Annotated in this window: 52 protein-coding genes and 4 tRNA genes (1 of these 56 running past the window's edge); 31 read left to right on the top strand and 25 right to left on the bottom strand. The window is 30.4% G+C overall.

Annotated elements, in window-relative coordinates:
- Together HY951_00965 and HY951_00960 are read left to right on the top strand one after the other, a co-directional pair.
- On the top strand, positions 1-159 hold the final stretch of the coding sequence (locus HY951_00965) for a hypothetical protein (protein ID MBI5538600.1). The gene continues 1239 nt to the left of window position 1, outside the view; the window shows 159 of its 1398 coding nt (coding positions 1240-1398); the start codon falls outside the window, past its left edge; its stop codon occupies positions 157-159.
- 172 nt (positions 160-331) lie between these two features.
- A complete protein-coding gene (locus HY951_00960; GenBank protein ID MBI5538599.1) occupies positions 332-943 on the top strand; it encodes a hypothetical protein in 612 nt (203 codons plus the stop codon).
- 143 nt (positions 944-1086) lie between these two features.
- Here the strand turns inward: HY951_00960 and scpA are convergent, their stop codons facing one another.
- Positions 1087-3219, bottom strand: a complete 2133-nt coding sequence (gene scpA / locus HY951_00955) for a methylmalonyl-CoA mutase (GenBank protein MBI5538598.1) — start codon at positions 3217-3219, stop codon at positions 1087-1089.
- Between the two features lie 10 nt (positions 3220-3229).
- Positions 3230-5131 (bottom strand): methylmalonyl-CoA mutase small subunit, encoded by a 1902-nt coding sequence (locus tag HY951_00950; protein ID MBI5538597.1) that lies wholly within the window; start codon positions 5129-5131, stop codon positions 3230-3232.
- 133 nt (positions 5132-5264) lie between these two features.
- On the opposite strand from HY951_00950, the gene HY951_00945 reads away from it, so the two are divergent.
- A complete protein-coding gene (locus HY951_00945; protein ID MBI5538596.1) occupies positions 5265-7025 on the top strand; it encodes a toxin-antitoxin system YwqK family antitoxin in 1761 nt (586 codons plus the stop codon).
- 90 nt (positions 7026-7115) lie between these two features.
- On the opposite strand, the gene HY951_00940 is transcribed toward HY951_00945, so the two are convergent.
- The 7 genes from HY951_00940 to HY951_00910 all read right to left on the bottom strand — a co-directional run bounded on the left by HY951_00940 (position 7116) and on the right by HY951_00910 (position 12392).
- Entirely contained in the window at positions 7116-8366 is a 1251-nt protein-coding gene (locus HY951_00940) for a carboxypeptidase-like regulatory domain-containing protein (protein ID MBI5538595.1), read from the bottom strand.
- A complete protein-coding gene (locus HY951_00935; protein MBI5538594.1) occupies positions 8363-9475 on the bottom strand; it encodes a hypothetical protein in 1113 nt (370 codons plus the stop codon). The genes HY951_00940 and HY951_00935 overlap by 4 nt, the downstream gene beginning before the upstream one ends.
- Positions 9472-10044, bottom strand: a complete 573-nt coding sequence (locus tag HY951_00930; protein ID MBI5538593.1) for a sigma-70 family RNA polymerase sigma factor — start codon at positions 10042-10044, stop codon at positions 9472-9474. The genes HY951_00935 and HY951_00930 overlap by 4 nt, the downstream gene beginning before the upstream one ends.
- 6 nt (positions 10045-10050) lie before the next feature.
- Positions 10051-10800: a carboxypeptidase-like regulatory domain-containing protein gene (locus HY951_00925; GenBank protein ID MBI5538592.1), complete on the bottom strand. Its 750-nt coding sequence runs from the start codon at positions 10798-10800 to the stop codon at positions 10051-10053.
- A gap of 94 nt (positions 10801-10894) precedes the next feature.
- On the bottom strand, positions 10895-11374 hold the full coding sequence (locus tag HY951_00920) for a hypothetical protein (GenBank protein ID MBI5538591.1): 480 nt from the start codon (positions 11372-11374) through the stop codon (positions 10895-10897).
- Between the two features lie 10 nt (positions 11375-11384).
- Positions 11385-11759, bottom strand: coding sequence for a fluoride efflux transporter CrcB (gene crcB / locus HY951_00915; GenBank protein ID MBI5538590.1), 375 nt, complete (start codon positions 11757-11759; stop codon positions 11385-11387).
- A 54-nt stretch (positions 11760-11813) separates the two neighbouring features.
- Positions 11814-12392: a CAP domain-containing protein gene (locus tag HY951_00910; GenBank protein MBI5538589.1), complete on the bottom strand. Its 579-nt coding sequence runs from the start codon at positions 12390-12392 to the stop codon at positions 11814-11816.
- Between the two features lie 40 nt (positions 12393-12432).
- Here HY951_00910 and HY951_00905 point away from each other — a divergent pair, with 40 nt between their 5' ends.
- Positions 12433-13827: an ankyrin repeat domain-containing protein gene (locus tag HY951_00905; protein ID MBI5538588.1), complete on the top strand. Its 1395-nt coding sequence runs from the start codon at positions 12433-12435 to the stop codon at positions 13825-13827.
- Positions 13821-14243 carry a hypothetical protein gene (locus tag HY951_00900; GenBank protein ID MBI5538587.1) on the top strand — a complete coding sequence of 141 codons (423 nt, stop codon included), beginning with the start codon at positions 13821-13823 and terminating at the stop codon, positions 14241-14243. Before HY951_00905 ends, HY951_00900 begins: the two co-directional genes overlap by 7 nt.
- On the opposite strand, the gene HY951_00895 is transcribed toward HY951_00900, so the two are convergent.
- The gene (locus HY951_00895; protein MBI5538586.1) at positions 14240-14827 is read right to left on the bottom strand and encodes a hypothetical protein; all 588 of its coding nucleotides are present in this window, start codon (positions 14825-14827) and stop codon (positions 14240-14242) included. The genes HY951_00900 and HY951_00895 overlap by 4 nt on opposite strands.
- 143 nt (positions 14828-14970) lie before the next feature.
- On the opposite strand from HY951_00895, the gene HY951_00890 reads away from it, so the two are divergent.
- Positions 14971-17100 carry an RNA-binding transcriptional accessory protein gene (locus HY951_00890; protein ID MBI5538585.1) on the top strand — a complete coding sequence of 710 codons (2130 nt, stop codon included), beginning with the start codon at positions 14971-14973 and terminating at the stop codon, positions 17098-17100.
- Between the two features lie 46 nt (positions 17101-17146).
- Here HY951_00890 and HY951_00885 read toward each other — a convergent pair whose 3' ends face one another.
- Entirely contained in the window at positions 17147-18079 is a 933-nt protein-coding gene (locus HY951_00885; GenBank protein ID MBI5538584.1) for a histone H1-like repetitive region-containing protein, read from the bottom strand.
- Positions 18080-18447: 368 nt separating this feature from the next.
- Between HY951_00885 and HY951_00880 the strand changes: the two genes are divergently transcribed.
- From HY951_00880 to HY951_00865, 4 genes are all read left to right on the top strand, one after another.
- A tRNA-Thr gene (locus HY951_00880) sits at positions 18448-18520 on the top strand.
- A 75-nt stretch (positions 18521-18595) separates the two neighbouring features.
- A tRNA-Gly gene (locus HY951_00875) sits at positions 18596-18668 on the top strand.
- Positions 18669-18749: 81 nt separating this feature from the next.
- The gene (gene corA / locus HY951_00870) at positions 18750-19697 is read left to right on the top strand and encodes a magnesium/cobalt transporter CorA (protein MBI5538583.1); all 948 of its coding nucleotides are present in this window, start codon (positions 18750-18752) and stop codon (positions 19695-19697) included.
- 36 nt (positions 19698-19733) lie between these two features.
- Complete coding sequence (locus tag HY951_00865) at positions 19734-21635, top strand: NAD-binding protein (protein MBI5538582.1); 1902 nt, start codon at positions 19734-19736, stop codon at positions 21633-21635.
- Between the two features lie 164 nt (positions 21636-21799).
- On the opposite strand, the gene HY951_00860 is transcribed toward HY951_00865, so the two are convergent.
- Both HY951_00860 and HY951_00855 read right to left on the bottom strand, forming a co-directional pair.
- Positions 21800-22543 carry a YebC/PmpR family DNA-binding transcriptional regulator gene (locus HY951_00860; GenBank protein MBI5538581.1) on the bottom strand — a complete coding sequence of 248 codons (744 nt, stop codon included), beginning with the start codon at positions 22541-22543 and terminating at the stop codon, positions 21800-21802.
- A gap of 75 nt (positions 22544-22618) precedes the next feature.
- Positions 22619-23014 (bottom strand): hypothetical protein, encoded by a 396-nt coding sequence (locus HY951_00855; protein ID MBI5538580.1) that lies wholly within the window; start codon positions 23012-23014, stop codon positions 22619-22621.
- A 170-nt stretch (positions 23015-23184) separates the two neighbouring features.
- Here HY951_00855 and HY951_00850 point away from each other — a divergent pair, with 170 nt between their 5' ends.
- Positions 23185-24924: a C10 family peptidase gene (locus HY951_00850; GenBank protein MBI5538579.1), complete on the top strand. Its 1740-nt coding sequence runs from the start codon at positions 23185-23187 to the stop codon at positions 24922-24924.
- 7 nt (positions 24925-24931) lie between these two features.
- On the opposite strand, the gene HY951_00845 is transcribed toward HY951_00850, so the two are convergent.
- From HY951_00845 to HY951_00825, 5 genes are all read right to left on the bottom strand, one after another.
- Positions 24932-25576 (bottom strand): HD domain-containing protein, encoded by a 645-nt coding sequence (locus tag HY951_00845; protein ID MBI5538578.1) that lies wholly within the window; start codon positions 25574-25576, stop codon positions 24932-24934.
- Entirely contained in the window at positions 25573-26061 is a 489-nt protein-coding gene (locus HY951_00840; GenBank protein ID MBI5538577.1) for a YkgJ family cysteine cluster protein, read from the bottom strand. Before HY951_00840 ends, HY951_00845 begins: the two co-directional genes overlap by 4 nt.
- A 4-nt stretch (positions 26062-26065) precedes the next feature.
- Entirely contained in the window at positions 26066-26968 is a 903-nt protein-coding gene (locus HY951_00835) for a DMT family transporter (protein MBI5538576.1), read from the bottom strand.
- A 53-nt stretch (positions 26969-27021) separates the two neighbouring features.
- On the bottom strand, positions 27022-28887 hold the full coding sequence (locus HY951_00830; protein MBI5538575.1) for a DUF4153 domain-containing protein: 1866 nt from the start codon (positions 28885-28887) through the stop codon (positions 27022-27024).
- A 100-nt stretch (positions 28888-28987) separates the two neighbouring features.
- Positions 28988-29488 carry a hypothetical protein gene (locus HY951_00825; protein MBI5538574.1) on the bottom strand — a complete coding sequence of 167 codons (501 nt, stop codon included), beginning with the start codon at positions 29486-29488 and terminating at the stop codon, positions 28988-28990.
- Between the two features lie 160 nt (positions 29489-29648).
- On the opposite strand from HY951_00825, the gene HY951_00820 reads away from it, so the two are divergent.
- Positions 29649-30341, top strand: coding sequence for an RluA family pseudouridine synthase (locus tag HY951_00820; protein ID MBI5538573.1), 693 nt, complete (start codon positions 29649-29651; stop codon positions 30339-30341).
- A gap of 29 nt (positions 30342-30370) precedes the next feature.
- On the opposite strand, the gene HY951_00815 is transcribed toward HY951_00820, so the two are convergent.
- Positions 30371-30443, bottom strand: a tRNA-Lys gene (locus HY951_00815).
- A 187-nt stretch (positions 30444-30630) separates the two neighbouring features.
- On the opposite strand from HY951_00815, the gene HY951_00810 reads away from it, so the two are divergent.
- The 8 genes from HY951_00810 (at position 30631) to HY951_00775 (ending at position 40027) form a co-directional block, all read left to right on the top strand.
- Positions 30631-31437 carry an SDR family oxidoreductase gene (locus tag HY951_00810; GenBank protein MBI5538572.1) on the top strand — a complete coding sequence of 269 codons (807 nt, stop codon included), beginning with the start codon at positions 30631-30633 and terminating at the stop codon, positions 31435-31437.
- Between the two features lie 6 nt (positions 31438-31443).
- On the top strand, positions 31444-31848 hold the full coding sequence (locus HY951_00805) for an acyl-CoA thioesterase (protein MBI5538571.1): 405 nt from the start codon (positions 31444-31446) through the stop codon (positions 31846-31848).
- 112 nt (positions 31849-31960) lie between these two features.
- Positions 31961-35644: a hypothetical protein gene (locus HY951_00800; GenBank protein MBI5538570.1), complete on the top strand. Its 3684-nt coding sequence runs from the start codon at positions 31961-31963 to the stop codon at positions 35642-35644.
- A 9-nt stretch (positions 35645-35653) separates the two neighbouring features.
- A complete protein-coding gene (locus HY951_00795) occupies positions 35654-36796 on the top strand; it encodes an ABC transporter substrate-binding protein (protein MBI5538569.1) in 1143 nt (380 codons plus the stop codon).
- Positions 36797-37831: an iron ABC transporter permease gene (locus HY951_00790; GenBank protein ID MBI5538568.1), complete on the top strand. Its 1035-nt coding sequence runs from the start codon at positions 36797-36799 to the stop codon at positions 37829-37831.
- Positions 37828-38856, top strand: coding sequence for an ABC transporter ATP-binding protein (locus HY951_00785; GenBank protein MBI5538567.1), 1029 nt, complete (start codon positions 37828-37830; stop codon positions 38854-38856). Before HY951_00790 ends, HY951_00785 begins: the two co-directional genes overlap by 4 nt.
- A 4-nt stretch (positions 38857-38860) precedes the next feature.
- A complete protein-coding gene (locus tag HY951_00780) occupies positions 38861-39070 on the top strand; it encodes a hypothetical protein (protein MBI5538566.1) in 210 nt (69 codons plus the stop codon).
- A 153-nt stretch (positions 39071-39223) separates the two neighbouring features.
- Complete coding sequence (locus tag HY951_00775) at positions 39224-40027, top strand: DUF2279 domain-containing protein (GenBank protein MBI5538565.1); 804 nt, start codon at positions 39224-39226, stop codon at positions 40025-40027.
- A gap of 11 nt (positions 40028-40038) precedes the next feature.
- Here the strand turns inward: HY951_00775 and HY951_00770 are convergent, their stop codons facing one another.
- Both HY951_00770 and HY951_00765 read right to left on the bottom strand, forming a co-directional pair.
- Complete coding sequence (locus HY951_00770; protein MBI5538564.1) at positions 40039-40428, bottom strand: OsmC family protein; 390 nt, start codon at positions 40426-40428, stop codon at positions 40039-40041.
- A gap of 26 nt (positions 40429-40454) precedes the next feature.
- Positions 40455-43733, bottom strand: a complete 3279-nt coding sequence (locus tag HY951_00765) for a SpoIIE family protein phosphatase (GenBank protein MBI5538563.1) — start codon at positions 43731-43733, stop codon at positions 40455-40457.
- 110 nt (positions 43734-43843) lie between these two features.
- Between HY951_00765 and HY951_00760 the strand changes: the two genes are divergently transcribed.
- A complete protein-coding gene (locus tag HY951_00760; protein ID MBI5538562.1) occupies positions 43844-44248 on the top strand; it encodes a hydrolase in 405 nt (134 codons plus the stop codon).
- Positions 44249-44253: 5 nt separating this feature from the next.
- On the opposite strand, the gene HY951_00755 is transcribed toward HY951_00760, so the two are convergent.
- Positions 44254-45228, bottom strand: coding sequence for a methionyl-tRNA formyltransferase (locus HY951_00755; protein MBI5538561.1), 975 nt, complete (start codon positions 45226-45228; stop codon positions 44254-44256).
- Positions 45229-45262: 34 nt separating this feature from the next.
- A complete protein-coding gene (locus HY951_00750) occupies positions 45263-46684 on the bottom strand; it encodes an AAA family ATPase (protein MBI5538560.1) in 1422 nt (473 codons plus the stop codon).
- Between the two features lie 239 nt (positions 46685-46923).
- Here HY951_00750 and HY951_00745 point away from each other — a divergent pair, with 239 nt between their 5' ends.
- From HY951_00745 to HY951_00700, 10 genes are all read left to right on the top strand, one after another.
- Positions 46924-47772: a DUF3822 family protein gene (locus HY951_00745; GenBank protein MBI5538559.1), complete on the top strand. Its 849-nt coding sequence runs from the start codon at positions 46924-46926 to the stop codon at positions 47770-47772.
- Positions 47753-48286: an RsmD family RNA methyltransferase gene (locus tag HY951_00740; protein MBI5538558.1), complete on the top strand. Its 534-nt coding sequence runs from the start codon at positions 47753-47755 to the stop codon at positions 48284-48286. Before HY951_00745 ends, HY951_00740 begins: the two co-directional genes overlap by 20 nt.
- 60 nt (positions 48287-48346) lie before the next feature.
- Positions 48347-48423 (top strand) — tRNA-Asp (locus tag HY951_00735).
- Positions 48424-48847: 424 nt separating this feature from the next.
- Positions 48848-49414, top strand: a complete 567-nt coding sequence (locus tag HY951_00730) for a hypothetical protein (protein ID MBI5538557.1) — start codon at positions 48848-48850, stop codon at positions 49412-49414.
- 32 nt (positions 49415-49446) lie between these two features.
- Positions 49447-50529 carry a hypothetical protein gene (locus tag HY951_00725; protein ID MBI5538556.1) on the top strand — a complete coding sequence of 361 codons (1083 nt, stop codon included), beginning with the start codon at positions 49447-49449 and terminating at the stop codon, positions 50527-50529.
- 32 nt (positions 50530-50561) lie between these two features.
- Positions 50562-51266 (top strand): hypothetical protein, encoded by a 705-nt coding sequence (locus tag HY951_00720; protein ID MBI5538555.1) that lies wholly within the window; start codon positions 50562-50564, stop codon positions 51264-51266.
- 189 nt (positions 51267-51455) lie between these two features.
- Complete coding sequence (locus HY951_00715) at positions 51456-52886, top strand: type IV secretory system conjugative DNA transfer family protein (protein MBI5538554.1); 1431 nt, start codon at positions 51456-51458, stop codon at positions 52884-52886.
- Positions 52879-53364 carry a hypothetical protein gene (locus HY951_00710; GenBank protein MBI5538553.1) on the top strand — a complete coding sequence of 162 codons (486 nt, stop codon included), beginning with the start codon at positions 52879-52881 and terminating at the stop codon, positions 53362-53364. Before HY951_00715 ends, HY951_00710 begins: the two co-directional genes overlap by 8 nt.
- 81 nt (positions 53365-53445) lie before the next feature.
- Positions 53446-54357 carry a relaxase/mobilization nuclease domain-containing protein gene (locus HY951_00705; GenBank protein ID MBI5538552.1) on the top strand — a complete coding sequence of 304 codons (912 nt, stop codon included), beginning with the start codon at positions 53446-53448 and terminating at the stop codon, positions 54355-54357.
- Between the two features lie 23 nt (positions 54358-54380).
- Complete coding sequence (locus HY951_00700; protein MBI5538551.1) at positions 54381-55376, top strand: DUF1738 domain-containing protein; 996 nt, start codon at positions 54381-54383, stop codon at positions 55374-55376.
- Between the two features lie 115 nt (positions 55377-55491).
- Here the strand turns inward: HY951_00700 and HY951_00695 are convergent, their stop codons facing one another.
- Together HY951_00695 and HY951_00690 are read right to left on the bottom strand one after the other, a co-directional pair.
- On the bottom strand, positions 55492-55686 hold the full coding sequence (locus HY951_00695) for a hypothetical protein (protein MBI5538550.1): 195 nt from the start codon (positions 55684-55686) through the stop codon (positions 55492-55494).
- A 31-nt stretch (positions 55687-55717) separates the two neighbouring features.
- Positions 55718-57220, bottom strand: a complete 1503-nt coding sequence (locus HY951_00690) for a hypothetical protein (protein MBI5538549.1) — start codon at positions 57218-57220, stop codon at positions 55718-55720.
- Positions 57221-57671 lie beyond the last annotated feature (451 nt).

The following is a 57671-nucleotide window of genomic DNA, read 5'->3' as shown; positions in this document are numbered from 1 at the left end:
ATTATAAAGTCTTCAAAAGATACTATATTTTTTAAGCCAATTAAAAATCCGTCTAAATGCTTACTGATTTATGACATAAGCAATAATCCTGAGCATTGGCTAAACAGGTGTTATACCGTTTATTTCAATTGCGAAAATAAGACTGTTGTTAAAGATTAGTATTTAAATAAGCATGTTATTTGTTATTTTGTTAAATTAGTTTATTTTTACTTAAAATATATATTAGTAAATTGAAATTTAAATTTTTTACTTTATTTTATGTTGTTATTATATATTGGTTTAATTATTTATTCATAATTGAAAATTAGAAATGTTTTAATCGATAAGTTAAATGAAAAATATATTATTAATTATTCTTGCTTTTTTATCTGTTAGTAGCTTTTGTCAAACGGATACTACTAAAAGTAAGATTGAATTTGGCTTAAGTGTAAGCACAGTTGAAAAATATATAAATGATTTTGGTAGAAATGCTATCAATTATATTCCTCAATTAACTTTTACTTACGGGAAATTTACATCAAAAGTAGGTTTAAAGTATGGTCCTAATCAAATTCAAGATGGTTATTTGCACGAATTGATACTTAAAAAGATTCGTGGTGGAATAATATCATTTCAATTTATTCCAAACAAAAAAGCAAGAGTCTTTGACTTATACTTTTTATCAAACATATCTATTTTGAATTTCAAAAAACATGAATTTAATATGGTACCAGGTTTTTTATATCATAATGAAACCAAATCTATGTTTCTTATTGAGCCAACTTTAGGATATGGTTTTAAAATTAAATTTTTAAAAAATTTTTATTTTTCGTCCGATATTTCTTTTGGATATTCATTTCAAAAAATAGCCTATACGAGTGAACCTACTGAAAAAAGAAAAATTTTAATCGGAAATATTTTGTTTGGCATCGGCTATAAGTTTAAAATTAAAAAACATACTTAACTTGAACTCAATATAAGTTAATTGTTATATTCTTTGTGCCTTTGCGTCTTCGCGAGCTTATTTTTATTTTTTAAAGTTTAAGTATTCTTATTGCATTGCTAAATTTAAAATTTACTCTCTTTGTCTTGTGTTAAAATTGTTTCTTAATTCCCTAACAATATATTCAATATCTTAATTGCCGCCTCAGCAATTTTTGTTCCCGGTCCGAATATGCCTACTACACCTGCTTTGTATAGAAAGTCATAATCCTGGGAAGGAATAACACCACCTACAATAACCATAATATCATCGCGACCATGTTTCTTTAATTCTTCAATAACTTGTGGAACTAAAGTTTTATGTCCTGCAGCTAAACTGGATACTCCAAGTATATGAACATCGTTTTCTACAGCTTGTTTAGCAGCTTCTGCAGGTGTCTGGAAAAGTGGTCCCATATCAACATCAAAACCCATATCTGCATATGCAGTGGCAACAACTTTAGCGCCACGGTCGTGACCGTCTTGTCCCATTTTGGCAACCATAATACGTGGGCGACGACCTTCTTTTTCGGCAAATTTATCAGCTAAATTTCTTGCTTCATTAAATTTGTCGTTGTCTTTTGTTTCTGAAGAATACACACCAGATATCATACGAATGTTAGCTTTATATCGTCCGTAAACTTTTTCAATTGCAAAAGAAATTTCCCCCAAAGATGCTCTTTTTTTCGCAGCATCAACTGCTAATTCTAAAAGATTTCCTTCACCGGTTTCGCAAGCCTTGGTAATTGCAGCTAAAGCATCCTGAACTTCAATGTTGTTTCTGTTTTTGCGAAGTAAGTCAAGTCTTTTTAGTTGCGATTCGCGAACAGCTGTATTGTCAACTTCTAAAGTATCGATAGGATCTTCTTTTTCTAAACGGTATTTATTTACACCAACAATTATTTCTTTTCCAGAGTCAATTCTTGCTTGTTTTCTTGCAGAAGCTTCTTCGATTCTCATTTTTGGAATACCTGTCTCAATAGCTTTTGCCATTCCACCAAGCTCTTCAATTTCTTCAATATGTTTCCAGGCTTTTTGTGCAATTTCATTTGTTAAATATTCAACATAATATGAACCTGCCCATGGGTCAACGGATTTACAAATATTTGTTTCTTCCTGTAAATATATTTGTGTGTTACGTGCAATTCTTGCAGAAAAATCAGTTGGTAAAGCAATCGCTTCATCAAGTGCATTTGTGTGTAACGATTGTGTGTGACCTAATGCAGCGGCCAATGCTTCAACGCATGTACGTGCAACATTATTAAACGGATCTTGTTCTGTTAAACTCCAGCCTGAAGTTTGTGTATGTGTACGTAATGCAAGCGATTTTGGATTTTTAGGATTAAATTGTTTTACGATTTTTGCCCATAACAATCTAGCAGCACGCATCTTTGCAATTTCCATAAAATGATTCATTCCGGCTCCCCAGAAGAAAGATAATCTTGGAGCGAAATTATCAATATCTAGTCCGGCTTTAATTCCGGTTCTTAAATATTCAAGGCCATCTGCTAAAGTATATGCAAGTTCTATATCGGCAGTAGCACCGGCTTCCTGCATGTGGTAACCAGATATACTTATTGAATTAAACTTTGGCATTTTCTGAGAAGTGTATTCAAAAATATCAGCAATAATTCGCATTGAAGTTACAGGAGGATAGATATATGTGTTACGTACCATGAATTCTTTAAGAATATCATTTTGAATAGTTCCTGTTAATTCTTCAAGTTTTGCACCTTGTTCTAAAGCAGCAACAATGTAAAAAGCAAGTATTGGTAAAACCGCTCCGTTCATTGTCATTGATACTGACATTTTGTTAAGAGGTATCTGGTCGAAAAGAATTTTCATGTCCAGAATAGAGTCAATAGCAACACCTGCTTTTCCAACATCGCCAACAACGCGCTCGTGATCTGAATCGTAACCACGATGTGTAGCAAGGTCAAATGCAACTGAAAGTCCCATTTGTCCGGCTGCAAGATTTCTGCGATAAAATGCATTCGATTCTTCGGCTGTAGAGAATCCTGCATATTGTCTGATAGTCCATGGCTTTGTTACATACATTGCAGGATATGGGCCACGTAAAAACGGAGCAATACCGGCAGCATAGTTTAAATGTTCCGCATTTTTAATATCAGCCTCTGTGAAAAATGGTTTGATATTTATTAGTTCTGCTGGTTCCCAAACATTATTTGATGTAGTTTGTTTTTGAGGCTTAACAGAACTTACACTATTTAATTTTATATTTTTAAAATTTGGCTTCATAAATAAAAACTTAAATGTTTTTTGCTAATATATTCTGAAAATTCTGTAATTCTTCTAAAAGATTTGATTTAAGATGTATGAAATGTTCTATACCTTCTTTTTTATATGTCTCAATCATTTCTTTTGGATATCCTGCTAATACCAATATAGTTTTTGATTTCAATTCTTTTGCAATTTGTGGTACTGCTTCAATATATTCCTCGTCTGAACTGCACATTACTACAATCTCTGCTTTTGAATCAATTGCAGCTTTAATGCCTGCTTCAATTGTTTCAAATCTTGCGTTATCCTGAATTTTAAAGCCTGCACAACCAAAGAAGTTTGTTGCAAAAAATGCACGAGCTTTTAAACTTACAAGGTTTCCAAAAGTTAAAAGAAAAACTTTAGGAGTTTGTTTCATTGCTTCAGTTTTTAATCTTAATGCTTCAAAAGCGCCAGATCCTCTGTAAATTTTTATTGGTTCAGCAATGTTTTTATTTTTATCGCATGATTTGTTAGCATTTTCATTTTTAGAAAAATGATCAGCTGCTTTCTCATTTAAATCTGGATATCTGTTTACTCCTAACAAAGTTTCATTTTGTGTTGCTAATGCTAAATCTTGTTTTTGCTGTGTTTCTGCAATTTGTTTTTGAATATATCCTTCTTCAAAAGCTTTTATATACCCGCCTTTTTCTTCGATTTCTAAAAACAATTTCCAGGCGTTTTCTGCTAGTTCCTTTGTTAAATTTTCAATATAATATGAACCACCGGAAATATCAGCAACTTTATTCAAATGTGCTTCCTCTTTTAAAATTATCTGAAGATTTCTTGAAAGGCGTTGTGAGATTTCGCTTGTGTTTTCAAAAACAATATCAAACGGGCGAACTGTAAGTGACTGTGTGCCACCAATTATTGCTGACATTGATTCTGTAGTCTCTCTCAAAAGATTTGTATGGTAATCATATGCAGCCATATTTCTGTCAGAAGTAATGCTATGAATATTCATTGGAATTACTTCAGTATTATCAGGTAAATATGCTTCTATAAGTTTTTCCCATAGTACTCTTGCTGCGCGAAGTTTTGCAATTTCCATGAAGTAATTTGAGCTTACTCCAAAATTGAAAGTTAAATGATTTGCAATAGTTTTGATATTGGCACCATTATCTGAGATTAATGAAAGATAATCTGATGCAATTGCAATACTATAGGCTAATTCCTGTGTAATTGTAGATCCTGCATTTTTAAAGCTATAACCATTAACACCTATCAATCTTACTTGTGGATAATTTTTAAAAGTTGATGTTATTAATGATGATGCTTTTGCAAATATATTTTCGTCTGAGCAAAAATGACCTTTTGTTGTTAAATCGCCAATAGGACTACAGTCAAAAATTGCTTTTACTTTTTGTGAATCAATATTTTGAATTTTTATTTCGTTATCAAGAAAACCAAATAAATAACCTGAATTATCTCCTGAAATAAATCTCACTGTTGTTTTATCTATATTTATTCCTTTCAATAATGCTGAAAAATCATTCTGATTTTTAATTAATTCAGTAATATTTTCAGGAATAATAAATGAAACACTGTCAGCTCCTTTACAAAGAGCATCAACAGCAGCTTTATTTGCATCAATAATGTTTTTTAAAATAATTTCCTGAGAAATTTCCCAGTTATTATTCTCAGTATTGTATCCTCTTGTAACTGAAAGATTAGTAACGTTAGTTAAATCTTCCGAACTATAAAAAGGCTTTACTTCAAAACCTTCAGGTGTTTTCCATACTACTTTTTTGTCATAATCGGCACCTTTTAAGTCTTTTATAATGGCATTTTTCCAGTCTGTAGCAGATACTTCGGGGAATTCGCTAAAAAGATTTTTCTTATCAGTATTTAACATATCTGTATATTTCAAATTTTTTGCAAATGTAGCCATAAAAAAAAATATCAAAATGTGGCTTTTATCATATTATATAATGTTTAAATCGGTTGATAATTTTTTGAAATTCTATAATACCTGACAGAATATTGAGTTAACATTATAACTAATTTCAGCAAAAAAACATATTATGAAGATTTACTTGTTTGTAGTTTTATTTAGCTTAATATCAGTGCTTTCTTTTTCTCAGGATACTGTTGTAACTTATTATAAAAACAACAAGAAAGCAAGCGAAGGAGTGATGCTTAAAGGTTCCGAATATGGCAGATGGAAGTATTATAGCCAGAATGGAAAGCTAATTCAGGAAACAGATTTTGTAAATGGCTTTGCACATGGAAAAATAATTTATTATTATCCGAATGGAAAAAAACAGAATGAAGGTGAATGGAAATACGGAATGCAACGTGGTGAGTATGATGAGTGGTTCGAGAATGGTCAGATAAAAGTAAAAGGATTTTATAAACTTGGATATAAAGATAGCTTGTGGACTTACTGGTATGAAGCTGGACAGAAGAAAAAGGAAATGCAATATTTCAATACCGGTGATTTTAAATTAATAAATTCTTGGTCGTTTGATGGTAAGCTAATGGTAGATAAAGGAAATGGAACTTTTGAAGATAAATATGCATCAGGCAAAATCAAAGAAAAAGGAGATTTTAAAAATGGTAAAGAAACAGGTGAGTGGAATAATTGGTATGAAAACGGACAAAAATTGTCATCAGGAATTTACACAAACGGAGTAAGAACAGGTAAGTGGCTGTCGTGGTATAATGATGGTGTGTTAAAATCAGAATTGAATTATGAAAACGGAAAAAATATAACTTACTATCATAATACTCAAAAAGAGATGGAGGGTACGCTTAAAGATAGTTTAAAAGAGGGGGTATGGCTTTTTTATTATGAAAACGGTCAGAAAAAAATGGAAGGTGAATTTAAAACTGATTTACGAAATGGAGTTCATACAAAATGGTTCGAAAATGGAAATAAGGAATCAGAAGTTACATTCGAACAGGGTAAAAAGAATGGTGCAGCAAAATGGTTTTTGCAAAACGGGAAATTAGACATTGAAGGAAATTTTAATAATGATGTGCAAGAAGGAAAATGGACATACTGGCGGACTGATGGTAAGAAAGGGAATGAAGGAAATTATTCTAACGGAAAAATGGATGGTTTATGGACGTATTGGTATGGTAACGGAAAAGTATGGAAGGAAATAACTTTTAAAAATGGTCTTAAAAGTGGTAAAGTAACATTTTACTATGAAAATGGTAACAAAGAACACGAAGGGAATATGGAAGATGGTTTAGAAACTGGTTTCTGGACTATGTGGTACGAAAATGGCAATAAAAAAATGGAAGGTAGTTTCAATAATGGAATCATGGATGGACTGTGGAAAGGATATCATGAAAATGCACAACAGAAATATGAAATAACTTATAAAGACAGTTTACAGAATGGAAAAATAACTTATTGGTTTTCTAATGGAAATATGTTATCAGAAGAAACAATAATTAATAAGATTCATGAAGGTTCATATAAAACATGGTATTCTAACGGTAAGCCAAATGTTACTGGAAATTATAAAAATGATATTAAGATTGGAAAGTGGTTATATTATAATGAGCTTAATCAGTTGCTTCGTCAAGAGGTATATAAGGACGGAAAACCTGATGGCAAATGGTTAACATATTATCCACAGGGAACATTAGAAAGTGAAACAAATTATAAAAAAGGTTTTAAAGAAGGTGCTTCAAAATATTGTGAGCCTAATGGTAAAGTTATTTTTGAAGTTATTTTTCATAATAATAAATTGGTTAAAACAATTTCAGGAAAAACTCCTGAAGAAAAAGATAACCCTAAACCAAGGAATGATTATGGGAGGGACGAGTAGCAATACATGTATCTAATCTGTGGTTAGTGTCTTCTCTAATCAAGTTTATTATTGCTATTTTACGATAAAATGCCCGCTTTTATTAATATTTTAAACCGCCATTTTATATAATTTCATTAATTCCATTGGCGAATTAATTCTGTATAAGAAATACACATACCCGTTTCTTACTTTAATATTTTCGATATATTTAAAATCTGGAATAGTTATTTCTTTACCAATAACACCGGTCTCAATTGAAACTTCACGAATAGTAGAAATGCCATTGTTTTTAAATAGTGCATATGCTTTTCCTGTAATCTCATCAGCAAAAATCTCTTCTTTCCATCCTTTTATTTTGTTAAATGTTATTGAAATTTCTTTGTCAGAATTTCCATTTTCATTATAAACTTCAATCTTAGATTCAACAAAATTAAAAATTGCAATTTTATCTTTTAGTTTTACCAAAGGTGCAAATATTGGTTTAAAGAAACACATTTCTTCAAATCTTAAATCCGCATCAGATGGTGGTTTTGCACCCATGCTATTAAATCTGTTTCTGTCTGATAACATTCTGATTGCACGCTCGTCAGAAATAACTTTAACTTCTTTTTTTGAAGAGTCGTTGGCATTTACCATAGAGTAAGATAAAACCTGATTATTATACGACCATTGTTTTATAAAGAATTTATTATTTATTTCTGTAATACATGGATTTAATATTTTGTAGAACGTATCAGGGTTTACAGGGTACAGGAGTTCCAGTTTTTTATCTTCAATAAAAATCTGATATGCATATTCTTTTGAGACTAAATGAATATTTCCAAGGCAATCTCTGTAAAAATTTCCTTCTTTACTAACCGGAGATTTAAAAAGTGTATCGCCATAATTATTTATCATAATAAGCCATGGATTAATTATATCCTTGTATGAGTATGTTAAAAGTAAAATGTTATCGCCGTAAAATTCATAATCAACAACATCGAATAATTTTTTTTCGACCAGATTTATTACTTTATGTGCCGAAATATTTATTTCAGGAAGACTGTCTATTTGTCTTTGCAGTTCAATTTTTAATGAAGTATTATTTTTACAGTAGAATGTTATTTTTTTATAAGCTATATGAGATATTTCAAGATTAACAGGTAATTTATTTACTTTCATAAAAAAGAAACCTTCATGATTTGTAGTAGTTCCATTTTTTGTGTTTTTTACAATAATGCTTGCATTATAAACAGGTTTTCCGGTTTCTTTATCTGTAATGTTTCCGCTAATTATGAAGTTGTTTTGTGAAAATAATACTTTAGATGATAAAATAATCATCAATAAAAAGCAAAAAAATATTTTTGTAAAGAGTTTCATTTATTTAATTGCAATAGTTTTTCAATAGCTCTTTCTTTATAAAAACCGTTTGATTTTATAATTTCATTAAATTCTTTTTTTGCTTCGTTGATTTTATCAGAACTAACCAGTGAATTTGCTTTATACCATTTTGCTTCCTGATAAAATATTGCAACATTGCTTTCTAAAATTACATTAAAAAATTCAATAGCTTTATCATAAAGTCCAATATTATAATAGCAAAGTCCGCCATAAAAATTAGCATTTTGATCGAGCGGAAAATGCTGTATTATTATTATGTAATCCTGAAGCGCACTTTTATAATTATTAGTGCTTATTTTTCCCATTGCCTCGTATAAAAAGTCTTTATATTTTACGTAGTGCGATTGTTCATTAGCCGAATTATCTGCTGAACTGTTTTGTTTGTTCTCAAACTTTGCAGCAATACTACCTGTTTCAAAAATATCTGTTTTTATATTGTTATTATAAACCTTCGAGTAATCTATTACTTTAAATTCGTACATATAATCAGTAGTCATGTAAATAAAAGCTGTAAACGATTCGTTAGTTGAACTATCATTAATATTAATGCTTTTTACTGATGAAGGATTTAATTTATTAATTGTTTCAAGTGGTCTGGTTTTTTCAAAATCTGTTACTGATTTTTGGTCGGTTTTTGCTTGTCCCAAATTTATTTGTTCTGTTTCGGAATTTACTACAGCATTTTTAATCTCTTTATTTAATATGTTTATTTTATGAGTGTCGATACTAATAGTTTTAAAATTGTTTTCTGTTATTACATTTTTGTGATAATTGTTATTTATGCTATTTGTAAAATAAATTATGGAGATTACAGATATGATAATAATAGAAGCTGAAAAATAAATAACTTTTTTAACAGGTGATAATTTATTACTGAAATTTGTTTTTATAGTATTATCAATATTAGGAACGTCTGAAATGGCACCAGGAAATAGTTTATAACCCTCTAAAGCGTCTTTTTCAAAAGCATCATTTTCTGAATTGGAAATAAACCTGGTTTTTTCCTCTTCATTCATTTTATCTTCAAAAAACTTTTTAAAGTCTTTTTTTGATAAATCTGATTCGTTATTTATAATATTTTTTTTCATTGCTTTGAGGTTAAAATATTTCTCAGATTCCTCTTTCCATTTTGAATATAGCTTTTAACCTGATTTGTGTTAAAACTTGTAATTTCAGTAATTTCTGAGTAAGATTTCTTATGAAGAAAAAATAATTCTATACAAATTTTTTGCTCATCAATAAGTTTATTGATTGCAGAATGTAAAACTTCATAATCAGAATCTTCTTTTTTTATTTCAAATTCTGCAGGTAATGTTTCCATATCAATGTCATCTGCAAAAATTTGTTCGCGCCGTAAAAGTCTTTGTGTTCCACGTTTCTTTGATAAGCAATAATTTTTAGCAACAGTGTGCAAAAATGCCTTGTGATTTTTAATTTCTGTTGTTTTAAGATCTTTTAAAAGCTGTTCAAATATTGATATTACTGCATCTTTGGCTTCGTCTCTGTTTTTTAAGAAAACTAAGCAAACTCCATAAACAAGGTGGGAGTACCTCGTAAAGAGTTCTCCCACATATTCTGAGTTGCCTGACTTTGCGTATAAACTAACAAGTTCAGAATCGCTAAGTTTATTAAACCGTATTTTCTTAAAAAAGATCATTTTTTATTATTGTTCGTCTTTTTTCTTACTTTCTTCAATTCTATGTTGTGCTCTTACGTCAAAAAAACTTTTTGTTTCCATAACAATAATTCCTCCAGTAACATCACCATATTGTGCCGGAATTCCCCCAGAATATACAATTATACTTCCTATAGCACAACCCGGAATTGAGGAACTCATGTCATTTTGTTTAATACCATCAATATAAAATGATGAACTTCCACTTCTTGATCCTCTGAAAACAATGTCTTTCCCATCATCACTTATTTGAGCATCTGAGGTGATAGCACGAATAACCATTACAGGGTTATTTGAACCAGCTATATTTTCAATTTCAGCTGATTTTATTGGTATTTTACCTATTTGTCCCGGATCAATAACTCTTTTTTCTGCACCACCATCAATAATTACTCCATCAGGACCTCCAATTGTAATTACATCCGATAAAATAACATCTTTCATAAATGTAGGTTCGCCGGGATATACACTTGCAGCTAATGTTTGAGTATTATAACCAATAAATGAGTAAAAAACCTGATAGGTTCCTGATGGAAGAGGTTTAATTGTGAACCTGCCATCAGCATCTGTGGCAGTTCCTATTTTACTACCGTCATTGTCAATATAAACATTACATCCAACAAGTGGTTCTTTTGTAGAGCCGTCAATTACTCTTCCTTTTAATGATCCTGCATTTTGTGCACTTGCAAAAGCAATTGGCATGATTGCAAGAATTAAGATTAATTTTAAAGTTTTCATGATTTCTGATTTTTTAAGTTTTACATTTTTTAAGCGCTTTGATAATATGGAGCCGCTGTATTATGTATTCCATAAAATATCAGATTTATTTTTCTTAAATTGAAGTTATCGGAATTTTATTTGTCTTCATATACAGTTTTATTCTTCTGATATGGTCTTTTTCATCTCCGTTTAATTTTTGAAACAGAATATTATCTTTTGATTCAAAATTGTTTGCCATAAATTTCTGATATGTACTTTCAAATAGTGAAGTTTCAATATTTAATGCAAGATTAAAAGCAAAAACTCTTTCAGGTGATTTATTAAACTCACTTATTAATTTATCTATTTTTTCTTTATTGTCAATTATGGACACGATGTTATTAGGAATAATCTGATTGAAAATTTTATTGTCACTTTCTAAATATGAATAACTCTTTTGCATGATTACTGCATGATTTCTTTCTTCTTCAGCAATAGTTTCCCAGAATTTAGAATCTTCTTTAAATAATTTCCCAAAACTTTTATATAGATGATAAATATCCATTTCAAATTTTGAAGCTTCCTGAATCAGGGCTAAAATATATTTTTTCATAATCCTTATTTTAAACTTTAGCAATAAATAATCCAAGCCAAACGGCAAAAAGTCCAAGAATAACACTTAAACTTATATAAACAAAGGCAGTCATAAAATTACCATTTTGCAATAAATTAATATTCTCAGATGAAAAAGCAGAGAAAGTTGTAAATCCACCACAAAATCCAGTAATTAAAAGTAAGCGAAGGTTATCGTTTACAATTCCGTTTTTTTCAAAAAGACCAAATAATAATCCTATTATTAAGCAACCAATAATATTTACAATAAATGTTGCCAAGGGAAAATTTGCACTGTAAAATTTAGTAGTGAAAACAGATGCGAGGTATCTTAAAATACTTCCAACAGAACCACCTAATGCAACTAAAAGTACAGATTTTAACATTCTTGATTTTTATGTAAAGATAATATTCTATGACTTTAAAAGCAAATTGTGAAACTATTTGCACTCTGTTAGTGAAGGCTCTTTGTCTGGTTCTTTGCCAAACCAAACCAATGCATAATTTCCTTCAACGGCAATTCCAATTGCTTTCCATCCCATTTTATTAAAATTACCTCTTTCAATAATAACATTATTATGTCCTGAACTTTTTTTCCAGCCATTCAATGCATCAGATGGTGTAGCATCTTCTGATGATTGGAATGCAATTTCAAATCCTTCTGATTTATATTTTGTGAGTTCTGCAGGCTTCGACCACATTAATGCCGCATTCTTATGGTCATCTGTATAACAACATGCTTTCCAGTTTCCTTTATCAGACCAACTATGAGTATTGCATTTTCCTGTATCCGGATTATTTTTAGCTAAATCATTTGCATGAATTTTAGCAACCTTTGTTAACTCAGGCGATAATTTTATTGGAGGTAATTTTTTAGTTTTTCTATACTGGTTAATCAGGTTTAGTAACTCCTTTTCGTCAGCATTAATGCAATATGTTATTTTATTTTGCGTTTGAGCATTCAAAAAGTTAGAATTAAAAAAAACGAGACAAATAAATATTGTTGTAAATAATTTCATATAATTGTTTTTGTATTTTTACATGATAAACGGAAATCTGATGGCTAAAGTTATTTTTATATTAGTTTTTTTTACATTATTTATACCAGTAATTAGTTTTGGCCAAAATGAAATTGAAAACACTACTGATACTATTACGCAAGAACAGCTTGATTTTCAGCTTATAGTTACTGCTAGTAAGGGTGATGCATCAACAGTTTTATTTTTACTTGGCAAGGGTGCAAATGTTAATGCAACTGCCGATAATGGAATATCTGCATTAATGTATGCTTCGCAAAATGGTCATTTATCAGTTGTAAAAACACTGGTTGCAAATGGTGCTGATGTGAATTATTTTCCCAATTATGAAATTTCTTCTTTATCCTCAGCTGTAATAAATAATCAGTATGATATAGTCGAATATTTATTAAGAAAAGGAGCAAAAATTAATCTTTCAAACTATAAAAAAATTACTCCTTTGATGTATGCTGCTGCGTATGGCTTTGTACCAATTATTAATTTGTTATTGCAGAATAAAGCTGATCTGAACTTAAAAGACATATACGGAAATGATGCACTTATTATGTCGGTATTATATAATCATCCTGAAATAAGTGATATTTTACTAAAATCGGGTGCTAACCCCAATACAAATGATAATGAGAAATTTACTCCTTTAATAATAGCTTCACAAAATGGTCTTGTTTATTATTTTGAAATCTTAAAATCATATAATGCAGATTTTGATGCAAAAAATATTGATGGCTATTCTGCATTGGATATGGCTGTTATAAATAAACAGCCGGAGTCAATTTCAAATATTCTAAAAATTGATACAGTTAAAAATAAAGAGTCTAATAATCCTGTAAAGATGGCTTATTTATCAGAAAATCGTGAATTGGTTTCTGTATTAAGAAAAGCAGGGTGTAGACCATATTTGCTTCCATTATTAAATAAATTATTAATAGGTTATGGTATTGATGCAAACTTTAATGATTTAATGTTTGGTACTACCGTTGGTATTAAAGAAACCAGATATAATATGATATTCTCTGCTTCTTATTTTACAAGATTCTGGTCAAAACGTGTTCTTGTTGATTATGGAAATGATATGTTAATTCAGTTCTGGGAAAGGCGATCTTTTGTAACTTTTGGTATTGATAAAAGATTTAAGTTAACTGGCAATGGTTACAAGCAAACCGGAATTTCAATTGGTGGAAGAGAGTTATATACTTATGGTCATTACAGAGGTGCTTCAATTATTCCACCAAATGATTGGACATTATTGCCAAATATTGGTTTCTATTCTGATGGAAAATCGGGTGGCGTAATGTTAAATTTAGAATATTTAGATCTTAAAATGGAAAACATATTTCCTGTAAGAATAAATGCTACTGCATATTTTTATATTGGTCTTAAAAAATTTAATAAAATAATAAAAGAACCAGAATGGTAAAAAATATTTTAGTGATTATTATATTTTCTGCAATTTTTGTGGGTTGTAACAAGGATGCTAATGTTGATTGCGAAAGTTATGATTATTCCTCTTGTAATACAGTAGAACCTATTGAAGGCATATTAAATATAATTGTAACAATGCAAACAGATTCAGCTGAAGTTCCACTTTCGGTATATAAGGGAAAATATGGCAATCCGGGAATATTAATTTATTCGGATACCGTAACCGAAGTTGAAACAAAATTTCTTCTTCAGTTAAATGAGGATTATTATGCAATTGCAAAATATTATAGGAGTGGGCAGACAATATATGCAGTTGATGGAACTTTTTTCAAAAAAACTGGTCAGGTGACTTGTGATTCTACTTGCTGGAAAATTAAAGGAAGCGAAATAGATTTAAGGCTAAAAAATTAGAAATTCCAGCCAATACCTATTAATGGACCCAGTACCGAGGTTTTTGCAATATTTCTACCTTGCATATCATAAACTCTTTCCAGATGTAAATCAAATGCAATACGATACATGAAGCCACCTCTGGGTTTTTGATGTCTGAATCCAATTGAGAAATATGGATTCAGTACTTGTCTGTTTTCAAAATAATAACCTCCTAATCCAAGTTCAAAATGATTAACATGACCAAAAAGAAGGTTTATTCCAAAAGGAAAAAAAACTTCGTCTGCATTTACAGTAGAATCATTGGTTGCTTTATTTAATCCTGCACCTATTCTGAAAGTTAATGCATTTTTTTCACTGGATTGCAATAATATATCATAGTTTACAGAATATCTTAATCCAGTATAATATCCCATAAAATAACCACCTTCTAAAAAAAGAGTGTGCATGCCTAATCTTCTTTTTTTAAAGCCTGGTCTTGGCTTAGTAATATCATTTTCAATTAATGATTCTTTGAGTTTAATTGGCTCATTATTATTTTGTTGAAATGACAGTTGTGCATTACATATATTAAATAGCAATGAAAATACAAATGTGATAATCAATACGATATTTATTTTTTTATTTAATATCATAAATAATAAATGGTTAACCAATTTTCTTTACGATGTAAATGTATAAAAACTTTTTTATTTTTAACATGTTTTAAAGCTATCTAATAATTTTCAATCTTTGTAAAAACTAAATTATGGAACCTGAAATAGTTAAATTAATATCAAATGAATTAAATTGCAAAGAATGGCAAATAAATAATGTTGTTAAGCTTTTTGAAGGTGGAGCAACAATTCCATTTATTAGTCGCTACAGAAAGGAAATGACCGGTAGCCTTGATGAATTAGTAATTCTAAATATTAAAGAGCTTGTTGACAAATATCAAACTATTGAAAAAAGAAAAATAACAATTTTAGAAACAATAAAAGAGTCGGGTAAATTAACCGATGAGCTTCAAAAAACTATTGTATGTTGTTATATTTTATCGGAACTTGAAGATTTATATTTGCCATTTAAACCAAAGCGTAAAAGTAGAGCAGAAATTGCACGTTCAAAAGGTTTAGAACCATTGGCAGAATATATTTTCATGCAAAAAAATCAAAATATTCTGCAATTTGCTCAGAGTTTTATTAAAAATGAAATTAGTAATATTGAGGAAGCTATTGCTGGCGCAAAAGATATAATTGCAGAAAAGATAAGTGAAGATATCAGAGCTAGAAATCTTATTAGAAATTTATTCAAGTACGATGCTATAATTAATTCCAGATTAATTAAAACAAAAGAGTCGGAAGCAGCAAAATATACAGATTATTTTAATTTAAGTGAAAAGCTTGTAAAATGTCCTTCTCACAGAATACTTGCTATGAGAAGAGGAGAGAGTGAAGGGTATTTAAAAATCAGGATAGAAATAGATAATGATATTGCAATTAGTAAAATTATAAGGTTATTTGTTACAGGAAATGGTGAAGCATCAAAACAAGTATCAATTGCTGCAGAAGATGCATACAAACGGTTAATTTGCCCCTCAATTGAAAATGAATTTGCAACATTATCTAAAGAAAAAGCAGATAAGGAAGCTATAAGAGTATTTGGAGAAAATTTAAAACAATTGTTATTGTTACCACCATTAGGAAATAAACGGGTACTGGCAATTGATCCGGGTTTTAGAACAGGATGCAAAGTTGTTTGTATTAATGAACAGGGAAATATTTTATTCAATGAAACAATATATCCTCATCCACCGCAAAAAGAAATTGTTCAGGCTTCAAAAAAAATTACTTCAATAGTTAATGCATATAAAATAGAATGTGTAGCAATTGGAAATGCTACAGCCGGAAGAGAGACTGAGAATTTTATTAAGAATGTAAGATTTGATAAGCCAGTAAAAGTATACATGGTAAGTGAAGCCGGCGCATCTGTTTATAGTGCTTCTTCTGTTGCACGCGAAGAATTACCTCAATATGATGTTACGGTTAGAGGTGCTGTTTCTATTGGAAGAAGGTTGCAGGATCCATTAGCCGAACTTGTAAAAATTGATCCTAAATCAATTGGTGTAGGACAATATCAGCACGATGTTGATCAGACACTATTAAAAAATAATCTTGATAATATTGTTGAAGAATGTGTAAATAAAGTAGGGGTAAATATTAATACTTCCAATAGATATTTATTATCTTATGTTTCGGGAATAGGTCCTTTATTAGCAAAAAACATAAATGAATATTGCGAAAAAAATGGACCTTTTAAATCCAGAGCAGATTTATTAAAAGTTCCTCGTTTTGGTGAAAAAGCATTTGAGTTAGCAGCTGGTTTTTTACGAATACCTGGTGCTGAGAATCCACTCGATAATACATCTGTTCATCCGGAAAGATATAAGCTTGTATCAAAAATTTGTAGTGATTTAAAATGTACAATTGAAAATTTAGTTTCAAATAAAGAGTTAATCGGAAGAATTAAAATAGAGAATTATATTTCTGATGAAGTTGGTTTGCCAACTTTAACAGATGTTGTTACAGAGTTGGAAAAACCAGGTCGTGATATTAGAATGGGAATTAAGATATTTGAATTTGCATCTGATGTTTTTACTATAGATGATTTAAGACCAGGAATGATTCTTCCAGGAATAATTACTAATGTTACGAATTTTGGTGCGTTTGTGGATATTGGAATAAAACAAAATGGATTGGTTCACATATCAAATATTTGTAACGAATATATAACAAATCCTGCTGATAAGGTAACATTAAACCAACATGTAAAGGTAAAAGTGCTAGAAGTTGATAAGGAACGTGGGAGGATTCAGCTTTCAATGAAAGATAACGGGTAATAAAAAAAGGGCTTGATAGCCCTTTTTTTATTAAGTATAAAAGAAATTATTTTTTCTTTTTAGCAACAACTTTAGCTTTAGGAGCTACTTTTTTAGCTACAGCTTTTTTAGCTACAACTTTCTTAGCAACTACTTTTTTAGCTACTGCTTTAGCTTTAGGAGCTACTTTTTTAGCAACAGCTTTTTTAGCAACTACTTTTTTAGCTACTGCTTTCTTAGCAACTACTTTTTTAGCTACAGCTTTTTTAGCAACTGCTTTCTTAGCAACTACTTTTTTAGCTACTGCTTTCTTAGCAACTACTTTTTTAGCTACAGCTTTTTTAGCTACTGCTTTTTTTGCAACTACTTTTTTAGCTACTGCTTTTTTAGCAACAACTTTTTTTGGAGCAGCTTTCTTAGCTACTACTTTTGCTTTTGGAGCCACTTTTGCAGCCACGTTTGTTTTTTTAGATATCACGTTTAAAGTATTAGTTTTACCAAATAACTCAGTTGATTTTTTATTATAAGCTGCTGCAGCTTGTTCAGCAGTGTCAAATGAACCCAAAGGAATTCCTTTGCGATCTACATAAATATAAGAATAAAATTTACGTCCTTGTTTTACAACACCACGGTAACCTGTACTGTTTTTGATTTTACGTGTGTTACGAACAAGATTTGAGAATGTACTCCATTCCAAGTTCTCTAAACGGCAGTCAACTGCATTTGCATTAATGAAGCGAACAAACCAACGAACTTTTCCTGCAGGTTTTTTTACGAATTTCTCAGAAATTAATTTGTGAAGATAAATGGTTTCATTTCTATATGAACCATCTTTTTGTCTCCAGTTTTTCTGAAAAAACACGTAACCACTTGAATGTTCTCTTAGGTTTTCCCAAAATTTAATTGTTTTTAAATTTTTGTCTTGATTTAGTTTTTCATAAACATGTTCATCAAGAATTGCTTTTTTGTCAGAATTTTTCAAACTTACTTTTACTGGCATTGCTTTTTGTTTTTAATTAATACTAGGTACAGAATTTTGAAAATGTTATGCAAATGTACACATAATTATAATAAATCAAAATATTTTTTCTAACATTTTATTCTGAAATGCAACAATCAATATAATAGATAGTTATGAAAAATAAATTTAAAAAAATCTCATTAAGTGTTTATTCTCAGGTAGGTATTTAGTGTTAAAAAAAGTCAAAAAACGTCATTTTTTATTCAAAAATTAAAAACATAATGAAAATATCATTTTAAAAGTAATAAGCAAAATAATATTAGTGTATATTGTTTGGAAATATATATTATTTTCATTTTAAACAAAAGTTGGGTGCTTAATTTAATTTTATAATTTTGCACAAAAATGCCTCTTTAGCTCAGTTGGTAGAGCAACGGTTTCGTAAACCGTAGGTCGTGGGTTCAAGTCCCATGAGAGGCTCAGATATAAAAAAAATAATTGCTGTTAATTTATTTTTATATAAAAGGTTTTTTTCTAATTTTGTAAAACTCATTAGCGGGAGTAGCTCAGTTGGTAGAGCATCAGCTTCCCAAGCTGAGGGTCGCGGGTCCGAGTCCCGTTTCCCGCTCAAAAGGTTCTTTAAAATGTGATAATAGAACGTCTGTTATTGCATTTTTCTCCGGATGCAAACCTTAACGCGGAAGGGATTATGGTAAATATTTTTTTTAAAGAAAACGACAAGCTTAAGCTACATCAGGGAATTTCAGATATTGAAAATATTCCTGGTTGTGATATTGTATGGATTGATCTTTTGCAGCCTTCATATGAAGAACGAATAGCAATTGAAACGCGTTATAAAATTACACTTCAAACCAGACAGGAGATAGAAGAAATTGAGGTCAGTTCCCGATATTTTGAATCTGATACATTAATTGTTACTAACTCACATTTTCTTATCCCAACCGAAAATGAATTCAGAAAAGAACCGATATCTTTTATTTTGAAAGATCATATTCTTTTCTCACATAGAAATTCAGAGACAAGAACTTTTACAGAAATTTACAGAAGAATTGATTTTAATTTTAAGCTTTCTGATGCTTACCATGTTTTTCTAAGTATTTTTGAAATACGTATCGATCTTGATGCTGATATGATAGAAGCAATGGTAAAAGATATTTCTTCAATATCAGGATTAGTTACTCGCGAAAAAACTTTTTCGGAAGAAATACTTGTTAAGATTTCGAAATTTCAGGAAGACACAATGCAGCTTCGCGAAAATATTATTGATAAGCAACGCGTGCTTTCTGCAGTTTTAAAAAGTGATTATTTTCCACAGGAACTTCATAATAAAATCAGAGTAATGATAAAGGATACAGGATCACTTTTAGATTATACTGTTTTTAGTTTTGAACGATTGGATTTCTTACAGAATACTTTTCTTGGTCTTGTGAACATTGAACAAAATAAAATCATAAAAATATTTACTGTTGCAACAGTAATATTTATGCCTCCAACATTAATCGCCAGTATTTACGGTATGAATTTTAAGTTTATGCCAGAAATAGGATGGAAATTCGGATATTTGTTAGCAATATTTTTAATGATTTTTTCTGTTGCTGTAACTCTTATTCTTTTTAAGAAAAGAAAATGGTTATAGGTTTTTAATTTCTCAAATTTTTATTTATTTCAATATATGAAATCATCTGCTTCATTCAAAGAAAAATTAAGATATGCCTTTGATAACACAATGACTTCAGGTACTCTATCTCTCATTGTTTGGTTAGGTATTCTTTCACTTTTAGTAGTAATAATTGCTGCTGTAATAATTATAATTACTGGAATTACTCCTATAGATAATCCGCAAATAAGTTTTTTTGAAGCATGTTGGCAATCTATGATGCGTGCTATGGATTCTGGTACCGTAGCTGGAGATATTGGATGGAAATTCAGAGCAATTATGCTAGTTGTTACTTTAGGTGGTATTTTTATTCTTTCAACTTTAATTGGTGTTTTAACTTCCGGTATTCAAACAAAAATGGAAGAATTACGCAAAGGAAAATCAAAAGTACTTGAAACAAATCATACTTTAATTTTAGGTTGGTCAACAAAAATATTTTCTATTATTTCTGAATTAATTATTGCAAACGAAAATCAGAAACGTCCAAGAATAGTTATAATGGCCGATAAGGATAAAGTGGAGATGGAAGATGCAATAAAATCACATATTAAAAAAACAGGTAATACTAAAATTATTTGTCGTTCGGGAAGTCCTTTAAATCTTCAGGAATTAGAAATGGCAAATCCGAATTTTGCACGTTCAATAATTATTTTATCACCTGAAAATGACAACCCGGATACATATGTTATTAAAACAATGTTAGCCGTAACAAATAACCCTAAAAGAAAAAATGAGGACTTTCATATTGTAGCTGAAATAAAAGAAGAGTCAAATATGGAAGCTGCAAAATTAGTTGGCAGGCATGAAGCAGAATTAATTTTATCACCGGATATTTTAGCACGTGTTACTGCTCAAACATGCAGACAGTCGGGATTAAGTGTTGTATACACCGAGTTGTTAGATTTTGATGGTGTTGAAATTTATTTTAATGAAGAGCCTAAATTAATAGGAAAAACATTTAAGGAAGCATTATTAATGTATGAAGAAAGTGCATTAATGGGAATTATGTTTGCTGATAACAAAGTGACAGTAAATCCTCCGATGGATACAATTATTAATAAAGGCGACAAAATAATTGCAATTTCTGAAGATGATGATACTATTGTGTTATCAGGTAAAACAAATATTGAAATAAACGAATCAGTAATAAGAAAAGGAAAACCTGAACCTAAAATTATTGAGAATACATTAATATTAGGATGGAATCATAAAGGTTCATCTATAATTAAAGAAATAGATAATTATGTTCTTGATGGCTCTAATGCACTAATAGTTTCTGAAATTGAATCAACAAAATCTGAATTGGTAGAACTTGAACCTTTATTAAAAAATCAGAAAGTTGAGTTTTTACAAGGTAATATAATTGACCGAAAATTTCTTGATTCATTAAATGTTGAAAAATTTAACCACATTATTATATTGTATAATTCGCATATCGAAGATGTGCAGGAAGCAGATGCAAAAACTTTAATCTGTCTGTTACATCTAAGAAATATTAGTGAGATAAAACAAATGGATTTTAGTATAGTAAGCGAAATGATTGATATCAGAAATAAAGAACTTGCCGAGGTAACTAAGGTTGACGACTTTATTATTGGTGATAAATTAATAAGTTTATTTATGTCGCAGGTTTCAGAAAATAAATATTTAAAACCTGTATTCGATGATTTATTTGATGCAGATGGTTCTGAGATTTACGTTAAATCGGCTGCAGAATATGTTGAGTTAGGAAAAGAAGTTGATTTTTATACTGTAACAGAATCTGCAGCAAGACAAAATCAGGTTGCTATAGGATATAAAATTCATGCATTAGAGCATGCGGCTGATCAGGGTTATGGAGTTGTGGTTGATCCTAAAAAATCAGCAAAAATTACTTTTGTTGAGAATGATAAAATAATTGTAATTGCTGAGGAATAAGAAGTACTTTTCCATTGGAATCCCTGCGGGAAAAATTAAAAGTGCCTAAAATACTTAAAGTACTTAGGCACTATTTTTAATATTATTGGAAGTAGTTAAAAAGCGAAAGTTTTATTTTAAACTTTAGTACACTTAAGGCATTTTAAGCACTTAAGGCACTTTTTTTATTCCATTGCATTCATTAGCTCATCTGTCATTTCTAAATTGTGAAATACATTCTGAACATCATCATCGTCTTCTAATTCATCTATGAGTCGCATTACTTTTTGAGCAGTATCAACATCTAATGTTTTTGTATCATTAGGTATTCTTCTTAATTCGGCATTTTCAGCTTCAATTTTTAATTCGTCTAATTTTTTCTGAACTTTTCCAAAAAACTCAAGCGGACAATATAAAGTATAAACATCTCCATCATCTTCAATATCTTCAACTCCAGCGTCAATTATGTCTAATTCGATGTCTTCCATGCTTTTAATATTTTCCTTAGTAATAGTAAAAACACCTTTTCTGTCGAAAATAAAACTTAAAGAGCCATTTGTGCCAAGACTACCGCCGCGTTTGTTGAAAACTGCACGAACATTGCTTACTGTGCGGTTATTGTTGTCTGATAAGCATTCTACAAATACAGCAACACCACCTTGTGCATAACCTTCAAATGTTGATTCAGCATAATTGCTTCCATCTGAGCTAGCCTTGCTGATAGCTCTCTGAATGTTATCCTTAGGCATATTAACACCTTTGGCATTCTGAATAGCCATTCTTAATCTTGGGTTGCTATCCGGTGCAGTACCACTTTCTTTTACTGCAATGCTTATTTCTTTAATGATTTTTGAGAAAATTTTTGAGCGTTTTGCATCAATTGCTCCTTTTTTTCTTTTAATTGTTGACCATTTATTATGTCCTGACATAGGATTTTTTTTAGTTGAAATTCAAATACAAATTTGCATTATTTTTTTTTGATTCTAAAAATTAATTCCTGTTTTTTAATACACAGTAAAATTTATTGATGAAATTGTTTTATTTCCGTTGACTAATATTCCGGTTGCTTTATAATTACCAGTTTCATTAATGTTAAAACTTGAAATAAAAATATGACCGTAGGATTGAGGATTAGTAAATTCAGCCGAATAATATGTAGTATCAGCTTTTTCAACAAGCAATTTTACATTTGAACCTGCCATGTCGTCAACACTCTCAATTCTGAACCATATTGCTGATGAATGATAAAAATTTGTAGATACCCCGGTTAATTCCATTGATGATGTTGACATACTGGTTCCGAGACTAATATTATTTGTAAATTCATCTTCTGTTACTTTTTCTTTTTTACAGCTTGAAAAAGAAATAATTATAATTATTAGAATGAGAGTTCTTTGCATCTATTTTGTTTTTATACTTACAAAAATACAAATATGATTTTAAATTATTAACTGGTTACTAAAAATTACCAAAATCGATTTAGATATGAACTTTTTGTTTTAAAAATCTGGAAATATTAATACATTTACAAAAATTTGATTATTTAAATTTGAAATATAAAATGAATAAAATGAGAAACAAAATATTTTTTATCGCATTAATTCTGAATATTGTTTTTGCGAATTATATAGCTATTTCAGCTCCGGTTTCGTTAGATAAAGCAAAAGATGTTGCTGTAAATTTTTATAATTTGCAATATTATAGAGTTAATGGAACGTTACCTTATTATAAGGCAATTACAATAAATCCGGTATCTGCAAAAAGTAGTGTAGGTTATTGGGTTTGTAATTTTTCTAATGGCGGATATGTGATAATTTCAGGTGATGATATTGCTTATCCGGTTATTGGATACTCCTTTGAATCAGAATTTGATTTAAATAATATTCCAGAAGCTCTTCAGGATTGGTTAACTTCTGCTTCAGAAAGTATTGACCTTGCAAAATCAAATAAAGCAAATACTGGATATCAATATTTATGGGAAAAGTATTTGAATAAAACTGAAATTAATAACATGCAGAAGCAATCAATTCAAAATGTAAGTCCTTTTGTTACTACCAAGTGGGATCAGGGTGTTAATTACAATAATTATTGTCCTGCAAATGTTAATGGTCCCGGTGGTCATTGTCTTACGGGATGTGTTGCTACAGCAATGGCTCAGGTAATGAAATATTATAATTATCCCGAAAGAGGGAGGGATTCTATTCTTTATACAGGTAATAATAATGTAGTTTTTGAAAATACATATTATCGCTGGAACGAAATGACAACTTATGCAAATAGTACCAGTGGTGATGCAATTTCTGAATTAATGTTTCATTGTGGTATAACAGTTAATATGAATTACGGACCCGATGGATCTGGTACCATGACAGAATATGTTCCCTGGGCATTAATTCATAATTTCAGATATCATCCATCAGCAGGATACCTACAAAGAAAAAATGTTACAGATAAAGATTGGGATATAATTATTCGCGATAATTTAGATATGTTGCATCCTGTTTTGTATAGTGGACAGGGTACAGGTGGTCATGCTTTTGTTTGTGATGGTTATCAGGATACCTGTTACTATCATTTTAACTGGGGTTGGAGTGGAGCTGCTAATGGTTATTTTTATAATAATGATTTAACACCTTACAGTGATAATTTTTCGAATGACCAAGGTGCTGTAATTAATATTAAACCTTATCATGCTGCAGTATGCTATAGTGGAAAAGTGTTAACAGATAGAAGTCGTACTTTTAATGATGGTAGTGACTATTCTTATTACTGGAATAATACTGATTGTAACTGGTTGATTGCTCCGGATAGTGCAGAAACAATCAGATTAACTTTTACTTCATTTGATACGCAGGCTAATGCTGATTTTGTTAGTGTTTACGATGGTGCCGATACAACTGCTACATTAATTGGAAAATATTCAGGAAGCCAGATTCCACCTGTAATTAATTCAAGTGGAAGTAAATTGTATATTGTGTTAAAAACAAATGATACTATTCAGGGACAAGGTTTCGATGCTTATTATGAAACAAAGATTATAGGTGTTGAAGAGACATTATTAAGCCGTTTTTTAAGTTTTTATCCAAATCCTGCGACTGATGTGTTATTTGTTAAATTAAATGATATTCATAACTGGGATGGCGAAATCGAAATTTATAATATAACAGGATCATTAGTTAAAAAATGTAATATAAAGCTTTCATCTGAAAATTCTGCTTCTATTAATGTTTCTGAATTAAAACAAGGTTTTTATATTATAAAAGCTAAAGGAAATGAAGGCGAGTTTAGTACAAAGCTTTTGATTAAGTAGTATTATCTTAATTACTATTCCACTCTTCAAAAAACTGCTCTAAAAACTTAACCATATATTCGTGTCTTTGTTCTGCAATTTGTTTACCCGTGGTGGTATTTATTCTGTCTTTTAATAACAATAGTTTTTCGTAAAAATGATTAATTGTAGAACCATCGCCTTTTTTGTATTCTTCAAATGAATTATGAAGTATAGGTTTATTTTCGGGATTATATAATTCTCTGTTTTTGCTTCCTCCATATGCGAAAGCGCGGGCAATACCAATTGCTCCGATAGCATCTAATCTGTCGGCATCCTGCACTATCTTGCCTTCAAGTGAAAGATTTTTTTCGTTTACATTAGCACCCTTAAAAGATAAATTTTCTATTATTTCGCAAATATGTGTAATTGTATTATTTTCTATATTATTTTTAAAAAGCCAGTTTTTAGTGTTTTCTGTTTTAGTGTTATTATTAAGTTTCCAATCGTCGGCATCATGTAGTAAAGCTGCCATTTCAATAATAAACAAATTGCAGTTGTTTTCAGTTTTTGCAATTTTTAAAGCAGTATTTCTTACACGTAACGTGTGTGCAAAGTCGTGTCCGTTTGTGTTTGACGCAAATAATTCGGAAACGTATTTTTGTGTTTTTAGAATAATTTCTTGTTTATTTATTTCCATGATTTTTTTACTTCTTCTAAAATTTCATAAACTGCCGGACACGTATAAGTATTTTTTATAGTGATTTTACTTTTTCGTAGTATTTCCGGTTGGTGTGTGTGAGGGTAATCTGCACATGCTTTTGGTCGCGATTTATAAATTGAACAATAATTATCTGAACCTAGAAAAGGGCAGGGCATGGTTTTAAATACTGCATCACCATCCTCATCAATTCTTAAATATTTTTGTTCAAAGTCTGCCGCTTTAATATTTAATGCTTTTGATATTTGTCTTATATCTCTTTCAGTTAATCGAGGTCCAAGAGATTTGCAACAATTTGCACAATCAAGACAATCAATTTTTGAAAAAATGTCATTATTTAATTTGTGAAATATTTTATCGAGTTCATTTGCTTTGCCGGGTTTAATACTTTTAAAAAAAAGTTTATTTCCGGGTTCGGCTTTCTTTGCTAATATTGACAGTTTATCAAGATAAAGCATTGAATTAATTATTTCCTGAAAAAAGATTTTTATAATTTATTTGAGAAATAGTAAGTGCAAAAACAACAACAGTTATTCCGGCAATCTTAATTCCAGGTAATTCTTCGTCCATTAAAAAATATGCAAAAATTGCAGTCAGTACCGGTATAAGATTAGTGAAAATACTAGCTCTGTTAACACCTAATTCTTTTATTGCATATGTAAAAAAAGCATAAGAAAGCGAAGATGGAAAAACTCCTAAAAATAATATTGTGTAAATAATCTTTGAAGTAAATGCGGATAAATGAAAAGTATGAAAATCAAAAATAAAAAACAATGGAAGAAATGAAACTATTCCCATTAAATTTTGCCATGTAATAATTGTAATTGGCGAATATGAATTAGAAATATGTCTGATAACCATTGTGTATCCAACAGCAGAAAATACTGCAATCATTAAAAGCCCAATACCTAATGGTGACGCATTAAAACTTAAGTCACGTTCAAAAATTATCATAACAACTCCTACAATAGAAATCATTATTCCAATTAAATTTAAAATTGAAACTTTTTCTCTGAAAAGTATCCATGCTGCCCATGGAACAAATAAAGGGATTGTTGCTATCAATACAGCTCCAAGAGTAGAAGAGACAAATTGCAAACCAAATGTTTCACCTAAAAAATAACACAATGGTTCGAAAATAGTTAACAAAATAAACCATTTAAAGTCAGGTTTCTTAATCGGTTCAAGAATATTAAAAATTTTAGTAAGTAGAATTAGGAAAATACTTGATACAATTAACCTGGCTAAAATTAAAGTAATCGGTGTAAGTGCTTCTAATGAAATTTTTGTTCCCACAAATGAGAATCCCCAAAAGATCATTGACAATACAAGGCAAAAATAAACAAGAAATAAACTTTTTTTCATAACGGGCGAAGGTAGCCAATTTTTAATTTTTAAGCAGAATATAAAAAAATGTTTTATTTCTTTGTAGAAACAAGAATATCGGCTTGTATTTCCTGAATACTGTTTAGTTTATCCTCAATTTTATTTCCAGATAAATATGTGAAAATAATTTTATAAGAACTTTTAGTGTTTTCAATATTTAAAGTCATATCTTCCTTATTATACTGGAAATAATTATTAGTTCCTGATATTTTTTTATCTGTTATGTTTTTAACAAATGCAAAAATGTCAATATTAATAGTAGTGTCATTATTTATAAACTGAAGATTTCCCTTATCAGGAATAAGTATAATATCAAGTTTTGTTGAATCTGAAAGTATATAATTTGTTTTAATTAATGTATCAGTACTTTCGTTTTCGTAGTTATAATAATATGACCTATAATTAATAAAATAATCGTATCCTGTAACTTTTAATGGCGATTCGTTAGAATTGTACTGACATGTATATGAAAATTGTGTTTTACCATTTTCAACATATGGTAAACTAAGATTATATTCAATTCCCATGTACGTTGTTAACTTATTCATGCCTTCGTAGCTGGAGTAATATCTGATAGTGTCACGATTAAAAACTGTATCAAGATTTTGTGTAAAAAAATTCTGAATAGATTTGTGTCCGTGCATATCAACCATATAAGATAAAGTTGAACAGATTACAACATCATCATCAATTGTAATTTTATTTGTGGCTTTTATTATTTTTCCATCTTTTAGCATATTGTTTTTTGAAAGTACACTTTCAAGTCTGTTCATTTGATTCCACTTAGAGATTTTAAAAACATTCCATGGTCCATTTATAGAAAATAATGCCAATACAGTTAATGAAAGAGGAATTATTCTTATTAGTTTATATTTTTTTATAATTATAAAACCAGCATTAAATACCAACCATACACCTAATAATATTACAAATAATCTATTTTCGGTAATTCCATATTCAGATACTCTTTTAAATATGGCGATAAAAAACATTATAAGCAATGGAAATAATGAAATAAAGAAAACATTTGAGAAAATACGAATTCCTTTATTTTGTTTTTCTTCTCTTATTGGATATAGTAGAAGGAAAGATAATACTCCTAAAATCGCATAACCAAGTACAAGATATACAACCCAACCAACAGGCCAGTCTTGTGTTATTATAATTTTAATAAAATATGTGTACAATATTAAAGCATATATCAACACAAGAGGAATAAGAATATATTGTGTAAATATTTTGATGCCTAAAGGATATATTGTTGTTTGATCGAGTTTACGGAAATGTTTAGGTGCACCGGCAAGAAAAAACCAAACACCAAAAATTCCAACATGTACTATCCATAATCTTAAATAATATTCTTCTTTTATGTTAATGTCGAATAGTTGGTCAATTGCAAGTAATGCCAGAGAAATACCTAAAAACAATACTCCGGCATACAAAATTGTTAATAACAAACGAAGAAATAATATTTTATTAAATTGCCAGAAAGAATATTGATTTTTAAAACCAATGTATGGAGAGAATGAAACTAATAGATGGAAAATTAATAGCCATATTATCATTCTTATGTAGTGCTTTTCAAGAAATAAATCGGGAAGTGTAATATAATAAAGGAATAAAAAAATAAAACCGGCACAACGTATTAACAATTTAAATGTTTTTGTGACTTCCAGCCTTTCTGCAAATAATGTTAAAGAGATAAACATTGGAATACCAATAGCACATGTCATTATTAAATGGTACCAAGAAGTATAATCTCTGTATCCGTCGTAGTTAAAGTCAACAACATACAATGAGGCAAGTGTTCCAATAATAGCAATGCTTATTGTAAATGGAAAACGAATAAAAGTATTCTGACTTTTCAGGAATAAATATTTTATACTTGGCAGTTTCATAAAGCTTTATTTATTTAAGCAAAGTTACTCAACAATAAAGTATTTTCAAATAAAAATTGAAATCAAAAAAGTTAAACAGGAATAAGGGTAAAAAATGGGATTATTTCATTTTTATTAATAGCTCTGTATTAATTTCACCATTACCTTTTTTGTCCCATATTTTAGTACACCATTTATATGTTCCCCCTTTAATCATCGGATGACTGGTTTCAATTAATATACCAATGCAATCACTTACCAGAATAGTGTCGAAGCCAATAGTATCGTAATCCATAAACAAATCATCATTTCTAAAAAGTATTGCACCTGTGGAGTCAATAACACTCATTGATGCACCAACATATGCTTTACCATCAACTAAGTTAAAACCTCTTGTTCCTATAAACTGCATTTCAGCTGTAGAATCCAAAGTAATTAAATTGTCTTTTAGTGTATCTTTCCATTGCAATACAAAAACTTTGTCGAATGATAATCCTTTCTTAGTATAAGTAATGTTTAATGTAGATTCGTTTGATTTGTTACAACTTATTGAAAAAACAATCAGGATAATTAAGATAAAGCTATATATACTTTTTTTAAGCATGTCAGAAAAATTTCTCAAAGATATTTATTTTTTTTCCGGATTCTTTCTTAATTATTGACATGATGTTTAATAACAAATAAAACAGTTGAGCTTTTTTATTTATGCATATTATTATAATTTCAATAACTTTGTATTTAGTTACATCTTTGTTAATTGCTTATAATTAAAAAATAAAAAAATGCCAATTTCAAATTCAGATATTCTTTATGAAGACAATCATTTAATAGCAATTAATAAAAAGGCAGGAGAGCTTGTACAACCCGATAAATCTGGTGGTGAGTCGTTGGAAGAATCTGTAAAGCAATTTTTAAAAGTAAAATATAACAAAGAAGGAAATGTTTTCTTAGGTGTTACTCATAGAATTGACAGACCTGTTAGTGGATTGGTTTTAATGGCAAAATCTGCTAAGGCACTTTCCAGATTAAATCAAATGATGCAAGATCATAAATTTAAGAAGACTTATTGGGCTATAACAGCAAATAAACCGGAATCTGATGAAGGTAAGCTAGTTCATTTTATTCGCAGAAATGAACAAAAAAATATGTCCTCAGCATTTAAAAAAGAAGTAACCGGAAGTAAGCTGGCTGAATTAAATTATAAAGTAATTGCAAAATCCGAAAGATATTTTTTATTGGAGATTGAGCTTATTACCGGTCGTCACCACCAAATTCGTGCACAGTTATCGGCAATAGGTTGTTCAATTAAGGGCGATTTGAAATATGGTTTTAATCGTTCAAATCCAGATGGAAGTATAAGTCTTCATTCAAGAGAAATTTCATTTGTTCATCCTGTTTCGCAGCAAAAACTTACAATAAATGCACCTGTTCCGAATGAGAAATTGTGGTTGCATTTTCAACTAACTATGAAATAAAAAAAGCTGCTTTGATAAGCAGCTTTTCGTGATCCAGCTGGGATTCGGACCCAGGACCCCATCCTTAAAAGGGATGTGCTCTACCTACTGAGCTACTGAATCGATACCCTTTTTAAAAGAGAGTGCAAAGCTATAATCATTTTGCAAAATATGCAAAAACATATGAGAAAAACTTTAAAATATTTTCAATATCTTTTATAATCATCATATTTTCAAGTATAATCATTTTAAAAATCTTTATTTTTCTTTATCAAATGAACAGTTATCTTTGTAAAAAATGAAATTATAAATGAGCAAACGTGTAGTCATAATTACTGGCGCTTCATCAGGAATAGGAAAGGCTTTAGCATTTGAGTTTGCAAAACGTGATTATAGAATTGTAATTGCTGCAAGAAATGTAGAAAACCTTGACGAAGTAAAAAAAGAACTAATTAAGTCAAATTGTGAAGTTGTTTCGGTTATTGCAGATGTTGCAAAAGAAGAAGATTGTAAATTAATAATTGATAAAGCAATTGAACATTTTAATCAGATAGATGTTTTAATTAATAATGCCGGAATTTCGATGCGTGCAATTTTTGAGGATCTTGATTTAAATGTTCTTAAAAGATTAATGGATACAAATTTTTGGGGAACGGTATACTGTACAAAATTTGCTTTGCCATGGCTATTAAAAGCAAAAGGAAGCGTAGTTGCAGTTTCTTCTATTGCTGGTTTTGCTCCACTTCCAGCCAGGTCAGGGTATTCTTCATCAAAATTTGCAATTCATGGTTTTTTACAAACATTAAGAGTTGAAAATATTAAAAAGGGATTACACGTAATGATTGCTGCACCTGGATTTACTGCATCAAATATCAGAAAAACCGCATTAGTTGCAGATGGTAGTCAACAGGGTGAAACACCAAGAGCCGAGGAGAAATTAATGACTGCAGAAAAAGTTGCATTTTATATTGCAAAAGGAATAGAAAAACGAAAAAGAACTATTGTACTTACTTCACAGGGAAAGATGGTTGTATTATTATATAAATTATTGCCATCTTTAATGGATAAAGTTATCTATAATAGTATGGCTAAAGAGCCAGATTCACCTTTAAAATAATTATTTATGCTTTCGTACATTACTGAAATTAGAGTTAGATATGGTGAAACAGATAAAATGGGAGTAGTTTACTATGGTACCTATCCATTATACCTTGAGGTAGCCAGAACCGATTTAATGAGAAAACATGGAATTGTTTATCGTGATATGGAGGAAAATGGTATTCAGATGCCAGTTGTTCATTTAGAATGTACTTATATTAAGCCTGCATTTTATGATGATATAATTAAAATAAATACAATAATTAAAGACATAGCCGGTAGTAAAATAATTTTCGATTACGAATTGTATAATAAAGATAACCAGATAATAAACAAGGCTAGTACTACTTTAATATTTGTTAATTCAATTACAGGAAAGCCTTGCAGGCCACCTGCAAATATTTTAGATAAATTTAAAGAGATTGTTTAGGCATATATTTTGACTGTTAATGGCTTTTTTGTTTTATATGACCTATGTTTTTTAGACTCTATCTTTTTTGTATATTTAAATTTTAAAAATAATCGTTTGAATTAAAAATAATATGCTGTTAGTTAAGTTTGTACGACAATTTTGCAACCCGAAAACTCTGTTTACTCTCTTTGTTGCATTCTTTATCTATATCTCCAATTTTTCATATGCTCAAGGACCAAAAGGATATCTTGAAGTAGTAGGAAAAGTAAAAGGTGGTAAAAAAATTATAACTGCCGATGTTAATATATATTTAAACAACTCTAAAATTGATTCAAAGAAAACTACAGCAGATGGAAAATTTAATTTTAAGTTTGATATTGACAAGCAGTATATTGTAGAAGTTGTATCAACCGGTTATGTAACAAAAAAGGTACTTTTTGATACAAATGCACCTGAAAAGGATTTAATTTATAAATATTCATTCACTGTTGAGTTATTTGAATCATTTCCGGGTATTGATGTCTCTACTTTAAGTAAGCCTGTTACGAAAATCAATTATAATGAAGATGCAGATGCTTTTGATTATGACGTAGCTTATACTGATGTAATGAGAAAGGAAATTGATAAGATTACTAATCAGATAGATGCACTTAAAAAACAATCTTATCAACAGATTATAACAAAAGCAGATGAACTTTTTAAAACTGAGAAATATGAAGAGGCTATAACATATTACGAAAAAGCTATTGATGCTGATCCATACAGTGATTATCCCGATAAGAGAATTATGGAATGTGAAAAGTTAATTGCAAATAAACAGGGAAATGATAGTCAATACACTAAATTAATTGCTGATGCAGATCAGGGTTTTAATACTAAAAGCTATGTAGCTGCAAAAGAAAATTATAAAAAGGCCTCTGGAATAAAACCAACCGAACAATATCCAAAAACAAAAATTGCTGAAATAGATAAAATACTTGCCGAACAAAAAAACGAGGCGGATCAGAAGGCAAAGGATGATCAATACAAAGCTGCTATAGCAAAAGGTGATGCCTCTTTAAATGGTCAAAAGTATGATGAGGCTAAAAAATCTTATAACGATGCATTAGCTATAAAACCAACCGAGCAATATCCAAAAACAAAAATTGCTGAAATAGATAAATTATTAGCGGATAAATCTGCCAAGGAAAAAGCCGATGCCGAAGCAAAAGCTGCAAAAGAGAAAGCTGATGCCGAAGCAAAATTAAAAGATGATTCATATAAAGCAGCAATAGCAAAAGCAGACGCTTTCTTAGCAGGAAAAAAATACGATGAAGCTAAAAAAGGATATAATGATGCATTAGCGATAAAATCTACCGAACAATATCCAAAAACAAAAATTGCTGAAATAGATAAATTATTAGCAGATAAATCTGCCAAAGAAAAAGCCGATGCCGAAGCAAAAGCTGCAAAAGAGAAAGCTGATGCCGAAGCAAAAGCAAAAGAGGATTCGTATAAAGCAGCTATAACAAAAGCTGACGCTTCTTTAGCAATGCAAAAATATGATGATGCAAAGAAGGGTTATAATGATGCATTAGCAATAAAACCAACAGAACAATATCCCAAAACAAAGATTTCTGATATTGATAAATTATTGGCAGATAAACTAGCAAAGGAAAAAGCTGAAGCTGAAGCAAAAGCAAAATTAGAAGCGGAAGCAAAAGCTAAGGCCGAAGCAGATGCAAAAGCAAAGGCCGATGCAGAAGCAAAAGCTAAAGCCGACGCGTTAGCAAAAGCAGCCAAAGAAAAAGCAGATGCCGAAGCAAAGGCAAAACTAGAAGCTGAGGCAAAGGCTAAAGCCGATGCCGAAGCTAAAGCCAAGGCTGATGCATTAGCGAAAGCAGCCAAAGAAAAAGCAGATGCTGAAGCTAAAGCAAAACTAGAAGCAGAAGCAAAAGCAAAGGCCGATGCAGAAGCAAAAGCAAAAGCCGACGCATTAGCAAAGGCTGCAAAAGAAAAGGCTGATGCAGAAGCTAAAGCAAAATTAGAAGCTGAAGCCAAAGCCAAAGCTGATGCAGAAGCAAAGGCAAAAGCCGATGCATTAGCAAAAGCAGCCAAAGAAAAAGCAGATGCTGAAGCCAAGGCAAAACTAGAAGCCGAGGCAAAAGCAAAAGCTGATGCTGAAGCAAAGGCAAAATTAGAAGCAGAAGCCAAAGCGAAAGCCGAAGCTGATGCAAAGGCAAAAGCCGACGCATTAGCTAAAGCTGCAAAAGAAAAGGCAGATGCAGAAGCTAAAGCAAAATTAGAAGCTGAAGCCAAAGCAAAAGCTGATGCAGAAGCAAAGGCAAAAGCCGACGCATTAGCAAAAGCAGCAAAAGAAAAAGCAGATGCAGAAGCTAAAGCAAAACTAGAAGCTGAAGCCAAAGCTAAGGCTGATGCCGAAGCAAAGGCAAAAGCCGACGCATTAGCTAAAGCTGCAAAAGAAAAAGCGGATGCTGAAGCCAAGGCAAAACTAGAAGCTGAGGCAAAAGCAAAAGCGGATGCTGAAGCAAAGGCAAAATTAGAAGCAGAAGCCAAAGCGAAAGCCGACGCTGAAGCAAAGGCAAAAGCTGATGCATTAGCAAAAGCTGCGAAAGAAAAAGCTGAAGCTGAAGCCAAAGCAAAATTAGAAGCCGAGGCCAAAGCAAAGGCAGATGCAGAAGCTAAAGCAAAATTAGAAGCTGAAGCCAAAGCTAAAGCTGATGCCGAAGCAAAGGCAAAAGCCGACGCATTAGCAAAAGCAGCCAAAGAAAAAGCAGATGCTGAAGCTAAGGCAAAACTAGAAGCTGAAGCCAAAGCTAAAGCCGATGCAGAAGCAAAAGCAAAAGCCGACGCATTAGCAAAGGCTGCAAAAGAAAAGGCTGATGCCGAAGCTAAAGCAAAGTTAGAAGCTGAAGCCAAAGCTAAAGCTGATGCCGAAGCAAAGGCAAAAGCCGACGCATTAGCAAAAGCTGCCAAAGAAAAAGCAGATGCTGAAGCCAAGGCAAAACTAGAAGCCGAGGCAAAAGCAAAAGCTGATGCTGAAGCAAAGGCAAAATTAGAAGCAGAAGCAAAAGCTAAGGCTGATGCTGAAGCAAAAGCCAAGGCAGAGGCTGATGCAGCTCAAAAAGCAAAAGAAGAATCTTATAAAGTTTTCATTACAAAAGCTGATCAGGAGTTTACCTCAAAAAGTTATGAAAATGCAAAATCTAACTATCAAAAGGCTTCCAATTTAAAACCTGATGAAAGTTATCCTAAATCAAAAATTGCTGAAATTGAAAATTTATTAGCTCAAAATAAAAAGAAAGATGAGGAGCAGAAAATAAAAGATAAAGCATACGATGATGCGATTTCAAAAGCTGACGAGTTTTTTGGCAAAAAGGAGTATCCATCAGCTATTGCCAGTTATAAAACTGCATCTTCAGTTAAACCAAATGAAAATTATCCTAAACAGAAAATTTTTGAATGCCAAAATTTATTAAAAGAGCAGAACTTAACAGAACAGCAGAAATTAGAGGCTGAAAAGCAAAAACAGATTGAGGAAGCAAAGAATAGTAATAAAAAACTTGAAGAAATAGATTATACAAATAAAGCAGTTGTTGAAAAATTTCTTTCTGAATTATCAAAAAAATACCCAGAAGGAGTAACTGAAGAAAAATACGAAGATGCTTCTAAAAAAATAAAAAGAGTTATTGTAAATAAAGGTGGTCTTGCTTCAGAATTTAGAGAGGTAACACATAGTTGGGGAGGGGTTTATTATTTTAAAAATGGTCAGTCCATTTCAAAAACAATTTTCTATACTGAAACTAAGAAATAATATTTCGCTATGTTATATATTTATTTATGGCGAATATTATTCTTATTTGTTATAACTGTTTTAATTTCTTGTGAACCACAAAATATAATAAATCAGAATAAAGATTACTTTATTGATTCCTTTAAGATAAAGTTAAAGTATGCAAAGCATTTGGATTTTTCAATATCAGATTCTGTAATTGCTGTTAGGGTTTATAATCCATGGCAATCTGCAAAAGATAAATCGTTTAATTATTTGTTTTCAATTAATAAAAGTAAAAAGAATGATTTTATTAATATACCTGTAAAACGAGTTATCTGTCTTTCAACATCACATATAGGTTTTATTACTGCACTAAATAAACAAATGAATATTATTGGTGTTTCAGGAGCACAGTTCGTTTATGATAGTCTAACTCAACTTTTAATAAAACAAGGTAAAATTGTAGATGTTGGTTATGAACAGAGTTTGAATTATGAACTAATATTATCTTTAAAACCTGATGTTATTATTGCTTATGGTGTAGAAAGTAAAAATGTGGGATATGTAACAAAGCTTGAAGAGCTTGGATTACCTGTAGTTTTTGTTGCAGAATATTTAGAGGAAACTCCTTTAGCAAAAGCAGAATGGATAAAGTTTTTTGGTATACTATTTAATATGAAACAAAATTCAGATTCGTTATTTTCTGTTATTGATAGTAATTATAACAATATAAAGAATATTGCATCGAAATATTTAGAAAAACCAAAGGTATATGCTGGATTACCATGGAAAGATACATGGTACATTGCAGGTGGGAAGAGTAATCTTTCATGTCTTATAAGCGATGCAGGGGCTGATTATATATGGAAAGATAATAACTCTAAAGAAAGCTTTCCATTAAATCTTGAATTGGTGTTTGATAAAGTTTCTAAAGCTGATTTCTGGATAAATTCAGGTTCGGCAACTTCATTAAATGAAATAAATGTAACTGATTCACGACTTTCTCAATTAAAATCATTTAAAAATAAAACAGTTTATAACAATATAGCAATAAGTAATTCTTTTGGTGGTAACGATTATTGGGAATCAGGGGTTGTAAATCCACATATAATATTAAAGGATATTGTTAAAATTTTTCATCCAAAAGCATTTCCTGATTATAAAATTCATTATTATAAAAAGCTTGAATAAATGAATTTATTAAAAAAAAATAACAAAGCTTTTATACTAATTGTTTCAATAATAATTGTCATAATACTTGTATTTATTGATTTGATTAATGGTCCTGTAAGGATTAGTATTAGTGAGGTGTTAAAATTATTTTATAATTGTGGTAGTTCAAATGATAATTTTTCGACAATTTTTTTTGATATTCGTTTACCAAGAGTGTTAACAGCAATTGTAGCCGGATTGTCTTTGTCTGTAAGTGGTTTGTTAATGCAAACTTTGTTTCGTAATCCACTTGCAGGACCATATGTTCTTGGGGTAAGTTCTGGTGCTGGACTTGGTGTAGCTTTTATGGTTATGGGTTTCTCAGCATTTGGGTTGAACTTTGTTGAGTTAATGGGAAGTGGCGGAACTATCCTTGCTGCTTGTATCGGTTCTGGTTTATTTATGTTGCTGATATTTGCAGTTTCATTAAAAATAAGAGATGTTATGACATTACTTATAACCGGAATGTTATTGGGTTCTGCTGCTGGTGCAATTATAAATGTTTTTCAGTTTGCAGGTTCTGATCAATCTCTTAAGCTATTTGTGATATGGACAATGGGTAGTCTTGGAAGTACAACATGGCCGCAGCTTGAACTAATGTCCGTTGTGGTTTTAATTGGAGTAGTAATTTCTTTATTTCTTGCATATCCATTAAATGTATGGTTATTAGGCGATGAAAATGCGAGAGCTTCAGGAGTAAATATTTCAAGAGTTAGAAATATATTGTTAATATCAACTACACTTTTAGCAGGTAGTATAACAGCTTTTTGCGGACCTCTTGCATTTGTAGGTATTGCAGCTCCTCATATTGCCAGGATGATTTCAAAAACATCTGATCATCGTTTTTTAATTCCGTTTAGCGGAATTGTTGGAATTGCAATGCTTCTAACAGCAGATATTCTTACTCAAATACCCGGATCAGGTTTTGTTCTTCCTATAAATTCAACAACATCGCTGTTAGGTGTTCCTATTGTATTGTGGATAGTCTTAAAAGGTAAAAAAATGTGGTTATGACAACAAATATCAAAACTACTATATCTGCAAAAGATCTGGTTACTGGATATAAAACCGGAAAAAAATTTAAAACAATTCCATCATTTGCATTAAATTTTGAAGCAAAATCAGGAGAGCTAATAGCATTAATAGGATCAAATGGCTCAGGAAAAACTACTCTTCTAAGAACCATTGCAGGATTACATCCAAGTAAAAGCGGTGAGTTAAATATTTGTGACTTGTCGCCAATGAAAGCAAATAGATTGGATTTTGCAAAGTCATTATCAATAGCTACTACGGAACTCTTAAAAGTTGCATATACTTCAGTTAATGAGTTTGTAACATTAGGCAGATTCCCATATTCTAATTTTTTTGGAAAACTTAGTGCTGAAGATATGCACATTGTTAATTTAGCTATTGAGGAAACAGGTATAGCATCAAAACGAAATGAGCAGATGAATTGTTTGAGTGATGGTGAGCGCCAGAGAGCTGTTATTGCCAGAACACTTGCTCAGGATACTAAGGTTATTTTATTTGATGAGCCTACTGCATTTCTGGATATTAAAAATAAAGTCGAAATTCTTAATCTGCTAAAATCACTTACTTTAAAGTTTGGTAAAACTATAATTTTTTCAACTCATGATTTATCTTTAGCATTACACCTTGCTGATAAAATATGGCTTATTTCTTCTGAAAAAATGATTAGTAAAATTCCCGAACAAGTAATTTTTGACGGGGATTTGGCAAATGAATTTGATTCTGATTTTTTACATATTGATAAAAATTCAGGAAATTTAACTTTTATAGAAAAATATTCTTTAAATATTGGATTATCAGGGAATAGCTCTCTTTTTAATGTAACTTCAAATGCATTAAAAAGAATTGGTTTTAATGTAGTAAGTAACAAATCTGAAAGTTTAAACGTTATAATCGATGAAAATGAGAAATTAAGTTTATGGAAGTTAAGTAATCAAAACAATACTTTGGTTTTTAATAATCTTGAAGATTTAATATCGCATTTAAAATTCATAAAACTTAAAAAATAATTTTATGTTAAAAAAAATTGCTTCTTATGCCTTAGTTGCAATGGTACTAGCATTGACCGTACTTGGTTTATTATCAATTTGGGATATTATTTCAATTGAAAAGGTAATGCAAAAGACATTATTATCATTATTTGTTATTTTTATTGCTTCTGTTGTAGTACTTTTTATTTTTGGAGTAGTTATTAGAGAAGATAAAAATTCTAAACAACCGTAGTGAATTTTTTTGTTTAATTTTAGGGTATGATTAACTTCATACCCTATTTGTTTTTATAATGTGAGAAAAACTCTTTGTTGTTTAATTGTTATTTTATTTTTTTTTAATAGTATAGTTGTCTCCCAGAACGACACTCTGTTAAATAAAAAGAGGTTGTATTTTTTCTCTGGAGTTACAGCAGTAACATACACAGGAACTATGTTAATGTTAAATGAGCTATGGTATAAGAATTATTCTCATAGTTCGTTTCATTTTTTTAATGATAGTAAGGAATGGCTTCAAATGGATAAATCTGGTCATGCTTATTCTACATATTATTTGAGTTCGGCATTGATAAGTGGATTTGAATGGAGTGGTTTTAGACATAATAAATCTGTTGTTATAGGATCAGGTATTGCTTTTATTGCAATGTCGGGTATTGAAGTCTTTGATGGCTATTCTTCGAAATGGGGGGCTTCGTTAAGTGATTTATCTGCTAATTTTGGTGGGAGTGTACTTTATGCAAGTCAGGAATTATTATTTAAGAAACAAATTTGTCGTTTAAAATTTTCATACCACCCAACAAATTGGCCTGTATATAGACCAGATGCGCTTGGCGAAAATGATTTTCAATCTGTTATAAAAGATTATAACGGACAAACTTACTGGCTTTCTTGTAATTTAAAATCAATTACCGGAATTAATAAAATGCCGGGTTGGTTAAATATTTCTTTAGGTTATAGTGGTGAATCTATGCTTGGAGGTAATGATAATAATGATATAACCATAGAGGCAGTAATTCCTCCACCTGATCGTTATTGCCAGTATTATTTGTCGCTTGATGCAGATTTAACTCAGATTAAAGTAAAAAGTAAAGTTTTAAAATCAGTTTTTAAGGCTTTAAATTGTCTTAAAGTTCCTTTTCCTGCTTTAGTTTATGAGCAAAATAAATTGAAATTTAGTTCACTTTATTTTTAATGAATACTAAATTATTTTGTGCAAATATTTATTTGTGGTGGCTGTATTAAGTGACGTTTTACAGTACAAAGTTCAGCAGAATTAATTAGAGCTTCTTTATATTTTTCTGGAAAATCTACTGGTAATTGTATTTCAATATTTATTTTAGATACTAAGTGTGAAGTGTTATCATACTCCATATTTTGAATAAGTTTTAGTCCGTTTGTAGAAATATCTCTTTTATCACAAAAGGATTTAACAACTATTCCTGTACAAGTTCCTAAAGAAGCAAGAAATAAATCAAATGGAGTTGAAGCACTGTTGTTGCCACCTGATGAGATAGATTGGTCTGTATTAATTGTATGTCCGTTATAATTTGCAATAACTTTTTTGGCACCGTCAAAAGTGATAATCATTTCCATAAATAAAAATTAAAGTAAAATGTTAATTATAAATTGAACTTAATTCCCATTACAATATGGTCGTCAATTTGCTCCATTTCTCCACGCCAGTCTAATGCTTCTTTTTCAAGAATACTGCGCTGTTCTTCCATTGGTTTCTGATAAATTTCAACTAAAAATTCTTTGAATTTTTTATACATATATTTTCTGCCTTTATCTCCACCAAACTGATCTGCAAAACCGTCAGAGAAAAGGTAAATAACATCTCCATTTTGCATATCAAGTTCAGTTCTTGCAAAAGGTATATGCATTTTGTCGTGAAGCCCAATAGGCATTTTATCGCCTTTGTATTCAGCAAGCTCTCCGTTTCTGACTAAATATAAAGGATTATTAGCTCCGCTAAATTCAAGTTTCCTAGTGTTATAATCATATGCAATGAGGTTAATATCCATTCCGTCTTTTGTCTCACCTTCACGTCCCGATTGGTTTAACGACTCAATAATGGATTCCCGCAAATGGTTTAGAACATCATCTGAATGAGTTACTTCAGGCTTTGTTATAATTTCGTTAAGGAAGGAAATGCCAAGCATACTCATAAATGCTCCTGGCACACCATGACCTGTACAATCGGCTGCAGCAGCAATAAGTATATTTGAGCGCTCAATTTTTTTAAGGAAGTAAAAATCTCCGGATACAATATCTTTTGGTTTAAAATAAATAAAAAATTCAAGTCCAGGAGTATTTATTGTGCCTTCTGTTGGTAACAAAGCTTCCTGAATTCGTTTAGCATATCTTATACTTGCTGTAATGTCTTTATTTATTAATTCAATTTCTTTATTTTTATCAAGAATCTCGTCTTTTTGTTTTACGATTTCTGCTGTTCTTTCAACAACAATACCTTCTAATCGTTTTTTGTCAGCTTCAAGTTTTCTGGTATAAAATTTTATGGAAAATAATAAAATAAAAATACCTATAACAACATACCCGACATATGCCCATGTTGTTCTCCACCATGGAGGTAATATCTCAAATTCAAATTCAGCAATGGTACTTTCTATTGCATATATGTTTTGTGCCTTTACTCTGAAAATGTATTTTCCTTCGTATAGATTTGTAAACTCCTTTTTTGTTTCAGTTGACCATGTAGACCATTTTTCACTGAATCCTTCAAGAAAATAGCTATACTTAATATTGTTTTCATCCTCAAAATAAGGAGCAGAAAATGAGAATGTAAGATTGTTGAATTTATATGCCAGTATAGGTTTTAGTTCGTTTGGTTGAATTAAACAGGGTATTCTTGAGCTATCATTACCATTTATAAATAAATTGTAATTTGTTCCATTGAAAAGAGTAGAGTCAGAATTTACAATAACCGATCTAATAAGTGTATTATAGTTTATGTTGTATTTTCTTTTAAAAAGATTATCATAACAAAATAAACCTTCAGATCCACCTATCCATGTGAGCCCATCTGGTTCTGAATATATTACCTGAACAGTCATTTGTGGTAAACGTCTGAATGGAAGCGTGTCAGCTTTATATTCGTTATAATGTTTGCTGAATTTATAAACTCTGTTATCAATATTCATCCATATCTGGTTGTTAAATCCAGGAAAAAATGAAATTATTTTTCGCTTATTTTTATTTAAATTGTTACCAAATTGGTCGCTTGGAATAAATCTATTTTGTTTTTTATCATAAATATAGAACCCATGAGCTGTTCCAAATACAATTCCATTAACAGTATTTGTAACAAAAATATCATTCATTACAGGTAGTCCGTCGTTTGTTGTGAAATTTGTTACTGATCCGTCTTTTGCTAATCTATAAACACCGTTAATTAAACTGCATGCCCATAAATCACCTTCGTTATCTTCTGCTAACCATCTTATTTCATTTGTGATTTTTTCGTGTTGAACAATTTTAAATTTACCGTTAATATAAGTAGCTATTTTAAGACCTTTTTCTTCTCCAAGATATACTGTGTTTTTATTAAATTTAGATACATATAAAGTTTGAATGTACTCGTCTTTTGTATCTTTATTAGTACTTGTATAATTAAAAACCTGATTGTTAAAAATCTCTGAAAGATACCAGCTGGTTCCGATAATTAGGTGCTCTTTCCCGTCAATGTTCATTAATTTCATAGAGTTAATAGATTGCCCTTTGAACTTTGGGATAGTTGTGAATACAGGGAATCCATTTTTATTATATTCTAATTTATATAATCCTAATTCAGTGCCGATATATAAAACACCATTATATCTTATAATGTCATATACAGTACCGGCTAATTTAGACTCAGTTGAGAAATATCTGAAAGGACTGTTGAACTCAAATTTAGAAATACCATTACCAAGTGTTGCCCATAATACGCCCTGGTCGTTACAATAATAAATATCACTAAAGGTTTTTGATTGTACGCCTGTAGAATCTGTATAGTTTTCGATTAATTTACCTTTCTTTTCAGATATTGCTAAACCGGCATTAATTGTTCCCCAAGCATATAAATTGTCATTTATGCATGTACCTGTATATGCAATATTATCTCTTAAAAAATTACTTGTTTTTTCAAACTGGGCATTGTTTTCAGGTTGTGACACGGTACCATCTAAAGTGTTATAAATAATTAACCCATCATAAGTGTAAACTATTAATTGTCCCCGTTTATATGGTAAAATATTAAGAATGTCTTTATCAATAAAATAATCACCGCCTTTAGCAAGTTCAACTTTTTTTCCTGAAAGCTTTAGTAAACCTACTTTCCAGTTCCCGATATAAAGTGTTCCGTCAATATAAAAACTCCAGAAACAGCCGTCGGCTAAGCCGATTGTATCTATTTTTGATTTCTGATTGTAAAGGAATATGTATTTATTAGAGCAAAAATATACCTCGTTCTTTTTGTTTACATATGTTTTCCAGATATTACTGAATTTTATTTTTGATGTATCAAGTTGACTACTTAAAGATTTATATACAATTTTTCCTGATGCATCAGCCTGAAGTTTTCCAAACTCCCCAACAGCACCAACATATACTGTATTGTTTGAGTCAACAGCTAAACACCGGACAATTGAATTGTTTGGAACAGGGATTTTTGCCCAGGATTTTCCATCATATTCTAAAACTCCATTATCATTATTTCCAAAATAAATAATTCCTCTTTTATCGCGAACAACTGCCCAGTTTTGATTGTGTGCTTTATATTCTTTTGGAGAAAAATTTCTAAAGAAAGGAATACCTGTTTTGTTTACCTGCCCAGTTACAAATAAATAAGGCAAAGTAAACAGAATTGTAATAAATAATTTATAAATATATACTTTCATAATATTTCAACCATAAAAGTATAATTTTTAGATTGTAAAAAAAATAGCTTTCAAAAATATAATTTCATATTTTTATGCTTTGATTTTATTATAAAAAAACGATTGATTAAATGAAAATTGCAGTTGATTTTGATGGAACAATAGTTGAACATGAATATCCTAAAATTGGAGAGGAAAAACTATTTGCAATTGAAACTTTAAAGCAGATTCAGAAACAAGGGCATCAACTTATTCTATGGACTTTCAGAACAGGTTCAGAATTAAAGGATGCAGTTGAATTTTGCAAAAAGCGAGGGTTAGAATTTTATGCAGTTAATAATAATTATCCTGAGGAAGTTTATGATTCTACAATTCCAAGAAAAATAAATGCTGATCTTTTTATAGATGATAGAAATTTTGGTGGCTTTGTTGACTGGAGTGTGATTTGGCAATCTTTTAGTAAAGAATCCTTAGATAATTTAGAACAGAAATTCCTTAAAAATAAAAAACCGTTTTTAAAAAGAATATTTGGGTAGAATATTTAACTATTATTTATTTCTTTAATTCTCCATTCTTTAACTCCTCTTTGCCCTCTTAAAAAATCTTCGATACTCATTCTTTTCCTTCCTTCTGGCTGAATATCTAATAAGCTGATTAAACCTCCGTCTGTTGTTATGTAAAAATATGTTTTCCCATCGCTAAGGCAGCTTGTTCCTTTTGAATTGTGTTGTCCTTCAATTATTGCTGATGAGAAAATTTTAATCGTAAAACTTTCTTTTGTGTCAATGTTCTCTATTGCTGTCCAGGCTCCAGGGTAGGGGCTTAAACCACGGATATGATTGTAAATATTTTCAGTTTTTAAACTCCAGTTTATTTTACAAGTTTGCCTGTTAATTTTGGGTGCATTTTTTAATTCCTGACCTGGAATAATAAACTGGCTTTGAGAATAAGATTCGTAACCACCTTCTTCGATAGCATTTACTGTTTTTAATAATAATGCAGCACCTTTTGTCATTAATGTGTCATGGATAATTCCGGCATTATCGGTATCTTTAATTTTAACTTCTTCAAAATTTATAATCTTACCCATATCGATTTCTTTCTCAATAAAGAAAGTTGTAATTCCGGTTATTTTTTCGCCATTTATTATTGCCCAGTTAATAGGAGCTGCTCCACGATAGTTAGGTAACAATGAACCATGAAGATTTATTGTTCCTTTTCCTGGCATTTGCCATACTATTTCAGGTAACATTCTAAATGCAACTACTACAAATAAGTCTGCATTTATTTTTTTTAGTTCACTAATAAATTCTTCATCTTTAAGTTTTACTGGCTGTAATATTGGAAGTCCAATTTCTTCAGCATATTGTTTTACATCACTTTTTTGTGTTTGTAGACCTCTACCTGCAGGTTTATCTGGAACTGTAACAACTGCACAAATATTTTTTCCTGCATTAACTAATGCTTTTAACGATTCAACTGCAAATTCGGGAGTTCCCATGAAAACAATACGCATAATATTATTTTTTATAGTATTCAAATTTAGCTATTTAAATTTCATTTTCAAGAAAATATTTTTCCGGAAAATTAACAAGATAAAGTTTTTCTGTTGCCCTTGTAAATGCAGTATACAGCCAACGTAAATATTCAATGTCCATCTGTTCCTGAGGTATATACCCTGCATCTAAAAATATATTTTTCCATTGTCCGCCTTGCGCTTTGTGACATGTAATTGCGTATGCAAATTTTACCTGAAGTGCATTGTAATATGGGTCAGCTTTTATTTTTTCACTTTTTTTTGCATACGAAGTTTCACCAGCATAATCTTCAAGTACACTATTGTATAAATTGTTAGATTGTTCCTTCGAAATTGAAGGTCCTTCAGATGCTAGTGCATCAAGCATTATTTTAACCCTTAACTCAAGATTTGAATAATCTATTAATTCTATTGTTGCTTCGCAAAACCTAAATCCATGCATTTCTTCAAATTTATGAATACGGCATATTTTTATTATATCTCCGTTAGCAATAAAATTTGTGGGTGCATCATCCGGAAGCCAACTGTAGCTATTTTTTACAACCATTAAATAATCGCCCTGCGAAATTTCTTCTTCTCTGTATAAAATCCGATTTCTTATGCCTTGATTATATTTGTTGGCTTGTTTATTTGATCGGCATACAACCATTGTTTCATCCATTCCATGTTTATCGTATGAGTCATTAATTTTTTCAAGAAAATCAATACCACTTAATCTTTCAACATCTTTAAGTTTTGTAGAAATTAGCAAGTCCTGGTTGTTTTCACTTTCAATTTTTTTTCGAATGCTTGTAGCATTTATTAGTATTCCCATGTCGGCTTCCTGTCTTACTACTTGTTTTAAAGTAGTTTTTGTTGCATTAATTCCAAAACTTTTAATCTCTTGTAAATCCAAAGCCGGACTTTGTACAATTCCAACAGGAGGAAGTTGGGCTGTATCGCCTATTAATATTAATTTACACTCTGGTTTACTGTAAACAAACTGTATTAAATCTTCTAGTAACCGACCTGAACCAAAGGTTGAGTTTTCAAATGATTGATTAGAAATCATTGAAGATTCATCTACAATAAAAACAGCATTTTTTTTATTATTGAAGTTTAAAACAAAGCTTCCTAATCCGCTATTATCTTTTTGTCGGTAAATACGTTTATGAATAGTAAAAGATGGTCTGTTACAATATCCCGAAATTACTTTTGCTGCTCTACCGGTTGGTGCCATTAGTTCGTATGGAATTTTCATTTCTTCCATAGTGTGAGCAAATGCTTTTATTAATGTGGTTTTGCCTGTTCCTGCATGTCCGTCGATAATTAATAGCTGATATTCAGAATTTGGAAGTATGAATTTGCTGAATTCTTTAATTGAATTTGATTGGTCAGTTGTTGGTTCATAACCTAAGTTTCGGGAAACAATATTGCATATATGATCAGTAAGCATTATTAATTATTCTGATTTTAGAATTTTACAAAAATACAAACAATGTCGATAAAGATTTATTTCTTTTCATATAATAGTATACTGAAAATTCTATTGGGAAATAATTTTTATGCTGATGTAAATAATTTTCAAAAAAAACTAACTTTGTAGTTAATGATAAACTGTAAATATCTTTATTGAAGTAATTTAATTGTAATATAGTTCTAAAATGTATATTATTTAAAATCGGGTGAGATAGAATGAAACAGATTTCACTAATTGATGAAACTTTTAATAGTTTAAATTCTGAGCATTACATAGTAACAGTTCAATTGTTGCCTGATAGTTTATCTTATGTGGTGTTTGACTCTGTAAGAAAGAAATATGTTTTATTGAAATATATTCCATATAACAATTTGGAAAATAATTATGGGGAGTTAAAGTCTATTGTAGAAAATGAACCATTTTTGAAATCGAAACTGGAGGGGATAAGAGCATTTATTTTTACTAAAGATGCTACTATTATTCCGGATTCTTTTTTACAAAAAGATAAAATTTCGCATTTTACTTCATTTAATTTTGGTGATTCTGATTATAGTGAGAATATGGTATGTAAGTCATCTTTTGAGTCAAATATTGCATTTTCTTTACCATCCCAAATAAATGAAGTTTTAAGATCAATAAATTGTAATACAGTTTACCCGCTTGCAACTACAGTGTTAACTGAAGCACATAAAGATTGTCTGCAAAAAGATAATTTATCAGGATTATACATTAATTTATTAAAAAATCATGTGCAAGTTGTTGTAATAAAGGATAGCAAACTTCAGCTTTTTAATATTTTTAATTATCAGACGGACGATGATTTTTGTTACTACATTCTTTATTTATTTGATTTATTTCAGTTTGATAAAGAAAAGGTTCCTGTAACAATTTCAGGTATAACTCAAAAGAATGATTCAAGAATTGTAAAGCTCGAACAGTTTTTAAAAAAGCTTCAATATTCTAAATCGAATTCAAAATTTGTTTATAGTTATAGATTTAACGAGATTCCCCAACATCATTTCTCTAATCTTTTTATAATGCCTTATGAGGATAATAAGTGGTAGTAGAAAAGGTAAGCATATTATTCCTCCAAAAGGATTAACAGCCAGACCCACAACAGACTTTGCAAAAGAAGGTTTGTTTAATATTTTAGATAATAAGATCAATTTTGAAGATAGCACAGTGCTTGATTTGTTTAGTGGAACTGGTAGCATAAGCTACGAGTTTGCTTCACGCGGAGCAAAATCTGTTGTCTCAATTGAAATTAATTCCAATCAGGTAGCATTTATTAGAAATGAAGCAGCCAAAATGGAATTAAATATAAAAGTTGTTCAGGCAAATGCTTTTTATTATTTAAAAAAGACTAAAATTAGCTTTGATATTATTTTTTGTGACCCACCTTATGATATATCAGGTATAGATCAAATACCTGATATTGTTTTTGATAACGAATTATTAAATAAGGATGGCTGGTTAGTTTTAGAACATTCAAAAAAATATAATTTCTCTGAACATAAGTATTTTAATGAAAGTAGAAATTATGGAAATGTTCATTTTACCTTTTTTACTGCAAAATAATTCCTATTAGATTTTGAAAAAATAATAATTTTACCTACTTTTGCACTCCTAATCAAAAAAGGTGCGGTAGTTCAGTTGGTTAGAATATCGGCCTGTCACGCCGAGGGTCGCGGGTTCGAGTCCCGTCCGCACCGCCAGAAAAAACTCCTTGAATTTCAAGGAGTTTTTTTGTTTAAGTAAAATTGATTTAATAGTGAATTTATTAAATGAAAAAAGACAAGCATTGTGCTTGTCTTTTTTCGTACCCCGGACCGGAATCGAACCGGTACGGCCTTTGGGGCCACAGGATTTTAAGTCCGCACTACAATAGCTCATTATCAGCAAAATCAGGTATTATATACTTGCATTTTGATACAAAATGGTGCATTTCTGCACCTTATTTCCGCACTCTATTCTGCACTTTTAAAATTATCCTTTTGAACATAAAAGGATATGGAATTGCTATGTTCAAATTAAAACAAAAATTGACGGATTTGACGGTAATGACTAAAAAAGTGACGGTTCAATTTTGGCTTTTGAAAAAATCAGAATCACCAATACTCACCATTAAAAATTAAAATTATGAAAACTACCAAAACCGTATTCATTGAATACAGCACATTCAGAAAGGGTCAACATTTTATAACTGTAGTTCATGTTGAAAAAGGAAAAAGACAAATCATAGGGCGAATATTTAAAGTGTATGACAAAGAGAATGAGAAATATGTTTATTACGCAAAAGACTGGATGGGAAATGACGTTTTTGTTGATACCAAAGAGTTGTATGCCCTAAAGCAAAATTTTATTGAATGCGGAAAAACAATGGCAATGTCAATTCCTGCAGGACCCAACCAAAAAGAACATGATGACTTTCCTTATTCTGAAAAAATCGGAAAGAAACAACCCAAAGAAAAATCATCAAGGGAAAATGAACTGAAACAAATTCGTGGAAAATCAAAACCAACAGAAAAAGACAAGGAAACTAAGGTCGAAAAAGAACACGATGAAAAGTTGGAAAACAAGCACGATGAAAAATACAAAAATGAACAGCCTGAAAAAAGCGAAAGAGAGCAGGAACTTGAACAAGTAAGGGAGCAAAACAATGACAGGGAAAACAATCAGGAAGTTGAGCAGGAAATAGACAGATAATAATTAATAATAACCATTAAAATCAAAATATCATGAAACAAAACTCAGTTACATTTTCAACAGGCAACATTCAAGACCCTGAACTAGAGAATATGTTGCAAAAAGGCTATGTCGTAATTAACGAATTAGCTGCCACAGACGGAAAATTCTATGGAAAAAAGAACCTGCCTGCTCCAAAAGGGGATGACTTTGTCCAGTATACAGGAGAAATTCGAACCAGATGCGAAAAACTCGCAACCGAAGCAAATCATTCCATACAACCTGATGCACATTTTAAAGATGCAGGTATAGAAGCTGAATTTCTAAAAGAAAAAGATAAAGTTCTTGAAAAGGAAATCAAGGAAAAGGAAGATCAGAACCAAATTGATGAACATGAATTAAGAAGTTTCAATCAAACATCATTACATACAAGAATACAATGGGCAATAATTTCAACCCTCATCATTAACATTGGCGAAACGCTTTTTAATACAAAAGCATTTCAGAAAACCGGAGAGAATATGTTGTTTGCTTTGATTATATCAATATGCATTTCCTTTGCTGTATTTATCTTTTCTCACTTGGTTCCATTTCTTTTCAAGGAAGCTAAGAATACTTTACAAAAACGATTTGTTATAATAGGTTCATTTTCTTTTATAACAATAGTTTTTACAGTTCTTGCCTTTTTAAGAACAAGCTACCTTGAAAGTCATGATGTACATATTAACCCATTCTTTTTTGTTGTTTTTAACTTGTTCTTATTTACTGTATCAACACTAGTATCTCACTTTGTTTTGCCATCATGGACTGAGATTAGGCAAAATTCAAAGAATATGAAAATCTATAAAACTATTAAGAAACGCAAAAAGGAAATCGAAGAATTAAAGGCAAAAAGAGAAAAAATTAAAGCAACAATTGCAGAACGGACACAAATGAGAATGCGTATAGCTCAACATGCCAATTATGCTGCAGACAGAATTCGAAAAATGTATTGGGAGTCAATAGAAGTATTTAAAGCTAATAATCTTAAATACCGGACTGATGGTTTAACACCAGATTGCTTCAAAAAACCACAACCCGAGCCGGATATAAAAGACTTCATCTATTCCGTGAATAATATAAGCAATAAAGGATAATTACAAATTCTCAATAATTAAAAAACAACAAAATGAAAACGATTATCACAATCTTAATATCAATTGCAATTATCACCTTAATAACAGGGTGTAATTCGCAAGAGCAAAGTACAACAGCTGTTGTACTTTTACACGATATAACAGATATACACATCGCCCAACCTGACACTCAGGAAATACTTTCCCTGTTCGATTTGCAAAACAAATGGAACGGGGGAATTTTCCAATTTAAAGAATTGACAGATGTAAGCTATAATCAAATAAAGCAAGCAAAGCTTGAACCTCAGAATAAATGGCTCGCAAATGAATTTGACAGAGAAAAAGAAATTAAGAAATTCACTAATGAAGTAGTGAAAATAATAAAGAATCGCTCAAGGTATAATGCAGAAAAAGCTAATTCAGCCATTTATTTCCCAATCGCAAATGAACTTAACAAGTTAAAAAATATTAAAGCCCAAAGGCATATTCTTGTTGTATACAGTAATTTAATGGAGAATGCGCCAGATTTATCTTTTTACAAAAGGGATGATTTTGAGAAATTAAAATCAAATCCTGAACAAATCATACGAATATTTGAAAAGCAAGAAACTTTGGAAACTTTAAATGGAATAGAAGTTTATTTTATCTATCAACCTACAGAAAATATTAGTGATCAGAAATTTCAAATAATATCCGGATTCTATAAAAAACTATTGGAAGATAAGGGAGCTAAAGTAAACATCTCTGCAAACCTATAAAAAGTCAAAACTAAAAAGTGAAAAGTTATGGAAACACTAAAGAAGATACTCTGGTATATGCTAAAACTGGTATGGAAGATATTTCTAATCCTCTTATGGGGAGCCTGTCGTTTGGCTGAATTAATTCTTCAACAATGCAACCAATTTCTGGATAAGATTATTAATAAACAAAAATAACAATTACCACAAATGATTATCGAACAATTTCTCACACTCATCATCAAATTACTCGAAAGTCTTTTCAAATTTATATTTGAATTGATAAAATTTGTTATTACTGCCATTCCTGAGAAGAAAGAAGGCTACAACGCAAAATTTGTCTGGTCAGGAACGCTCCTCTCAAGAAGACATAAGGGTTTTTGTCTGACAGGCATAAAAAACCTGTCTGTAAAAAACTCTTATCAAAATTCAATCATCATAGGAGGAACCGGAACAGGCAAATCAAGTGTAGTCCTTATTCCTTCCATATATTCAACATTAGGGAGCTTTGTTATACATGATCCTTCAGGAGAACTTTTTACAAAAACAGCAGGGTATTTAAAGCAAAAAGGGTATGAAATCAAAGTTTTGAATTTTGCTAACCCTGATAAATCTTCTAATTATAATCCTCTTGAAAGAGCAAAAAGTTCTTCTGAAATTCAGAAAGTAGCAACAATGCTTGTTGAAAATGCACTAGGCAGTAAGTCTAAAGATCCGTTTTGGACTATCCAGTCAACATCATTACTTTTTATGCTTATAACAATATTAAAAAGACAAGAATCTGAATTAACAAATCTATATAATGTAAGGCAATTGTTGAACAAACTCGGAGGTGACCCTGAATATGTAGATAACCTTTTCAGTAAATATGCAGATGATGCTTTGTTTGGAGAATACAAGTCATTTGTAAGTTACGATCAAAAGGTTGTAAGTGGAGTAATTGCAACTTGTAAAGCCGCTCTTCAAATATTCAATGATGAAGCAGTAGCACAAGTAACAGAATACGATAATATGAACTTTGAAGAATTCAGAAATAAGCCAACAGCATTGTTTATACAGAACTCAGTTGCCGATCAAAAGTATTACTCTGTTCTTACTTCCATATATTTTGAACAGTTCTTCGCTTATATACTCTCACGATTTCCGAAAGAAAATGAAAGTGATATCTTCTTATTAATTGATGAAGCTTCCTCTTTATATTTTCCGACTTTGCCACTGGCAGTTGCTAATGTTAGAAAACATCGATCAGGAATAATGTTGTTAGTTCAGGATTTTAGTCAGATAGTACACAGTTACGGAAAAGAAAATGCAGAAGGAATAAAATCCAACTGTTTTGCCAAAATGTATTTTACTGGAACCTCATTGGAAACCTCAAAAGAACTAGAACAAACTCTGGGTAAATTTCAATACCATGATGATAAGAAAAACAAAGTAGTACGAAGTTTAATGACAAATGATGAAATCCGTACTATGAAAGAAAATATGGCAATACTTATTTGCGGACATCATAAGCCTATTATGGCTAGATTAAAACCATATTATAAAAGATTAAAATACCGCAAATACAGTATGATTGAATCACCTGATATTACAATGCAGGACAATCAAACATTACACGATAACCTAGCAACTGATGAGTAGGAAGACCAAAAGCGGATTATGGGAATATCTTGAAAGAACAGGCATTCTTGAAAATGGTACGGATGAGGAGATCAAAGCCGTCAAGAAAGCCTACAGGAAAGAATATTTATTGAAATACAAACAAAAACAAAGAACACATAAACCGGAATTCAATGTTAATTTCTCAAACGAAAAAGGAGAATATAACAAAGTAAAGGAAGCAGCAAAAAAACATAATGTAACTATCACGTCATTTATACGAAAAGCAACCATTGCATACATCAATCAGAAATTTATTGTTCCTAACATTAATCAAATAGCAAAGTTAGAACAATTATTATCCCAATGTTTGAATGAAATTCAAAGTATAGTAAAAGTAAGAGACAGATATTTTTGGGAAAGAGACAAAAGACTGGAGAAAATTGAAAACAGAATAGAAAAATTGGAAATTGAAATCAATGAAGTTTTCAGAAACCCACCAAGGGAAGTTAAAAGTTAAAAAGTTTATTGTTTATAGTTCGTTGTTATTAAAAATACTCTAATTGTAAACAACAAACAAAGACATTAAACATTTTCATTAATGATAATCAAGATCAAATCATATAAGAGACCACAATACAAAAAACTACTTAATTATATGTTGCATGATGAAGGGCGACTTTTTAATAAAGAAAAAAGAAGCTTTGTAATTACCCATAACTTAAGAGGAAATAGCATTAACCAATGGGAAACACAATATATAGAAAACGAAACATTTAGATTAAGAAAAAGGAAAGACAGCGTATTATATACTCACGAGATTATTTCTTTTCACAAGGACGATGCGGAAAACATTTCTTTAGACAAGCTTGAACTTATGGCAAGGGCATATATTCAAATGCGAAAGATAAACGGAATGTTTGTCGCCATCCCACATTTTGACAAAGATCATTATCATATTCATATTTGTGCGTCGGGATTGGAATATCATACAGGAAAATCCCTGAGAATGACAAAAGTGGAATTTCAGAAGCTAAAAAAAGACATTCAGAATTATCAATTAGAACATTTTCCGGAACTCTCAAAATCTGTTGTCAGGCACAATAACAAAGTTAAAAGCAAAGAACAAGAACGAGGTCAAGACAAAAAACGAAGTAAAGAAAATAATGAAGTAACTAAAACCGAAAAAGAGTACCAATTTAAATTAAGAACAGGGAGAGCCACAGAAAAAGAACAAATCATTGGAATACTTAAAACATGTTATAAGGCTGCCGAATCCAAAGATGATTTCTTTAAAAAACTAAATGAATGTGGACTGAAAACATACATAAGAGGAGGAAAAATAACGGGAATAATTTTCGAAAATCATAAGTTTCGTTTGAGCCGGATAGGCTTTACAGAAGAGAGATTGGAAGAACTAAACAGAACATTTAAAAGAGGAACTGAGATAAATAAAACAAGGGAAGTAAAAGATAGAAATGAAAAAGATAAAAACATTAGTCGTAACCTATAACAATTATCAATAAAAATATTAATATGCAAAACATAAAACCTATACACAACCCAAAACCAACGGATGTCTATGAAATTGTTACTAATCGTATCATTGAACATCTTGAGAATGGAGTAATACCATGGCAAAAACCATGGACTGATGCAGGGCATCCGAAAAATCTTATTACCGGGAAAGATTACAGGGGAATCAATGTCTGGCTATTATCAACCCTGAATTATGCGCAAAATTATTTTCTCACTTTTAAACAAGTTAAAGAATTAGGAGGTACAGTAAAGAAAGGTGAAAAATCACAGGAAGTAATATTTTGGAAATGGTTGGAGAAAGAAAATGAAGCAGATGGAAAAACAAAGAAGATTCCATTACTGAAATATTACAATGTCTTCAATATTGACCAGTGTGATGGAATACCAATTGAGAAAATACCGCCAAAAATTGAAAGACAAAATGATCCAATTGAAACCTGTGAAAAGATAATTAATGAAATGCCAAAGCGACCAGATATTAGAACTAAAGAACAACAGGCATATTATCATAAAATAGAAGACTATATAAATATGCCAAAAACTGAATCATTTGTTAGCAGTGAAAGTTATTATGGGGCATTATTTCATGAACTGGTGCATAGCACAGGACATCAAGAAAGATTAGACAGAAGAGAATTAACACAGAGCAAAGGATTCAAAACAAATGACTATGCTGTAGAAGAATTAACAGCTGAAATGGGAGCTTCATACCTAAAATCTTTTGCAGGAATACCCATTGAACAACTTGAAAATAATGCAGCCTATATACAAGGTTGGTTGGAAAGATTAAAGAAAGATAAAAAATTTATAGTTTATGCAAGCGCACAAGCTCAGAAGGCAACGGATTATATTCTTAATGTTAGGAATGAAGAAAGGGAATTGATTTTGGAGAATGACTTGACTGACAGTCAAAAAAAAATAGAAGAGAGGGAAACTGAAATGTGGAATACGAGAAAAAATGTAGAAAAACAAATAGTTGGGATGAAAAGATGAACTTATTTAATAAGTAAAAAGGTTATTTAAAAATTGAAAGGTACAAGTAATTAGATAATAAAAAGGACATTCATGATAAATGTCCTTTGTTTACACAATAATATACTAAATATCATTATCTTACAATAATTTCAGCAGCTCTTGATTGAGCATTTGCCTCAATATTTAGATATTCGTCTCTTGTTTTTTCGACACTATTATTCATTAATTCCATCTCTTTTGAGAATTGCTCTTTCGGAATAATAGTAGCTTTTCCTTGTGTTTTTAATTTTGCTATTACTTCTTGGAATTTGTCTATTTTAGATTCCATTTTTTTGCCTCCTTAAAGGGGGACTTGTTTTTTAGTTTTTAAGGTTTTGATATATTATAAATTCAGTTAAAGGCATTTGTTGTGGTGGTTGTGGTTCATTTGTTATTGGATCAAAGAAAAATAATTGATCATCATAAGCTGCAATAATTAATGGCTTTAAGTCTTTTTTATTCGCGCCTGTTGCATCTAATAAAATTATTCCTTTCGCTTTTTCTGGTTTTTGACTAAAGGAGTCTTTCGTGCCAACTTCAGTTATCCAAATAAATTTAGGCATTGCTATACTCAAAATTATTTCTCTTAAATCTTCTTGCATATTGGATTTTAATGCTAACCAATCTTTAAAAGAACGGGTTGAGGCCAAATAGAATCTTAGTGCAACAGTACTATTATCAACCATTTTCCATGGACTTAAACTAATTAAGTCATATACAAAATTTTTTGCTTCAAATGCATCAAGATATATTTTGGGATATAGCGGAACAACAATATACTCAATTCTATAATTATGAAATACTGTGTTCTTGTAATATTGGCAAGGATTGTCAAAATACGAAGATTGATATGGGGGGTAGTTATCATCTATAATTATAAACTTCTTTTTAATATAATCTAAATCATAAACTTTAATATTATTGAGAGTCTTCGGTACGTTTAATTGATCAAAGTGGGTTTTTTCTAAATTTTCATGTCCGATACATAATACAGCATGCCCAGCACCCTGTGATTTGTGAAGTATTAAAATTAATGGTATTCCACTTTCAATATATGTGCTAGAAATAACAGGAAAATCAGGCCACATATTTCCATTATAGTCTCTTGATGAATATATTTTACTTCCAAATCCAAATTCTTTTAATGCAGAAGATATTTGTCTTACATTTAAACCAATAGAAGGCAATTGTCTCTCAAATGCTACCTTACTAAGAACATTAGTTATTTGAGAAGGTAAAATAGTTTTATATTCAGGATATTCTGTTCCGAAATATTCTAAACATGACCATATTGTTGTTTCTGCACAAGTAATAGTTTCTGTGTCTTGAGAAGAATGAGGAAATCCTCTAACTTTCATTTTTACATAATTTACTGTTGTTTTAACATTAATCAGACGACTTTTAAAAGAATTCTTTTTAAAAGCTTCCGGTGTAATTACACTTCTACCTATGATTGATGGAGGTGTTGGTCTGATAACAATAAATCCTAAAAATTTATTTTTTAGTTCATCTATAGTACTATTATCTCTAAAATCATTAAATTTTATTTCAGAATTAAAAAGCGAAATTCTAATACAATCTTTTTTATCATGATTTAGTTTAGATGAGAAATAATTATAATAACTATCCCTATATACTTTATCAACATATGGGCTTTCTATAAATACCCATATTCCATCATTTAGTGCTTCAATGTATGGATGATAACGATCTTTTACAAGTCGTTCAGCTGTTTGACGAGGTATTACAAAATCGCTAACAAGCATTTCGGTTAAAATGCTTACTGAATTAATAAGGCTTGCTATGTTATAAATAATATTCAATATAAAACTAGACTAGACAAATTCATATGTCGAGGAACATTTTAATATATAATATCATTTTTAAAATGAAATACATACAGCAAGAGTGGAAAACTATTATGCATAGTTATAGAAAAAATATTTATTTTAAACAATTGCAAATAAAATTTATTAACTTTTTAAAGTTAAGTAAAATTAAAAGTGTGCAAAGATATGAAAATTAATGATATGCTAAATAAAAAAAATAATAAAAAATTTTCTGATCCTCGTATTTCAATTGCCTTATTATCAACTGTTCATATAATAAAAATAAAAATAAGTATATTGAATGAGGAATGAAAAATATTTTAAAATGGAAATAAAATAAAAGTGTTTACTTATCGATTAAGTATAAAAAATAGAGTTTAAAGTTTAAGTAATAATAATTTCATACTTTTGTTTTAAACTATCGATAACTCAATATTATCTATTA

The sequence above is a fragment of the Bacteroidia bacterium genome (assembly GCA_016218155.1).
In the GTDB taxonomy this organism is placed as follows: Bacteria; Bacteroidota; Bacteroidia; order Bacteroidales; family GWA2-32-17; genus GWA2-32-17.
This window is presented reverse-complemented; position numbering and strand designations above follow the sequence as displayed.

Bases quoted from the DNA above. Each gene is read 5' to 3' on its own strand.
- HY951_00740 (MBI5538558.1), top strand. From the start codon at position 47,753: ATGAGGATAATAAGTGGTAGTAGAAAAGGTAAGCATATTATTCCTCCA.
- HY951_00865 (MBI5538582.1), top strand. From the start codon at position 19,734: ATGAAATCATCTGCTTCATTCAAAGAAAAATTAAGATATGCCTTTGAT.
- HY951_00900 (MBI5538587.1), top strand. From the start codon at position 13,821: ATGGTAAAAAATATTTTAGTGATTATTATATTTTCTGCAATTTTTGTG.
- HY951_00710 (MBI5538553.1), top strand. From the start codon at position 52,879: ATGAGTAGGAAGACCAAAAGCGGATTATGGGAATATCTTGAAAGAACA.
- HY951_00885 (MBI5538584.1), bottom strand. From the start codon at position 18,079: ATGCCAGTAAAAGTAAGTTTGAAAAATTCTGACAAAAAAGCAATTCTT.
- HY951_00810 (MBI5538572.1), top strand. From the start codon at position 30,631: ATGAGCAAACGTGTAGTCATAATTACTGGCGCTTCATCAGGAATAGGA.
- HY951_00905 (MBI5538588.1), top strand. From the start codon at position 12,433: ATGGCTAAAGTTATTTTTATATTAGTTTTTTTTACATTATTTATACCA.
- HY951_00725 (MBI5538556.1), top strand. From the start codon at position 49,447: ATGAAACAAAACTCAGTTACATTTTCAACAGGCAACATTCAAGACCCT.
- HY951_00795 (MBI5538569.1), top strand. From the start codon at position 35,654: ATGTTATATATTTATTTATGGCGAATATTATTCTTATTTGTTATAACT.
- HY951_00830 (MBI5538575.1), bottom strand. From the start codon at position 28,887: ATGAAACTGCCAAGTATAAAATATTTATTCCTGAAAAGTCAGAATACT.
- HY951_00940 (MBI5538595.1), bottom strand. From the start codon at position 8,366: ATGAAACTCTTTACAAAAATATTTTTTTGCTTTTTATTGATGATTATT.
- HY951_00770 (MBI5538564.1), bottom strand. From the start codon at position 40,428: ATGGAAATGATTATCACTTTTGACGGTGCCAAAAAAGTTATTGCAAAT.
- HY951_00700 (MBI5538551.1), top strand. From the start codon at position 54,381: ATGCAAAACATAAAACCTATACACAACCCAAAACCAACGGATGTCTAT.
- corA (MBI5538583.1), top strand. From the start codon at position 18,750: ATGGTAAATATTTTTTTTAAAGAAAACGACAAGCTTAAGCTACATCAG.
- HY951_00780 (MBI5538566.1), top strand. From the start codon at position 38,861: ATGTTAAAAAAAATTGCTTCTTATGCCTTAGTTGCAATGGTACTAGCA.
- HY951_00950 (MBI5538597.1), bottom strand. From the start codon at position 5,131: ATGGCTACATTTGCAAAAAATTTGAAATATACAGATATGTTAAATACT.
- HY951_00720 (MBI5538555.1), top strand. From the start codon at position 50,562: ATGAAAACGATTATCACAATCTTAATATCAATTGCAATTATCACCTTA.
- HY951_00800 (MBI5538570.1), top strand. From the start codon at position 31,961: ATGCTGTTAGTTAAGTTTGTACGACAATTTTGCAACCCGAAAACTCTG.
- HY951_00840 (MBI5538577.1), bottom strand. From the start codon at position 26,061: ATGCTTTATCTTGATAAACTGTCAATATTAGCAAAGAAAGCCGAACCC.
- HY951_00930 (MBI5538593.1), bottom strand. From the start codon at position 10,044: ATGATCTTTTTTAAGAAAATACGGTTTAATAAACTTAGCGATTCTGAA.
- HY951_00935 (MBI5538594.1), bottom strand. From the start codon at position 9,475: ATGAAAAAAAATATTATAAATAACGAATCAGATTTATCAAAAAAAGAC.
- HY951_00730 (MBI5538557.1), top strand. From the start codon at position 48,848: ATGAAAACTACCAAAACCGTATTCATTGAATACAGCACATTCAGAAAG.
- HY951_00750 (MBI5538560.1), bottom strand. From the start codon at position 46,684: ATGCTTACTGATCATATATGCAATATTGTTTCCCGAAACTTAGGTTAT.
- HY951_00765 (MBI5538563.1), bottom strand. From the start codon at position 43,733: ATGAAAGTATATATTTATAAATTATTTATTACAATTCTGTTTACTTTG.
- HY951_00695 (MBI5538550.1), bottom strand. From the start codon at position 55,686: ATGGAATCTAAAATAGACAAATTCCAAGAAGTAATAGCAAAATTAAAA.
- HY951_00785 (MBI5538567.1), top strand. From the start codon at position 37,828: ATGACAACAAATATCAAAACTACTATATCTGCAAAAGATCTGGTTACT.
- HY951_00945 (MBI5538596.1), top strand. From the start codon at position 5,265: ATGAAGATTTACTTGTTTGTAGTTTTATTTAGCTTAATATCAGTGCTT.
- HY951_00855 (MBI5538580.1), bottom strand. From the start codon at position 23,014: ATGCAAAGAACTCTCATTCTAATAATTATAATTATTTCTTTTTCAAGC.
- HY951_00925 (MBI5538592.1), bottom strand. From the start codon at position 10,800: ATGAAAACTTTAAAATTAATCTTAATTCTTGCAATCATGCCAATTGCT.
- HY951_00715 (MBI5538554.1), top strand. From the start codon at position 51,456: ATGATTATCGAACAATTTCTCACACTCATCATCAAATTACTCGAAAGT.
- HY951_00890 (MBI5538585.1), top strand. From the start codon at position 14,971: ATGGAACCTGAAATAGTTAAATTAATATCAAATGAATTAAATTGCAAA.
- HY951_00860 (MBI5538581.1), bottom strand. From the start codon at position 22,543: ATGTCAGGACATAATAAATGGTCAACAATTAAAAGAAAAAAAGGAGCA.
- HY951_00960 (MBI5538599.1), top strand. From the start codon at position 332: ATGAAAAATATATTATTAATTATTCTTGCTTTTTTATCTGTTAGTAGC.
- HY951_00835 (MBI5538576.1), bottom strand. From the start codon at position 26,968: ATGAAAAAAAGTTTATTTCTTGTTTATTTTTGCCTTGTATTGTCAATG.
- HY951_00805 (MBI5538571.1), top strand. From the start codon at position 31,444: ATGCTTTCGTACATTACTGAAATTAGAGTTAGATATGGTGAAACAGAT.
- HY951_00790 (MBI5538568.1), top strand. From the start codon at position 36,797: ATGAATTTATTAAAAAAAAATAACAAAGCTTTTATACTAATTGTTTCA.
- HY951_00820 (MBI5538573.1), top strand. From the start codon at position 29,649: ATGCCAATTTCAAATTCAGATATTCTTTATGAAGACAATCATTTAATA.
- HY951_00760 (MBI5538562.1), top strand. From the start codon at position 43,844: ATGAAAATTGCAGTTGATTTTGATGGAACAATAGTTGAACATGAATAT.
- HY951_00745 (MBI5538559.1), top strand. From the start codon at position 46,924: ATGAAACAGATTTCACTAATTGATGAAACTTTTAATAGTTTAAATTCT.
- crcB (MBI5538590.1), bottom strand. From the start codon at position 11,759: ATGTTAAAATCTGTACTTTTAGTTGCATTAGGTGGTTCTGTTGGAAGT.
- HY951_00920 (MBI5538591.1), bottom strand. From the start codon at position 11,374: ATGAAAAAATATATTTTAGCCCTGATTCAGGAAGCTTCAAAATTTGAA.
- HY951_00910 (MBI5538589.1), bottom strand. From the start codon at position 12,392: ATGAAATTATTTACAACAATATTTATTTGTCTCGTTTTTTTTAATTCT.
- HY951_00755 (MBI5538561.1), bottom strand. From the start codon at position 45,228: ATGCGTATTGTTTTCATGGGAACTCCCGAATTTGCAGTTGAATCGTTA.
- HY951_00850 (MBI5538579.1), top strand. From the start codon at position 23,185: ATGAGAAACAAAATATTTTTTATCGCATTAATTCTGAATATTGTTTTT.
- HY951_00705 (MBI5538552.1), top strand. From the start codon at position 53,446: ATGATAATCAAGATCAAATCATATAAGAGACCACAATACAAAAAACTA.
- scpA (MBI5538598.1), bottom strand. From the start codon at position 3,219: ATGAAGCCAAATTTTAAAAATATAAAATTAAATAGTGTAAGTTCTGTT.